Origin of the sequence: Catellatospora coxensis, from assembly GCF_016862635.1 — a bacterium.
Taxonomy (GTDB): Bacteria; Actinomycetota; Actinomycetes; order Mycobacteriales; family Micromonosporaceae; genus Catellatospora; species Catellatospora coxensis.
In genome coordinates, this window is the sequence record NZ_BONI01000046.1 from 1 (window position 1) to 55,626 (window position 55,626).

57 protein-coding genes and 1 pseudogene (1 of these 58 only partly in view) are annotated in these 55,626 nt (G+C 70.7%); 27 read left to right on the top strand and 31 right to left on the bottom strand.

The features are described from left to right. The coding region (locus Cco03nite_RS24945) for an ABC transporter substrate-binding protein (protein WP_203694632.1) at positions 1-1,030 on the bottom strand (1,030 nt) is incomplete at its 3' end. 195 nt (positions 1,031-1,225) lie between these two features. On the opposite strand from Cco03nite_RS24945, the gene Cco03nite_RS24950 reads away from it, so the two are divergent. Further along, positions 1,226-1,756, top strand: a complete 531-nt coding sequence (locus tag Cco03nite_RS24950; protein WP_308440664.1) for a bacterial proteasome activator family protein — start codon at positions 1,226-1,228, stop codon at positions 1,754-1,756. A gap of 39 nt (positions 1,757-1,795) precedes the next feature. Here the strand turns inward: Cco03nite_RS24950 and Cco03nite_RS24955 are convergent, their stop codons facing one another. From Cco03nite_RS24955 to Cco03nite_RS25030, 16 genes are all read right to left on the bottom strand, one after another. Beyond that, a complete protein-coding gene (locus tag Cco03nite_RS24955; RefSeq protein ID WP_373314319.1) occupies positions 1,796-2,614 on the bottom strand; it encodes an HAD family hydrolase in 819 nt (272 codons plus the stop codon). A 92-nt stretch (positions 2,615-2,706) separates the two neighbouring features. After that, positions 2,707-3,978, bottom strand: coding sequence for a serine--tRNA ligase (gene serS, locus Cco03nite_RS24960; RefSeq protein WP_203694634.1), 1,272 nt, complete (start codon positions 3,976-3,978; stop codon positions 2,707-2,709). A 37-nt stretch (positions 3,979-4,015) separates the two neighbouring features. Further along, positions 4,016-4,684, bottom strand: a complete 669-nt coding sequence (locus Cco03nite_RS24965) for a hypothetical protein (protein ID WP_203694635.1) — start codon at positions 4,682-4,684, stop codon at positions 4,016-4,018. Positions 4,685-4,765: 81 nt separating this feature from the next. Further along, positions 4,766-5,500 carry an AIM24 family protein gene (locus Cco03nite_RS24970; protein ID WP_203694636.1) on the bottom strand — a complete coding sequence of 245 codons (735 nt, stop codon included), beginning with the start codon at positions 5,498-5,500 and terminating at the stop codon, positions 4,766-4,768. A gap of 131 nt (positions 5,501-5,631) precedes the next feature. Next, a complete protein-coding gene (locus tag Cco03nite_RS24975) occupies positions 5,632-5,985 on the bottom strand; it encodes a metallopeptidase family protein (RefSeq protein WP_203694637.1) in 354 nt (117 codons plus the stop codon). A 3-nt stretch (positions 5,986-5,988) separates the two neighbouring features. Further along, positions 5,989-6,945, bottom strand: a complete 957-nt coding sequence (pheA, locus tag Cco03nite_RS24980) for a prephenate dehydratase (protein WP_203694638.1) — start codon at positions 6,943-6,945, stop codon at positions 5,989-5,991. 57 nt (positions 6,946-7,002) lie between these two features. After that, positions 7,003-7,518, bottom strand: coding sequence for a hypothetical protein (locus Cco03nite_RS24985; RefSeq protein ID WP_203694639.1), 516 nt, complete (start codon positions 7,516-7,518; stop codon positions 7,003-7,005). A 37-nt stretch (positions 7,519-7,555) separates the two neighbouring features. Further along, positions 7,556-7,984 (bottom strand): transcriptional regulator, encoded by a 429-nt coding sequence (locus Cco03nite_RS24990; protein ID WP_203694640.1) that lies wholly within the window; start codon positions 7,982-7,984, stop codon positions 7,556-7,558. 11 nt (positions 7,985-7,995) lie between these two features. Further along, entirely contained in the window at positions 7,996-8,733 is a 738-nt protein-coding gene (locus Cco03nite_RS24995) for an NERD domain-containing protein (protein ID WP_239167637.1), read from the bottom strand. Positions 8,734-9,014: 281 nt separating this feature from the next. Next, positions 9,015-9,890, bottom strand: a complete 876-nt coding sequence (locus Cco03nite_RS25000; protein ID WP_203694641.1) for a DUF5926 family protein — start codon at positions 9,888-9,890, stop codon at positions 9,015-9,017. 79 nt (positions 9,891-9,969) lie between these two features. Then, the gene (locus Cco03nite_RS25005) at positions 9,970-10,386 is read right to left on the bottom strand and encodes an ATP-binding protein (RefSeq protein ID WP_203694642.1); all 417 of its coding nucleotides are present in this window, start codon (positions 10,384-10,386) and stop codon (positions 9,970-9,972) included. After that, a complete protein-coding gene (locus Cco03nite_RS25010) occupies positions 10,383-11,606 on the bottom strand; it encodes a sensor histidine kinase (RefSeq protein ID WP_239167638.1) in 1,224 nt (407 codons plus the stop codon). Before Cco03nite_RS25010 ends, Cco03nite_RS25005 begins: the two co-directional genes overlap by 4 nt. A gap of 61 nt (positions 11,607-11,667) precedes the next feature. Then, complete coding sequence (locus tag Cco03nite_RS25015; protein WP_203694692.1) at positions 11,668-12,441, bottom strand: glycerophosphodiester phosphodiesterase; 774 nt, start codon at positions 12,439-12,441, stop codon at positions 11,668-11,670. Positions 12,442-12,455: 14 nt separating this feature from the next. Beyond that, a complete protein-coding gene (locus Cco03nite_RS25020; protein WP_203694643.1) occupies positions 12,456-12,791 on the bottom strand; it encodes a rhodanese-like domain-containing protein in 336 nt (111 codons plus the stop codon). Between the two features lie 125 nt (positions 12,792-12,916). Further along, on the bottom strand, positions 12,917-14,155 hold the full coding sequence (locus Cco03nite_RS25025) for an LCP family protein (protein ID WP_203694644.1): 1,239 nt from the start codon (positions 14,153-14,155) through the stop codon (positions 12,917-12,919). A gap of 73 nt (positions 14,156-14,228) precedes the next feature. Continuing rightward, on the bottom strand, positions 14,229-15,416 hold the full coding sequence (locus Cco03nite_RS25030; protein ID WP_203694645.1) for an LCP family protein: 1,188 nt from the start codon (positions 15,414-15,416) through the stop codon (positions 14,229-14,231). Between the two features lie 550 nt (positions 15,417-15,966). On the opposite strand from Cco03nite_RS25030, the gene Cco03nite_RS25035 reads away from it, so the two are divergent. The 7 genes from Cco03nite_RS25035 (at position 15,967) to Cco03nite_RS25065 (ending at position 21,985) form a co-directional block, all read left to right on the top strand. Further along, positions 15,967-16,446 (top strand): peptidase inhibitor family I36 protein, encoded by a 480-nt coding sequence (locus Cco03nite_RS25035; protein ID WP_203694646.1) that lies wholly within the window; start codon positions 15,967-15,969, stop codon positions 16,444-16,446. Positions 16,447-16,703: 257 nt separating this feature from the next. Then, on the top strand, positions 16,704-17,105 hold the full coding sequence (locus tag Cco03nite_RS25040; RefSeq protein WP_203694647.1) for a peptidase inhibitor family I36 protein: 402 nt from the start codon (positions 16,704-16,706) through the stop codon (positions 17,103-17,105). Further along, positions 17,087-18,046 carry a hypothetical protein gene (locus Cco03nite_RS25045; RefSeq protein WP_203694648.1) on the top strand — a complete coding sequence of 320 codons (960 nt, stop codon included), beginning with the start codon at positions 17,087-17,089 and terminating at the stop codon, positions 18,044-18,046. Before Cco03nite_RS25040 ends, Cco03nite_RS25045 begins: the two co-directional genes overlap by 19 nt. Continuing rightward, a complete protein-coding gene (locus tag Cco03nite_RS25050; protein ID WP_203694649.1) occupies positions 18,047-18,949 on the top strand; it encodes a hypothetical protein in 903 nt (300 codons plus the stop codon). It abuts the gene before it with no gap. Positions 18,950-18,989: 40 nt separating this feature from the next. Next, positions 18,990-20,144 (top strand): hypothetical protein, encoded by a 1,155-nt coding sequence (locus Cco03nite_RS25055; RefSeq protein WP_203694650.1) that lies wholly within the window; start codon positions 18,990-18,992, stop codon positions 20,142-20,144. Beyond that, positions 20,137-20,820: an ABC transporter ATP-binding protein gene (locus tag Cco03nite_RS25060; RefSeq protein WP_203694651.1), complete on the top strand. Its 684-nt coding sequence runs from the start codon at positions 20,137-20,139 to the stop codon at positions 20,818-20,820. Before Cco03nite_RS25055 ends, Cco03nite_RS25060 begins: the two co-directional genes overlap by 8 nt. After that, a complete protein-coding gene (locus Cco03nite_RS25065) occupies positions 20,789-21,985 on the top strand; it encodes an ABC transporter permease (RefSeq protein ID WP_203694652.1) in 1,197 nt (398 codons plus the stop codon). Before Cco03nite_RS25060 ends, Cco03nite_RS25065 begins: the two co-directional genes overlap by 32 nt. Before the next feature lie 22 nt (positions 21,986-22,007). Here the strand turns inward: Cco03nite_RS25065 and Cco03nite_RS25070 are convergent, their stop codons facing one another. The 9 genes and pseudogenes from Cco03nite_RS25070 to Cco03nite_RS25110 form a co-directional block, all read right to left on the bottom strand. Next, positions 22,008-23,264, bottom strand: a complete 1,257-nt coding sequence (locus Cco03nite_RS25070) for an LCP family protein (RefSeq protein ID WP_239167640.1) — start codon at positions 23,262-23,264, stop codon at positions 22,008-22,010. A 123-nt stretch (positions 23,265-23,387) separates the two neighbouring features. After that, positions 23,388-24,863, bottom strand: coding sequence for an LCP family protein (locus Cco03nite_RS25075; protein ID WP_203694653.1), 1,476 nt, complete (start codon positions 24,861-24,863; stop codon positions 23,388-23,390). Between the two features lie 95 nt (positions 24,864-24,958). Then, positions 24,959-25,465 (bottom strand): annotated as a pseudogene (locus Cco03nite_RS25080) (flavin reductase family protein); the annotation flags it as partial. A 68-nt stretch (positions 25,466-25,533) separates the two neighbouring features. Further along, positions 25,534-26,994: a dihydrolipoamide acetyltransferase family protein gene (locus Cco03nite_RS25085; protein WP_373314317.1), complete on the bottom strand. Its 1,461-nt coding sequence runs from the start codon at positions 26,992-26,994 to the stop codon at positions 25,534-25,536. Positions 26,995-27,008: 14 nt separating this feature from the next. Then, positions 27,009-27,998, bottom strand: coding sequence for an alpha-ketoacid dehydrogenase subunit beta (locus Cco03nite_RS25090; protein ID WP_203694696.1), 990 nt, complete (start codon positions 27,996-27,998; stop codon positions 27,009-27,011). Continuing rightward, complete coding sequence (pdhA, locus tag Cco03nite_RS25095; RefSeq protein ID WP_203694654.1) at positions 27,995-29,137, bottom strand: pyruvate dehydrogenase (acetyl-transferring) E1 component subunit alpha; 1,143 nt, start codon at positions 29,135-29,137, stop codon at positions 27,995-27,997. Before pdhA ends, Cco03nite_RS25090 begins: the two co-directional genes overlap by 4 nt. Positions 29,138-30,534: 1,397 nt before the next feature. Next, positions 30,535-30,900 carry a hypothetical protein gene (locus Cco03nite_RS25100; RefSeq protein WP_203694655.1) on the bottom strand — a complete coding sequence of 122 codons (366 nt, stop codon included), beginning with the start codon at positions 30,898-30,900 and terminating at the stop codon, positions 30,535-30,537. A 184-nt stretch (positions 30,901-31,084) separates the two neighbouring features. Beyond that, positions 31,085-32,383 carry a P-loop NTPase family protein gene (locus Cco03nite_RS25105; RefSeq protein WP_203694656.1) on the bottom strand — a complete coding sequence of 433 codons (1,299 nt, stop codon included), beginning with the start codon at positions 32,381-32,383 and terminating at the stop codon, positions 31,085-31,087. Between the two features lie 77 nt (positions 32,384-32,460). Further along, entirely contained in the window at positions 32,461-33,084 is a 624-nt protein-coding gene (locus Cco03nite_RS25110) for a GTPase domain-containing protein (RefSeq protein WP_203694657.1), read from the bottom strand. A 162-nt stretch (positions 33,085-33,246) separates the two neighbouring features. On the opposite strand from Cco03nite_RS25110, the gene dnaK reads away from it, so the two are divergent. The 5 genes from dnaK to Cco03nite_RS25135 all read left to right on the top strand — a co-directional run bounded on the left by dnaK (position 33,247) and on the right by Cco03nite_RS25135 (position 37,927). Next, positions 33,247-35,088 (top strand): molecular chaperone DnaK, encoded by a 1,842-nt coding sequence (gene dnaK, locus Cco03nite_RS25115; RefSeq protein WP_203694658.1) that lies wholly within the window; start codon positions 33,247-33,249, stop codon positions 35,086-35,088. A gap of 101 nt (positions 35,089-35,189) precedes the next feature. Beyond that, positions 35,190-35,975 (top strand): nucleotide exchange factor GrpE, encoded by a 786-nt coding sequence (gene grpE / locus Cco03nite_RS25120; protein WP_203694697.1) that lies wholly within the window; start codon positions 35,190-35,192, stop codon positions 35,973-35,975. An 80-nt stretch (positions 35,976-36,055) separates the two neighbouring features. Further along, positions 36,056-37,222: a molecular chaperone DnaJ gene (gene dnaJ, locus Cco03nite_RS25125; protein ID WP_203694659.1), complete on the top strand. Its 1,167-nt coding sequence runs from the start codon at positions 36,056-36,058 to the stop codon at positions 37,220-37,222. A 6-nt stretch (positions 37,223-37,228) separates the two neighbouring features. Continuing rightward, complete coding sequence (locus tag Cco03nite_RS25130) at positions 37,229-37,636, top strand: heat shock protein transcriptional repressor HspR (RefSeq protein WP_203694660.1); 408 nt, start codon at positions 37,229-37,231, stop codon at positions 37,634-37,636. Between the two features lie 75 nt (positions 37,637-37,711). Beyond that, positions 37,712-37,927, top strand: coding sequence for an antitoxin (locus Cco03nite_RS25135; RefSeq protein ID WP_203694661.1), 216 nt, complete (start codon positions 37,712-37,714; stop codon positions 37,925-37,927). Positions 37,928-37,986: 59 nt separating this feature from the next. Here Cco03nite_RS25135 and Cco03nite_RS25140 read toward each other — a convergent pair whose 3' ends face one another. Continuing rightward, on the bottom strand, positions 37,987-38,418 hold the full coding sequence (locus Cco03nite_RS25140) for a hypothetical protein (protein ID WP_203694662.1): 432 nt from the start codon (positions 38,416-38,418) through the stop codon (positions 37,987-37,989). Between the two features lie 289 nt (positions 38,419-38,707). Here Cco03nite_RS25140 and Cco03nite_RS25145 point away from each other — a divergent pair, with 289 nt between their 5' ends. The 8 genes from Cco03nite_RS25145 to Cco03nite_RS25180 all read left to right on the top strand — a co-directional run bounded on the left by Cco03nite_RS25145 (position 38,708) and on the right by Cco03nite_RS25180 (position 47,971). Further along, a complete protein-coding gene (locus Cco03nite_RS25145) occupies positions 38,708-39,826 on the top strand; it encodes a WD40/YVTN/BNR-like repeat-containing protein (RefSeq protein WP_203694663.1) in 1,119 nt (372 codons plus the stop codon). Positions 39,827-39,914: 88 nt separating this feature from the next. After that, positions 39,915-42,494 (top strand): ATP-dependent chaperone ClpB, encoded by a 2,580-nt coding sequence (gene clpB / locus Cco03nite_RS25150; RefSeq protein ID WP_203694664.1) that lies wholly within the window; start codon positions 39,915-39,917, stop codon positions 42,492-42,494. A 151-nt stretch (positions 42,495-42,645) separates the two neighbouring features. Further along, entirely contained in the window at positions 42,646-43,278 is a 633-nt protein-coding gene (locus Cco03nite_RS25155) for a hypothetical protein (protein WP_203694665.1), read from the top strand. 139 nt (positions 43,279-43,417) lie between these two features. Then, positions 43,418-44,077: a hypothetical protein gene (locus Cco03nite_RS25160; RefSeq protein WP_203694666.1), complete on the top strand. Its 660-nt coding sequence runs from the start codon at positions 43,418-43,420 to the stop codon at positions 44,075-44,077. Between the two features lie 8 nt (positions 44,078-44,085). Beyond that, entirely contained in the window at positions 44,086-44,958 is an 873-nt protein-coding gene (locus tag Cco03nite_RS25165; RefSeq protein WP_203694667.1) for an SDR family NAD(P)-dependent oxidoreductase, read from the top strand. 67 nt (positions 44,959-45,025) lie between these two features. Beyond that, entirely contained in the window at positions 45,026-45,556 is a 531-nt protein-coding gene (pyrE, locus tag Cco03nite_RS25170) for an orotate phosphoribosyltransferase (protein WP_203694668.1), read from the top strand. Positions 45,557-45,596: 40 nt separating this feature from the next. Continuing rightward, a complete protein-coding gene (locus Cco03nite_RS25175) occupies positions 45,597-45,992 on the top strand; it encodes an ArsR/SmtB family transcription factor (RefSeq protein WP_120317708.1) in 396 nt (131 codons plus the stop codon). Positions 45,993-46,243: 251 nt separating this feature from the next. Next, positions 46,244-47,971 carry a VWA domain-containing protein gene (locus Cco03nite_RS25180; RefSeq protein WP_203694669.1) on the top strand — a complete coding sequence of 576 codons (1,728 nt, stop codon included), beginning with the start codon at positions 46,244-46,246 and terminating at the stop codon, positions 47,969-47,971. A 167-nt stretch (positions 47,972-48,138) separates the two neighbouring features. Here the strand turns inward: Cco03nite_RS25180 and Cco03nite_RS25185 are convergent, their stop codons facing one another. Next, positions 48,139-48,903 carry a DedA family protein gene (locus Cco03nite_RS25185; RefSeq protein WP_239167643.1) on the bottom strand — a complete coding sequence of 255 codons (765 nt, stop codon included), beginning with the start codon at positions 48,901-48,903 and terminating at the stop codon, positions 48,139-48,141. Between the two features lie 66 nt (positions 48,904-48,969). Here Cco03nite_RS25185 and Cco03nite_RS25190 point away from each other — a divergent pair, with 66 nt between their 5' ends. Together Cco03nite_RS25190 and Cco03nite_RS25195 are read left to right on the top strand one after the other, a co-directional pair. Beyond that, positions 48,970-49,467, top strand: coding sequence for a SigE family RNA polymerase sigma factor (locus tag Cco03nite_RS25190; RefSeq protein WP_203694670.1), 498 nt, complete (start codon positions 48,970-48,972; stop codon positions 49,465-49,467). Further along, positions 49,464-50,504, top strand: a complete 1,041-nt coding sequence (locus tag Cco03nite_RS25195; protein ID WP_203694671.1) for an LCP family protein — start codon at positions 49,464-49,466, stop codon at positions 50,502-50,504. The genes Cco03nite_RS25190 and Cco03nite_RS25195 overlap by 4 nt, the downstream gene beginning before the upstream one ends. Here Cco03nite_RS25195 and Cco03nite_RS25200 read toward each other — a convergent pair. Next, entirely contained in the window at positions 50,495-50,719 is a 225-nt protein-coding gene (locus Cco03nite_RS25200) for an Rv3202a family protein (protein WP_203694672.1), read from the bottom strand. The two genes, Cco03nite_RS25195 and Cco03nite_RS25200, sit on opposite strands and share 10 nt — an antisense overlap. A gap of 68 nt (positions 50,720-50,787) precedes the next feature. Between Cco03nite_RS25200 and Cco03nite_RS25205 the strand changes: the two genes are divergently transcribed. The 3 genes from Cco03nite_RS25205 (at position 50,788) to Cco03nite_RS25215 (ending at position 53,071) form a co-directional block, all read left to right on the top strand. Continuing rightward, positions 50,788-51,168 (top strand): phage holin family protein, encoded by a 381-nt coding sequence (locus Cco03nite_RS25205; protein WP_203694673.1) that lies wholly within the window; start codon positions 50,788-50,790, stop codon positions 51,166-51,168. 158 nt (positions 51,169-51,326) lie between these two features. Next, positions 51,327-52,349, top strand: coding sequence for a class II fructose-bisphosphate aldolase (fbaA, locus tag Cco03nite_RS25210; protein ID WP_203694674.1), 1,023 nt, complete (start codon positions 51,327-51,329; stop codon positions 52,347-52,349). Positions 52,350-52,552: 203 nt separating this feature from the next. Next, positions 52,553-53,071 carry a hypothetical protein gene (locus Cco03nite_RS25215; protein WP_203694675.1) on the top strand — a complete coding sequence of 173 codons (519 nt, stop codon included), beginning with the start codon at positions 52,553-52,555 and terminating at the stop codon, positions 53,069-53,071. Between the two features lie 228 nt (positions 53,072-53,299). Here Cco03nite_RS25215 and Cco03nite_RS25220 read toward each other — a convergent pair whose 3' ends face one another. Beyond that, positions 53,300-54,403, bottom strand: coding sequence for an LOG family protein (locus Cco03nite_RS25220; RefSeq protein WP_203694676.1), 1,104 nt, complete (start codon positions 54,401-54,403; stop codon positions 53,300-53,302). 75 nt (positions 54,404-54,478) lie between these two features. On the opposite strand from Cco03nite_RS25220, the gene Cco03nite_RS25225 reads away from it, so the two are divergent. Continuing rightward, on the top strand, positions 54,479-54,886 hold the full coding sequence (locus Cco03nite_RS25225) for a DUF3151 domain-containing protein (protein ID WP_203694699.1): 408 nt from the start codon (positions 54,479-54,481) through the stop codon (positions 54,884-54,886). A 51-nt stretch (positions 54,887-54,937) separates the two neighbouring features. Here the strand turns inward: Cco03nite_RS25225 and Cco03nite_RS42520 are convergent, their stop codons facing one another. Continuing rightward, on the bottom strand, positions 54,938-55,626 hold the 3' portion of the coding sequence (locus tag Cco03nite_RS42520; RefSeq protein WP_239167644.1) for a MinD/ParA family ATP-binding protein. The gene runs 1,072 nt beyond the window's last position; 689 of the gene's 1,761 nt are visible here — the last part of the coding sequence; its start codon lies off the right edge, out of view; it ends in the stop codon at positions 54,938-54,940.

Here is a 55,626-nt window from a genome sequence, read left to right on the forward strand (position 1 = left end):
TCTGCGCGCTGGGCGTGGTGTCGCCGGCCAGCGTCAGCGCCTGGTCGAGCACCGCGGCGGCGTCGTACGCGGCGACCGCGAACGCCGTTGGGGAGCGCTGGAACTTGGACTGGAACAACGACGAGAACGTGTGGTTGGCCAGGTTGTTGAGGTCGGCCGAGTAGTGCATCGCGGTGAAGAGCCCGCGCGCGCCTTCGCCGAGCTCGTTGAGCGCGCTACCCTCGGCGACCGAACCCGGGGCGTAGATCTCGACGTCGCGGCCCGGCTTGAGCCCCGCGTCCGTCAGCGCCGCCATGAACTTGACGATGTGCGCGCTCGGCAGATTGCAGAAGATCGCCCGCGGGCTCTTGGCGGCGATCTGGCCGGCGTACGACGCGTACTCCGCGGTGGTCGGCTTGATGCCGGACTTCACGACGATGGGTTCCTGCGCGCCGCCGCCGTAGACGCCGGTGAAACCGAGCATCAGCTCGGTGCCCGCCGTGCCCGGGCTGGTGATGAGGCTGACCTTGCCGCTGCCGTTGCCGTAGCGCCGGCGCAGGTAGTGCGCGATGGCGAGGGCCGGCTCGTCGGACAGGAAGGAGGTGCGCCAGATGTACGGCGCGCTCGGCATCTCGGCCGGGGAGGCGTGCGCGGCCAGCAGCGGCACCTTCGCCTCCTCGACCCGGTCACGCACGGCGGGCAGCAGGTCGGGGTTGGCCACGCCGACGACGGCCAGCACCTGGGCCTTGTAGAGGTTCTCCAGCGCCGCGGTGCCGGACTTGGTGGTCTCGCCCTCGTCCTCCACCTCGATGCGCACCGCGCGCCCGCCGAGCTTGCCGTCGTGCAGGTCGACGTAGAGCTTGAAGCCCAGCTCCAGGTCGGCGCCGACCTCCTTGTTCGCTCCGGTGGCGGGGACGAGCAGACCGATGCTGACGCCGCTGCGCTCGCTGGTCGTGCCAGCGGTCGAGCAGCCCGCGAGGCCGCCGGTCACGCCCGCAACGCCGACGCCGGTCAGCAGACCGAGCAGCCTGCGACGGTCAAGGCCGTCCAATGTGTCCTCCAGAGTGACATTCGGCCGGACGCGCGTACCGAGGGGCACGGCCGTGGGGGTGTCGCCAAACCTGTGGGCGCGCAGTCTTATGACCCACTGTGGCGTTCTACCGTGTCCTGGCACTCCCGTCAATGATCAACATAGGCCCGCGTCTCGGGATCTAGGATGGGTGGGTTCGACGCTGAGGAGGTCGTGGTGAGCCAGCAGCATCCCGAGGAGAAGAGTGTCGTGGTCGTCGGTCCGGACGGTCGGCCCATCGGCACGGTCGAGGTCAACCCTGACGGCGCCACCGGGCGTGAGGAGGACCCGAGCCACCTCATCGAGCAGCCTGCCAAGGTCATGCGCATCGGCAGCATGATCAAACAGCTGCTGGAGGAGGTACGGGCGGCGCCCCTCGACGAGGCCGGCCGCCAGCGCCTGGTGGAGATCCACCGCCGCTCGATAGTCGAGCTGGAGGACGGGCTCTCCGCCGAGCTGCGCGACGAGCTGGAGCGGATCTCCGTCGACTTCACCGAGGGCGCCACCCCGTCGGAGTCCGAGCTGCGCATCGCGCAGGCGCAGCTGGTCGGCTGGCTGGAGGGCCTGTTCCACGGCATCCAGGCGGCGCTGGTGGCCCAGCAGATGGCCGCCCGCATGCAACTCGAGCAGATGCGCAACGTGCCCGCCCTGCCCCCGGGCACCCACATCGAACCCGGCAAGGCCACCTCGCCCGGCCAGTACCTCTGACCTCATCACCCCCACCGCTCGCCCAGGGCGAGCGGTGGGTCAGGGTTCGCGTTTGAGGAGTTCGTCGAGGTAGACGGCTACGCCGTCGCGGTCGTTGGAGAGGGTGACCTCGTCGGCCAGGGCGAGGATCTCGGGGTGCGCGTTGGCGACCGCCACCCGGTGGCCCGCCCACTCGAACATCGGGATGTCGTTGGGCATGTCCCCGAAGACCAGCACGTCGGCCGGGTCGATGCCCAGCTCCGCGGCGACCACGGCCAGCCCGGTCGCCTTGTCGACGCCGGGCGGGGTCACCTCCACCCAGCCCAGCCCGGAGTGCGTGAACGCGGCCACCTCGGGGGCGACCAGACCCCGCGCCGTACGCAGCAGCGTGTCGGCATCCGTGTCATCGGTCTTCACGAACGCCTTGATCACGTCGTAGCAGAGCGATTCCTCGCGCGGCCGGAACTTCAGGTCATCCGGGTACGGCCAGTCGTCCACGTCGTCGCCCCACAGCGGGGCGCGCTGCGTGTCCAGGACTTCGACCAGCAGTTTCACCCGCCCGAGCCGGTTCTCCAGGGCATCGACCAGGCCCGCCACCACCGGGCCGGGCAGCCGCGCGTCGCGCAGCACCCGCGGCGCGGACGGGTCGCGCAGGTCCAGCACCCGCCCGCCGCCGCCCAGCACGAGCAGGTCGGCGTGCGGCAGGTCGATCCGGCTCAGCTCCTCCAGCCGGGGGCCGCGGCCGGTGGCGCCCACGATGGGCACCCCGGCCGCGCGCACCCGGTCGAAGACCGCGTGGGTGAAGCCGCTGACGGTCTCATCCGACCGGACGACGGTGCCGTCCAGGTCGGTGGCGACGAGTTTGGGCAGCCCGCGCAGCCGTACCCCGTCGTTGCGCAGCTCGGACCGGTCGGCCGCGTCTCGTTCCGGCACCTCGACGTGCCCCGTCCCCCCGTGGTCGGGCACGCCGCTCAGGACCCTGCCTTGGCGGGCTCCAGCACGTCGCGGCCGCCCACGAACGGCTGCAGCGCCTTGGGCACCCGCACCGAGCCGTCCGGCTGCTGGTGCTGCTCCAGGAGCGCCACGAGCATGCGTGTGGTGGCCAGCGTGCCGTTGAGCGTCGCCACGGTCTGGGTCTTGCCGTCGGCGTCGCGGAACCGGGTGTTCAGCCGCCGGGCCTGGAACGTGGTGCAGTTCGAGGTCGAGGTGACCTCCATGTACCGGTTCTGGGTGGGCAGCCACGCCTCGCAGTCGAACTTGCGCGCCGCCGACGAGCCGAGGTCGCCCGCCGCCACGTCGATCACCCGGTAGGCCAGCTCCAGCTTGCCGAGCATCTCCTCCTCCCACGCCAGCAGGCGCAGGTGCTCCTCGGCCGCGTCGGCCGGGTCGCAGTACGAGAACATCTCGACCTTGTCGAACTGGTGCACCCGGATGATGCCGCGGGTGTCCTTGCCGTACGAGCCGGCCTCCCGGCGGAAGCAGCTCGACCAGCCGGCGTAGCGCAGCGGCCCGTCGCCCAGGTTCAGGATCTCGTCCTTGTGGTACGCCGCCAGCGGCACCTCGCTCGTGCCGACCAGGTACAGGTCGTCGGCGGGCAGGTGGTAGACCTCGGCGGCGTGCGAGCCGAGGAAACCGGTGCCCTCCATCGACTCCGGCTTGACCAGCACCGGCGGGATCATCGGGGTGAACCCGGCCTCCACCGACTGCCACAGGCCCATCTGCAGCAGGCCGAGCTGCAGCAGCGCACCGACGCCGGTCATGTAGTAGAAGCGGGCGCCCGACACCTTCGCGCCGCGCTCGGTGTCGATCGCGCCGAGCAGCTCGCCCAGCGCCAGGTGGTCGCGCGGGTTGTCGAACACCGGGCGCTCGCCGACCTCGCGCAGCACGACGTAGTCGTCCTCGCCGCCGCCGGGCGCGCCGTCCTGCACCACGTTCGCGATCGCGAACTGCGCGGCCCGCAGCACCTGCTCGGCCTCGTTGACCGCGGCCTCGGCCGCCTTCACCTCGGCGGCGAGGTCCTTGGTCCGGGCCAGCAGCGCGGCCTTCTCGTCCCCGGTCGCCTTCGGCATCAACTTGCCGAGCTGCTTCTGCTCACCGCGCAGCGCCTCGAAGGACGCCACCGCGGACCGCCGCGACTCGTCGGCGCGCAGCAGGTCGTCGACGGCGTCGACGGAGTCGCCGCGCAGGCGCTGGCTGGCTCGTACGGCTTCGGGGTCCTCGCGGAGCAGACGCAGATCAATCACGTCGAAAAGCGTACCGGCACACGTTCGGAGCTTCGCGTCAGTATTGCCGTATGAACGGCGCGGCGGTGGTGACCGTCAGATCGATGTCGCCCGACTCGTAGTCGTCGGACTCGTCGCCGTCGTCGGCGGCCGCGTGCCGGCCGCGTGCCGTTTCGGGCTCCTGCCGGTGCGCGGACAGCATCGCGAGCCCCAGCAGGACCACCGCCGCGAGCGCCGCCCACATGCCGCGGCCGGGGCTGGAGCTGAAGCGGGACAGCAGCTCGGTGTTCATGAAGCCGCCGAACACGCGTGGCAGCTCACTGGTCGTGCTCAGCACGCTCGCCGCGGCCGCCAGCACCACGAGCAGCACCGCCGAGGTGCCGAGCGCGGCCAGCCGCGCGGTCGACCGGGCCGCGGCCGGCCCGAACAGCGCCACCGCGGTCGCCGCCGCCACCAGCATCAGGCCCGACAGGTACGGCGTGCCGCCGGTGGTCGACCAGACCGAGCTGGTCACCTGCGGGATGCTGGCGAAGTACTCGTCGCCGGACCGGGTGGTGTCGATGATCTGCCACTCCCCGATCAGCGACGCGATCGCCGCGGCGCCCGCCAGCACGACGAGCCCTGTCGTCAGCCGGGAGTCCGTCGTCATCGCACGCCAGCCGGGGCGGCGGCGTTCCGCGACGGCCGTCTCCGGCCCGAACTCCACCACATCGAGGTCCTCGGACATGGGCGCATCATCCCATGTACGGCTGAAAAAACAGGCCCCTCCACGGGGGAGGGGCCTGCCGTCATCGGACCTGCGCCGGGGTCACTGGCCGAGCAGGCCGCCCAGCAGCCCGCCCTGCTGCTGCTGGCCGCCGCTGCCGCCGGCGATGCCCGCCGGGGGCTCCTCGGACGGTTGCACCACGACGAAGCCCTGGCCCTGGAAGCTCATGGTGAAGGCCTCACCGGTGCTGCGGCCCAGCAGGGTGCCGATGCCCAGCTGCTCGGCGCGGTGGTAGCCGGTCTGCAGGTTGGCCGACCAGCAGATCGCCGCCTGGGGGTCGGCGTAGGTGGGCTGGTCCACGGTCAGCACGACCGGGGTGCCCTTGGTGGTGATGGCGATCCGGCCCTGGCCCGAGAAGACGCAGTTGAACAGGCCGGCCGCGGAGAACATGCCCATGCCCTGGACCATCTTGATGTCGTAGTTCAGCGACGACTCGAAGGCCAGCACGTTGGTGCCGTTGACGCTGAGGTGGTCACCGGGGCCCAGGTCGATCAGGTGCACGTCGGCGGCCCGGTCGGCCAGGAACACGTCACCACGGCCGGAAAGCTTCATCAGCGGGATGCCCTCACCGGTGAGCTTGCTCTTGAGCCACTTGGCCGCGCCACCGGAACCCAGCGCCTGGAACTGCACCTGGCCCTGGTAGGCAACCATCGCGCCGGTGCGTGCCATGACCTCGCCGTTGAGCTCGATCTTCAGCATCTTCGAGTTCTGCAGCGTCAGACCGGGAGTCGCGGACTCCTTCTCCAGGTTCTCGGCAGCGAAGAGTGCGCTCTGCATGTCGTCATCCTCCATACAAACGGGGGCGGAGAAACGCACCGAGCGTAGTTGACCTGCACAAGTATGAAAGTCGGCTTCGTGACTCAGTGGCAAAGGTCAGGGTGAAGATCGGGGAAACCCGCGGGGGTTTCTCAGCCCCAGCCCAGCTCGTGCAGGCGGTCGTCGTCGATGCCGAAGTGGTGGGCGATCTCGTGCACCACGGTGACCGCCACCTCCTCGACGACGTCGTCGTCGGTGTCGCAGATGCGCAGGATCGGATGCCGGTAGATGGTGATCCGGTCGGGCAGCACCCCGGCATAGTCCCAGCCGCGGGCGGTGAGCGCGTGGCCCTCGTACAGGCCGAGCAGCTCGGGCTCGCCCGGCGGCGACTCGTCCTCCACCAGGATGACGACGTTGCGCATCAGGTTGAGCAGCTCCTGCGGGACCTCGTCGAGGGCGTCGGCGACCAGCTCCTCGAAGCGTTCCCGGCTCATCTCGACGGCCATGGCTCAGGACAGCTCGCCCCGGCGCAGCCGGCCCAGCCAGGCGGCGGCGTCGGTGTAGTCCGGGTCGGACAGTCCCGGCGGCGGCGGCACCGGCCGCTCCGGCGCCGAGCCGGGCAGACCGGCCCGGGGGTACGAGCCGAGGAAGCGCACCCCGGCGCAGATGCGGCGCAGGCCCTGCAGCGCCTCGCCGACCCGCGCCTCGGCGACGTGGCCGGTGCAGTCGAGGAAGAAGACGTACCGGCCGAGCCGCTCGCCGGTGGGGCGGGACTCGATCCGGGTCAGGTTCACGCCGCGTACGGCCAGCTCGGTGAGCACGGCGAGCAGCGCCCCGACCCGGTCGTGGGAGATCCAGACGGCCAGCGAGGTGAGGTCGTTGCCGGTCGGCTCGGGCGGGGTGCCCGGCCGCGACAGCAGCACGAAACGCGTCGCGGCGTCCGGGTGATCGGCGATCTTGTCCGCTAGCTGGAGCAGGCCGAAGCGCTGGATGGCGATCGGGGCGCAGATCGCGGCGTCGAAGTCGCCCGCGGCGACCCCGGCCGCGGCGGCCCCGTTGGACAGCACGTCGACCACGGTCGCGTCCGGCGCGTACGCCCGCAGCCAGCCCCGGCACTGCGTGGACGCCTGCGGGTGCGCCGCGATCGAGCGCACGCCGGCCAGCGTGGTGCCGGAGCGGACGGCCAGCACGAACTCCACCGGGATGACCACCTCGCGGGTGATCACCAGCGGGTCGCCGTCGACCAGCTCGTCCAGCGTCACGCCGACGGCGCCGCCGATCGAGTTCTCCCACGGGACCAGCGCCGCGTCGGCGTCGCCGGCCCGCACGGCCTCCAGCGCCTCGGGCACGCTGCGGGCGGGCGTCCGGATGCCTCTCCCGGCGGCCGGAATGGTGAGCAGCGCCTGCTCGGCGAAGGTGCTCTCCGGACCGAGGTAGACGAAACGGGTGGGCGGAACTCCAGGCATACCGACGAGCCTAGTCATTGGTGGCCGCCTTCGCGGCCACGGCATGCGGCCACGGCGTCAGCAGCCGGCCGTGATGCGGATGCCGGGTGGGGCGAAGTTGCGCACCTCGACGGTGCAGATGTCGGTGCCGGCGGTGACCAGGTCGAGCGAGGTCGGCACGCCCTTGGTGACGACCTGCAGGGGTTCCCGGCCCGGCACGGTGAGCACGGTGTACTGCCAGGTTCCGGCGCAGACCGGGGGCCTGGTCACGGTGACCGTGCCCGAGCCGGGCAGGATCGACGACTTGCGGCGCACCGCGGCGATGATCTGGTCGCCGCCGGGGCGGCCCTGGCAGTCGGTGACGGTCAGCTCGGGGAAGGGGCCGGGGCTGCTGGGCGGGGCCGACGGCGGCAGGCTGAAGCTGGGCGGCAGCGTCACCGCACTGGGTGACACGGACGGCTGCGGCACGGTGCCGCCGGGCTTGGGCTGCAGCTCGGGTGGAACTCCGCAGCCACCGAGCAGAGCCGCGCCGGCCAGGCACGCGGTGGCGAGCGGGAGGGCCCGGTTGGACGGACGGGTTGGACGCAGGGGCATGGGCAACGAGACTAGCGCGCGGTCGCCCTACCCGCGGTCATACCGCCGCGAAGAAGCTGAGTGAGCCGACGACCTGACCGCCCTGCCACAGCGGGGTGGCGACGGCGTCGAGGGTTCGGCTTGGCGTGTCCTGGGGCCCGCGCACGCGCAGCAGGCCGCGTGCGGGCCGCTTGGAGGTGAGCGCGAGCAGTGGGGGGATCTGCTCGCGCTCTGCTTCACCCAGCTCGTTTCCGGCGGCGGTGAAGTCGATCAGGCACAGGACCTCGCGTACGTCCCGCCCGGCCAGCTCGGTGTGGTGCTCCACGGAGAGCAGCCGGACCCAGGACGAGGAGGCGGCGACGATCAAGCCTTTGGCGTCGATGACCAAACACGACTCCTCGGCCGAGGAAACCGGGACCGACCAGCTGTGCAGCGGGTCGACGGCGATCGGCTCCAACGGGGAGAGGGAGAGCTCGATGTGGGTCATCGCTGCTCACGTTACCCGCGTGCAGTGCCCTTGTCACCGGGGGTCGAGCCTTCCGGGTGCCACGTGTAACCGCTGCCCGCGGCGTACGGCTGGTTGACCCAGATCGCGGGGTTGCGGGCCACCTGGGACAGCTTCTCGGCGGTGGTGCCGGTGATCCGCCGGCCGGTGGAGTCGAGCACCTTGTCGAGCTCGCGATACGACGTGACGATGCATTCCTTGGGCAGGCCGTTGACGCTGATCGGCCCGCTGCCGACGAACGCGAGCACGGCGAACACCTTGATGTCCTGCCCGATCGCCGCGGAGATGGCCTTGGCGGCGCGCTTGGCGTCGCGGCGGGCCTGCGAGATGTACGGCGGCCGGCGGCCGCTGATCTGCACCACGTCGCCGGCGATGAGCACCCGGCTGCGGCCGTGCTGGGCGAGGGAGACGCTGAAGATGCCGCCCGGCCCGATGGCGAGGAAGCCCGCGTTCGAGGGCTGCTGCGGTTTGGCCGTGCCGGCCTGCGCGGTCTGGGTGGTCAGCAATGCGTGCGGCCACTCGATGACGTGCCAGTCGCGACCGAGGCGGTGCACCGCGCGGTCCTCGGCGGCCGACATGCGCCGGACGGCTCGGTCGGCGCGGCGGCGGCGGGCCCAGTCCATCGGGGAACCGGGGGGCGGGGCGGTGTCTGGTCCTGACGGCACCGGCAGGCTGGGGGAGCGTCCGAAGGTCGGGCGCAGGAAGGGCGCACGATCGGGGTAGACGGTCATGGGGTGCCTCCGGGTGGAACGACACGCATTGAGTTAGGTGTCCCTTACCGTACGTGTTCGCTCATCGATGTGTCAGGGGGCAAATCGGGCACTCAGCAAGAATGAATGGATGAATGTCCGGTTCAGCTTCATTCCCTGGGGCTCATGCGGCAGGTCTGTCGCCGCGCGTCGCCGAGATTCTCACGCACCCGGCCGCCGTGCGGTGAGCAACCCGTGAGACAGGGCTGCGCCCGCACTGCCGGAGCAGCACGGGCGCAGCGGGACGTACGTGAAAAGGCAGGTCAGCGCAGGGTCAGCTGGCGGCCGAGCAGGCCCTGCCGCGCGCGGCGCTGGTCGGGGGTGAGCGGCTCGTCGACCGCCTTCGCCGCGTCGTACCGCGCCGAGACCGCGGCCAGCGACTCCTCCCACGCGCCGGCGTCGGGGGCCGACGGCAGGTCCCAGACCGGGACGAGCAGGCCGTGCGCCCGGAACATGCCGGCGAACTTGGTCTCGTCGGTCAGCTTCAGCTCGCCCCCCGCGCTCAGCCGGGCCAGCGCGTTGAGCGCCACGTCCTCGCCGTCGGGCAGCACCCAGCGCACGTGGGACTTCTCCGGCACCCGGCACCAGTACGCGGCCGGCGCCGCCGCCATCCGCACCGTCGGGTACACCGAGGCGTTGGCCGCGTCCAGCGATGCCGACACCTCGGCGTCGCGCTCCTGGTCCGCGTCGAGCCAGAAGTCGAAGCCCTCGTGCACCGTGATCTCCAGCGGTGCGTCGACCAGCAGGTCGCCCAGGCGCGGACCCTCGCCCGGCAGCGGGGGCACGTTCACCGGCGCGCCGGGCTCGCCCTCCAGCGCGCACAGCAGTGCCACGGCCAGGTCGCGGTTCACGTCGCCGGAGCGCTCGTGCCGCTGCAGGCCGAGCAGGATGCGCCCGTCCGTCTTGGTCAGCGCGGGCCAGGCCATCGGCAGGATGGTGGCCAGCGTGATCTGGCGCTCGCCGTACTTCTCGACGTACTCCGGGGCCAGGGTGAGCGGCGCGGTCGCCGCGGGCACCAGCTCGCGCAGCGCCACCAGCTCGGTCTCGGCGGCCAGCCCTTCGAACGGGCGGGCCACGAAGACGTCGCGCACCTTCGGCGGCTTCGCCTGCTTCTTCTCCAGGCGGTTCTTCTTACTCACGGCTGCTCCTCAGCTCCGCTCGTCGCAGCTTCCCAGGACTCATGAGTCGCTCCCGGAAGGCTGGCGTGGGATCACCGGGTCAGCTTAGTTCCGCCCAGACGCTCTGCCCGAGACCGTCCCGCTCGACACCCCACCGGACCGCGAGCGCATCGACGATGGTGAGGCCGCGGCCGTCCGGGTCCTCGGCCCCGGCGGTGCGCGGGCGGGGCAGCCCAGGCGCGCCGCCGTCGGTCACCCGCACCTCGATGACCTGCTTCGACTCGACCACCCGCAGCCGCCAGGCCAGCCGGACGACCCCGCCGGGCAGCGGCTCGGCGTGCCGCACCGCGTTGCCGACCAGCTCGGCGGCGACCGAGACGACATCGGCGAGCAGGTTGGGGGTGACCGCGTCGGCGAGGGCCGCGGCGAGACGGTGTCGCGCCTGCTGCGCGCCGCGGGCGTGGTGGGGCACCACCACACACCAGGCTCGCTCAGCGACAGCCATCGACACGATCATGCCTCCCCGGATGCGTGCGCATCCCTCTTGACGTCACCTCGCGGCAGCCGTACCTCTGCGACGGTACCTCCCCCATCCCGGGGACGTAAGGACACCCATCCGTTTTGTCGTTCAATAGTCTTTCGGACGAGATAAAGACCCAGACCGGCACCACCGTACCGCCGTCCGTCGCCGCTGTCCGCCTGCCAGAACCGCTCGAACACCTGATGGACCTGTTCGGGGGCGATCCCTATCCCCCGATCGAGTACCTGGAAGAACACCGTGCGCCGGTCGTTGCCGGCGGTCAGCACCACGGTCTCCTCCCGCGCCGAGTACTTGTCGGCGTTGGTGGCCAGCTCGGTGAGCACGTTCGGAATGGTGGCGCGGTCCCCGTAGGCCAGCGGCAGGCGCTCCGGCAGCTCCAGCCGGAACCGGCGGCGCAGATCGGCGGGCAGGTTCGCCGCGGCGTGGCGAAGCGCTTCGACGACGTCGAACGGGCCCGGCGACAGCGTGCCGACCGCGGTGTCGGTGCTCGCGGCCAGCAGCCGGTCGACCAGGCGGGCCAGTTCGTCGCTGCGCTGGCCGATCACCCGGGCCGCCTCCCGGCGCGACTTGTCGTCGAGCTGGCTCCAGTGGTCGCGCAGCGTGTCCGCGTACCCCTTGATGACGGTGACCGGGGTGCGCAGCTCGTGGCTGGTGACGGCGATGAACAGCTCCCGATCGGCCAGATCGTCACCGGCGTTCTGCACCGGCAGCCCGGCCCGCTCGCTGTAGAGGCGGCCCACGGTCGCCCCGAGCAGCGCCATCACGGCGAGCTGGTCGGCGTCGGCGGGGCTGTCGTCCGGCATGAACGCGCCGAGCATCGCGGGCGTACGCCCATCGAGGTCGATCCGGTGCAGCAGGATCCACCGGCTGCCCAGCGACGTCATCTGGTCGGACGAATCGTCGTCGACCGCGCCCAGCTCCACCCGGTAGGTCGCCAGCCCGGGACGCAGCACGGCGGCCACCACCTCGGGCTGGACCGGGCGGCCCAGCGCCCAGTCAGCGGTGCCGGTGGCGGCGATGACCCGGCCGGCCCCGCCGGCGGTGTGCAGTTCCGACAGCGCCATTCCGGGCACGCCCAGCGCGTACTGGCCGAGGTGCAGCAGGCGGTCGAGGGCCGGCAGGCCGCCGCGGCCGGTGACCGGGTCGTTGAAGAGCGCGGCGATACCCAACGTCAGCTCGCGGTACGCCACCTCCACATGCAGGATCCTGCCTGCCGGAGCAGCGACGCGCCAGGGCTCGTGACCGATCAGTGATGATTCAACGACCGAGGTGTGCCAGCACCTCGGCCGGACGGTCCGTGATGATGCCGTCGACACCGAGCTTGAGCAGCAGGTCCACGTCGTCGGTGGCGTTCACGGTCCACACGTACACCTGCTGGCCGCCGGCCTTGAGCCGCCGCACCAGATCCGGCCGCCGGCGCACCAGCTCCAGGCCGGGGCCCGCGATGCGGGTGCCGAACGGCAGCCGCCGGATGCGCAGCCCCGGTGGCAGCAGGTCCATCAGCTGCACCGTGGGCAGCGACGGCAGCAGCTCGCGGGAGCGGCGCACCGCCAGCGGCGAGAACGACATCACCGTCACCCGCACCGGCGCGGCCGCGGACGTGCTGGTCAGGCCGTGCCGGTTCAGCACCGCCCGCAGCCGGTACTCCACGGCTTTGCCGTACCGGTTGGGGTGCTTGGTCTCGATCAGCATCCGCACCGGCCGCCCGGCCTGGCGCGCGGTGTCGAGCAGCTCCTCCAGCGTCAGCACCCCGGCCGGCTGCCCGCTGGGGTGCCACGAGCCGAAGTCGAGCGCCCGCAACTGGGCCAGCGTGTACGCCGCGACCGGCCCCCGCCCGTCGCTGACCCGGTCCAGGCGCCGGTCGTGCACGCACACGAGGTGCCCGTCGCGCGTCAGCCGCACGTCGCACTCGATGCCGTCGGCGCCCTCGCGCAGCGCACGCGCGTACGCCCCCAGCGTGTGCTCGGGCAGGGCGGCCGACGAGCCGCGATGGGCGAACACCAGTGGGGACGGGTCGGGGGTCGGACTCATACGCTCGCTCACGACTAGATGATCTGCGGCGACCGGCCCTCGTCGGCGACGACCGGGCGGCCGGCGGCGGCCCAGCCCATCATGCCGCCGTCGACGTTGGTGACGTTGTCCCAGCCCTGCTGGCGCAGGTACGACACGACCTGGCCGGAGCGGCCGCCGACCCGGCAGAGCACGTAGACCTCACGGTCCTGCGGGACCTCGGCCATGCGAACCGGAATCTGCATCATGGGCAGGTGGACAGCCGCGGGGGCGTGGCCGGCGGCCCACTCGTCGTCCTCGCGGACGTCGAGCAGGAAGGCGTCGGCGGGCACCTCGGCGACGGTGGCGGTGGGAATCTGCGCAGCGAACACGCCTGCAAGTGTAAAGGTCAGTCCCGCCCAAGGAGCCCGTCGGAGCGGCCGCTCGGTGTCCGGCCGGAGCGCAGCGGAGGCTGGACGACCGCTTAAGGCCGCGGAGCGGGCTCCGCATGTCACCGTCAGATCGCGTTGACCCATTCGGGATGCTGCTGCACCCAGGTGGCCAGGTCGGCGTCGCGCATGGCCCGGAACAGGTCCTCGGCCCCGTCCTGCAGCAGCACGTACGACACCCCGCCGATGCTCTGCGGGTAGGACGGCACCCGGATGCCGGTGAGCGAGTCGGGGCGGATGTTGCGCAGCGCCACGATCAGGTCGGTCAGCGTGGCATCGCCGGTGTCCAGGGTCAGCGACTGCCCGATGCCCCGGATGAACTGGTCGAGCTTGAGCGGGTTGCGGGTCACCCCGCTGTCCAGCGCCTTGCTGAGGATCGCCTTGACCAGCTGCTGCTGGTGGCGCTGCCGGTCGAAGTCGCCGCCCGGCAGGCCGTACCGCTGCCGGGAGTAGTCCAGCGCCTCGGCCCCGTTCATCTCGCGGCAGCCGACGGTGAACAGCCGCTTGGTGTGGATCGACCGCACCTCGGTGTCGACGCACATGTTCACCCCGCCGAGGCTGTCGATGACCTGGGTGAAGCCGCCGAAGTCGACCACCGCCGCGCCGTCGAAGCGCATCCCGGTGAGCGCGGTCAGGGTGGCCGACAGCAGCTGAACGCCGCCGCTGCCGCCCCCGCCGGCCTCGAACGCCGCGTTGATGCGCTGGCGCGCCCCGCCGAACGAGGTGCCGCCCAGCTCGGGGATCTCCACCCGCAGGTCGCGTGGGATCGAGATGACGTACGCGTGGTTCAGGTCGCGGTCCACCTGGACGACCAGGATGGTGTCCGAGCGCTGCCCCGCCCCCGGGTTCGACTCCCGCAGGTCGGACCCGATGAGCAGGTAGTTGAGCGGGCCGGTGAGCCGCCGCCAGCCCACCTGCGAGTCGGCCATGTCCCGGGCGCGCGGGTCGAGCAGCACGTCACGGCTCACGCTCGACTCGTACCGTTGCACCAGCGCCTGCCCGGCGACGAGGCCGCCACCGGCGAGCAGCACCAGGCCGACCAGGACCGCGACCAGTGCCTGTGGCCAGCGCCGGCGGCGCGGCGACTCGTCGGAGCGCACCGGGTCCGCACGATGGCTGTTCCCGGGCTGCCGGATGTTCCTGCCCGTCCGGACCTTCCGGCCGGCCTGCGGGTTCTCCGGCCAGCCGAGGCCCGAGCGGGGCGACCCGCGCCCCGGTGGCGCCGCCGCCGGGGAGGGCCAGCCGAGGCCGGTGGCCCGGGGCTCATCCCTCCTGCCGTCGCCGGTATGCCACACGGAGCTGGCCATGCCGCCTCCCGGAGTGGGAAATCCTCACCCTCAGCGTATGGACCGCTCACTCCGGAAGGCGTTGAATCCGAAATTACTTCTCGTTGTTGACGACTTCTGGATGGATAAGTACGAAGTTGCCCAGCTTGTCATTCTTCGCAGCGCGGAACATGTCCTTGGTCGTCTTGTCGAGCGCTTCGCCCTGGTACTTGCCGTTGACGACGATGCTCTCGTAGGTGCCCGAGTTGGTCTTGAGCAGCACGAGATCGGCGCTGGCCATGTCCTTCATGGTGAACAGGAAGTCCGTGACGCCCATCCCCTTGGGCAGGCTGAGCAGCATCGACTTGCCCACCGCGGCGATCAGCTGGTTGACCTTGCCGAAGTCGGTGAGCACGCCGGCCGAGCCGGCCTTCTTCGCCATCGCCTTGATCAGCTGCTGCTGGTGGCGCTGGCGGCCGTAGTCGCCGGACCCGTCCGGCAGGTAGCGCTGGCGCGCGTAGTCCAGCGCCTCCCAGCCCGCCATCTCCCGGCAGCCCGGCTTGTGCAGGTAGCGCTGGTTGCCCGTACGCCGGGCGTAGCTGTCGGCCTCGTGCTCGTCGGCGATGCCGCCGATGTACTTGGGCTTGCCCTTGACCACGAAGTTGTGGATCGACTTGGTCGGCGCCTCCACGCACATGGGCACGGTGCCCAGCGCGTCGATGAACGTCTTGAAGCCGCCGAAGTCGATGACCGCCGCCGCCTCGAACGCCATGCCACCGGTCAGCTTGCTGATCGCCTTGGCCGCGGACTTCAGCCCGCCCCGCCAGTCGCCCTTGCCGCCAAGACCGTTCGTGAACGCGCCGTTGATGCGCTGCTGCGAACCCGGGATGTTCACGTCCCGCGGCACCGACATCAGGTATGCCTGATCGTGGTTCTTCGACACGTGAAGGATGAGGATGGTGTCGGAGCGGGCGTCGGTCGCCTTCTGGCTGGCGCGCGTGTCGATGCCCAGCAGCAGGATGTTGAACGCGCCGTCGAAGGCCTTACCCGCCGGGGCGGCCGGGGCGGCCGAGGTCTCCGGGTCCACCAGCTCGGTGCTCTCCGACACCTGGATGTTGCCCTCCAGGTTGCCGACGATGGTCTTGATCCCCACCAGCGCGCCACCGGAGACCATCATCAGCAGCGCGCCGAAGGTGATCGCCAGCTTGGCGGACAGTGGCGCACCACGTCTCTTCTTGCGCTTCGGGGTCTTGGTGGCCGGTGTGTCGTCGCCGCGCCCGCGAGGGGGGCGCCGTTGCGGCACGAAGCCTCGTTGCTCTTCTTGGTCGATCGTCGATGTTGCCACGTGACTCCCCAGGTCCGTTGCGTGGGTGTGGTCGCCTTGACGGGCGCGGTCAGCTGACCCTCTTGGCGAACTCCGGGCTGGCCGCGCGAACTGATCGAGGGTCGTCGGCGGCGGCTGCAACGGCCGTCGTGGCCACCGCTGTGGGGTCGGCCGCCGGCCGGGCATGGTGTTCCGTGCACTGTTCGCTGTGACACGTCCGCCATGCCTCCCCCAGGGTCTGGATCGCCTTCGACCGAGCCACTGTAGTTGGTCAGCCTCGGCGACCGCGAGCAATGACGAGATCAGATCTTTTACCGGTATCCGGGGGAATTAGGCAGATTCATCCCCTGCTTGCCATTGCGGCCCGAGCTCGCCGAGCCTCGTGAATTTGAGCTGACGACGGCTGCTCGTAAGCGACGATCTGAGGCCCCCCACGACGTTCGATCGGGGATTACGATCTCGATCGTCCGAACGCGACTTGATCGGGAAGGGCTCGATCGGCGCTGCTCGGGCAGTGAGAGGACGGGGAATGGCAATCATCGGCAAGCGAGGCAGAGTCCGGTTGGCCAGTGCGGTGCTCGCTGTCGCGGGGTCGGTCGGACTCGTGGTGACCACGGCCGCGCCGGCCAGCGCAGCTCCGGCGTACATCCATCTGTATGCCGTCCAGGACGTGGGTTCGAGTGACAACGGCTACTGCGACACCGGGTACTTCTGCGCCTACACCAAGCCTTGGCTCGATCCCTACGGCATCGGCTTCTACAACGACAAGTGGGACTGGGCGGCCACCGACGTGCCGAAGATCTGGAGCGGCACCGAGTCGATCAACAACAATGCGGAGTCGTGGTGGAATCACGGCACTCCGTCTTACAACAATGACGTGCAGGTATACCAATACGCCGGTGGCAGCGGTGTGAGCATGTGCGTGCAGAACGGTGTGCAGATCCAGCTGGCCTCCTCGTACGGGATGGCGAACCTTCCGTCAGCCCACGTCTGGCGCAGCTCCTGCTGACAGGCCCGGAAGCGTTGCGGGGGCGTCGTCTTCGGCGGCGTCCCCGATGGACGCCCGGTGCATCCGGGTCCAGAAACGACGCCCCCCATGAAGATCAGGTGGAGGCTAATATCGCGACTGCTCGAGCGCGGCCGGCCGGGAGCGGCTCGATCGGCGCGGCTCGGCCAGTGAAGGGACGGGGAATGGTGGACATCCGTAAGAGGGCCGGCGCACGGCTTGCGGGAGTGGCTCTCGCAGTGGCGTCATCGGTCGGTCTGGTGCTCACGACGGCGGCGCCGGCCAGCGCGGCGCCCGCGTTCATCAAGCTGTGGTCGGCGCAGGACGTCGGAGCGAGTGAGGAAGGGTACTGCGACACCGGGTACTTCTGCGCCTACATCAGCACGAATCTGACGAGCCAGGGCATCGGCTTCTACAACGACAAGTGGGACTGGGCGGCCACGGACGTTCCGAATACGTTCAGCGGATACGACATCAACAACAACGCCGAGTCGTGGTGGAACCACGGCACGCCGTCCTTCAACAACGACGTCCAGGTCTACCAGTACGCGGGTGGCAGCGGCGTCAGCATGTGCGTCCAGAACGGGGTGCAGATCAAGTACGGCTCGTCGTACGGCATGGCCAACCTTCCCTCGGCCCACGTATGGCGCAGCTCGTGCTGAAGTTCGGCACCACGCTCGCGGCCGTCGCCCTGGCGACGGCCGCGTGCGGCACCGCCTCGACCCCCGAACCCCCGCAGGCACAGCCGACGGGATCGGCGCCGGTCGTCGACGGCGATGCCTTCCGCGAGGTCGGGCGGCTACGGCAGGAGCTCGACGACGCCATCGGCAAGCTCGAGGACAGATGCATGCTGGGCAAGGGCTTCACCGTGCTGCTGCCCCGGGAGCCCCGTACGGACCCCGGTTTCGTCATGCTCGACATCTACTCGTCGCCGTCGTCGGCCGATGCCGAGCGCGACGGCTACGGCATCGCGGGTCGCGTCGAGCAGCGTGGCCACGATGTCGAACCCCAGCCGACGGGTGCGTGGTACGAGCAGTCGCTCGAGGAGCAGCGCCGGTACGAACGGGAGTTGACGGGATCGGGGGACACCCCGGCGACGCCCGGCGCCAACGGCACCGGGCAGGACGGAGGTTGCCGGGGCGCGGTGCTCACCGCGGCCTACGGCGCCACGCAGCGCGGCCCTCGCAACCCGACCTACCAGCACCTGCCGACTGAGGAGATGCTGGCCGCGGTGCCAGCGGTACGCAAGGCCCGCGAAGCCTGGGCGCTGTGCGTGGCCAAGGCGGGATACCCGCGGTTCGATGAGCCGCGTGACGCCGCCGCATACGCGCAGTACTTCTTCGACCCGGTCGGTAGCCGCCCGGGTGTGCCGGTGCCCAAGGGCGGCCCGTGGCCCCTCGCCGAGGCACGGATGAAGGAGCGCACACTGGCCGTCGCGGACGCCCGCTGCGCGGACGAACACCAGGTGCGCGAGACCGTGTCGGCGCAGTGGGCGCTGCTGGTCGATCAGGCACGCCGGCGGATCGAACCGCAGCTTGTCGCGTATGCCGCGCAGCTTCGTGAGTGTCTCGTCCGGGTTCAGCAGGAGTTGGGCGGAAAATAGATGCGCAAAGTGGTCTGCGCCCTCATCGGCGTGATGCTCGTCGGCGGCTGCACCTCCCCGGACAGCGGGACCGAGGAAGTCAGACTGACGCAGGTCGACGGTATGCCCACGGCCGATGTGGACGACACCGTCTGGCTCGAGTGGGCCGAGTCGACGCTGGCCGGAGAATGCATGGTGGCCCGCGGATACCCGTTCTGGGCGCAGTGGCGCGCACGAGTTCGGAAGAACACCGAGCCCGATCAGCTTTACGGCATCGCCGACGTCACGTGGGTCACGGCGCACGGATACGGGATCGGGGAACGCCGATCGGCACCGGACGTGACGCCGGAAGACCCCAACACCCGCTACCTGCATTCGTTGCCCAAGGAGCGCTGGCGGGAGTACGACACCGCCTATCACGGCACCGAGCAGGACCGGATCACGGTCACCTTGGCCAACGGCATGACCGCCAGCATGGCGTCGAAGGGTTGCCTCGCGGAGGCACGTACGAAGCTGTTCGGATCGCTGCCCGACTGGTTGCGGCTCGACACGTCCTGGCGCAACATCGACGCGGAAATCGCCCCGACGGTGCTCAAGGACGCCCGGTACCTGAAAGCGCTGGCCGGCTGGCGCGCATGCATGGCCGGCAGGGGACAGCAGGTCGCCGAACCGATGGCGTTGCGTGAACAGGTATCGCGCGAGTACTCGCTGAAGCCCCGTACGGAGGCCAGGGAGCTGGAGATGGCACTGGCGAAGCTCGAAGCCGAGTGCGCCCAGACCACGGCACTGATCCGGACTGCCGAGGAGGTACACGCCGAGGTTCGGGCAGGCCTCGACACCACGCGTAAGAGTGACCTCGACACCTACCGCGAGATGATGCGCACCGCGCTCGACGCCGCTCGAAAGCTGGCCGGCCCGGCGTAGTCGTGCGTGGTGTGACAGGCTCCTCGGCTGGAGGGAAGACATGAATCGACGTCAACTGCTGGTCGCCGGTGGTTCGGCCGGGCTGTTGGCGGCTACCGGCACGGCGGTGTACGCAGCCAGCCTGGCCCGCACCCCGGGTCAGCGCGCGGCGCAAGCGGCGGCACCGCCACCGTCTGTGGTGACGGTGCCGGTGCGGCGTGGACAGCTGCTCGACGAGACCGTGCTGGACGGTGTGCTGGAACGCGCCGTCACGACAGACATCGCCGCGCCCGCGGCGGTGGAGGGCGCGAGCAAGATCGTCGTCACCAGGCTGAAGGTCGCCATCGGCAGCCAGGTGCGCTCTGGCGATGTGCTGATGGAGGTGTCGGGCCGACCGTTGATCGTGCTGCCCGGACAGTTCCCGGCCTTCCGCGACCTCCAGCGTGGCGACACGGGCCCCGATGTCAGGCAGTTGCAGGAGGCCCTGCGTGCCCGCTTCGGCACACCGCGGACCTCGGTCTTCGACAGCCGCACCGAGCGTGATCTGCGGCAGCTGTATCAGCGGGCCGGTTACGCGCCGGTGACCCGCGATGTCGCCCTGCCGGAAGGGTCCACGCCCCTTCCGGCACAGTCGCCCACCGCCGGCGCGGCGGGCGCGGCGCGGCGGGTGGTGCTGCCGGCCGGGGAGATCGCATTCGTGCCTGCGCTTCCGGCACAGGTTGCCGGCCTTGCCGCCAAGGTCGGTGCGGTGGCCGGCGGCACGGTCGCGTCGCTTGCCTCGGGCCCCTGGCGGGTCGCCGCCCTGCTCGATGCCGCCGGTGAGCGTGCGCTCAGCGAAAACAGGCCTGAGGTGACCTTCGGCGCCGGTCCGATGCAGGATCGCAGGACCAGCCTGCTGGAGATCCGGGAGCGGCCCGCCGTTGGTGAACGCCCCGCGTATCGCGAGGGTGTGTTCGCCGTGGAAGGCACGCCTGTTCTGGAACCGGGCACCGCACAGTCGGTGCGGGTGTCCCGTGCCCACAGCGCCGAGAACAGCCTGATCGTGCCGGTGTCGGCGCTGTGGACCGGCGCTGACGGCGCAGTCCATGTCACTGTGCTCAAGGACGGCCGGAGCACGCAGGTGCCGGTGACGGTGATGCTCAGTGTCCTGGGCGAGGCTGCGGTCACCGGCGAACTCGTGGAGAACGACCCGGTGGTCGTCGCCGGGCATGGCTGAGCCCGTGCTCGAGGCGGTGGGCCTGTCCCGCGTCTTCGCCGGCCCGCCCGAGGTGCACGCACTGCGTGACGCGAGCCTGTCCGTCAAGGGCGGAGAGATGGTCGCGGTGGTGGGTGCGTCGGGCTCCGGTAAGTCGACCCTGCTCAACATCCTCGGTCTGCTCGACAAGCCGACCTCGGGGGTGCTCCGGCTGGGTGGGCGCGATGTCACCACCTTGACCGAACGTGAACGCACCCGTGCTCGGGCCCGCGCTATCGGCTTCGTCTTCCAGGCCTTCCACCTGGTTCCTCACCTGGACTGCGTGCGCAATGTCATGCTGCCGCTGGTACACCAGGGTGTCCCCCGTGACGTCCGCGGACACCGCGCCGAGGCGGCCCTGGGCCGGGTCGGCCTGGCACACCGGCTCACCGCCCGGCCGGGCACGCTGTCTGGTGGTGAGCAGCAGCGTGTCGCGGTCGCTCGGGCGATAGTGCATGATCCGACGCTACTGCTCTGCGACGAGCCCACGGGCAACCTCGACAGCGAGAACACCGCGACGGTCCTGGAACTGCTACGGGAACTGGCCACGCCGGGCCGTGCGGTCGTGGTGATCACGCACGATCAGCAGGTCCGTGATGCTGCCGACCGCTGGGTGGAGGTGCGCGATGGCCGCTGCGGCTCGCACCAGTCCGCGTGACGTCTTCACGCAGGCATGGCACGCAGCAGTCGGCAGGCGAGGCCGGTCGTTGCTGACGGCGGCCGGTGTCGGCCTCGGAGTCGCGGCGACCGTCGCCACGCTGGCAGTCACGGCCACCGCGTCCGGTGCGATCTCTGACAAGTTCGACGCGACCCGTGCCACGAGCCTGACGCTGCGCTGGCCGGAGCGGGTGAGCAGGCCCGAACCGGGTGTGATCATGAACGTGACCAGGCTCAACGGGGTCGAGGCAGCTGGGCTGATCTGTGAGGCGGCACGCGATGAGCACCGTGCCACGGCCGTCACGCCGCAGCATGCCACCGGTGTGCCGACGAGGATCGGCCTGCTCGCGGCGCAGCCGAGCGCGTTCAGCGCGCTGCGGGTCGCGCCGGTCTCGGGCCGATTCTTCGACGACGGACACGGCACCCGCGCTGAGCAGGTCGTGGTCGTGGATACGGTGGCCGCTCAAGCCCTGGGAGTGTCGCAGCCCGGACAGCTCATCTACGTGGACGGAGCGCCGGTCAGCGTGATCGGCGTCTACGAGGCCCCGGTGGGTGAGGCCCGGATGACCGCAGCGGTGATCATGCCCTACCAGCGCTGCCTTCATGACAGCCGCGAGCAGCCGCTGTTCGGACAGCCGATGGTGGTGGTGCGAACCGCTCTCGGCGCAGCCGACCAGGTCGCAGGTGAAGCCCGGCTGGCGCTGTATCCAGCCGATCCCGGTGCGCTGGAGGCGCTTGTGCCGCCGGACCTGCGTACCTTCCGTGAGGGTGTCGAGGAGGATACGCGTGCGCTGTTCCTGGGTCTGGCGCTCGTGTCGTTGATCATCGGGGCGCTGGGCGTCTCGAACGCGACGCTGGTATCGGTCTTGGAACGCAGGCCAGAGATCGGGTTGCGGAGGGCGATCGGCGCCTCGAGAGCCGCCGTCGCCGGCCAGTTCCTCGTCGAATCAGGCTTGCTCGGTCTGGCCGGCGGAATCCTCGGTACGGTCGTGGCAGTCGATGCCGCTGTCGCGGTGGCGCTCGTGAAGCAATGGTTGGTCGTGCTGGATCCGGCCCTTCTCGGCGGCGGGCCGTTGCTGGGCCTCCTGGTCGGCACCGCGGCCGGAGCCTACCCGGCGTGGAAGGCGAGCCGGGTCGAACCGGCGGCATCGCTGCGAGCGTCCTGACCGGGCAAGCGGGCCGACGCCGTCACTTCTCCCTGTTCACGAACTCCGGGTTGAGCAGCGCGAATTGTCCGAGCTGGTCATTCTTGGCCGCCCGGAACATCTGCATCGTGTTGGAGCTGAGCGCCTCGCCGCCGCTGCCGGAGCTGTTGTACCAGCCCGCGTTAGTCTTCAGCAGCACGAGGTCGGCGCCGGCCAGATCCTTCAGGGAGAACATGAAGTCGATCAGCGGGACGCCGTGCGTGTCCAGGATCATGGACTCGCCGACGGCCTTCATCAGGGCGTTGACCTTGCCGAGGTCGGTCAGCACACCGCTGGACCCGGCCTTCTTCGCCATCGCCTTGATCAGCTGCTGCTGGTGGCGCTGGCGGCCGTAGTCGCCGTCGTCGAGGGACTTGCGGATACGGGAGTAGTCCAGGGCCTCCCAGCCCGGCTTCTCCCGGCAGCCCTTCTTGTGCAGGTACTCCTTGCCGAGCAGGCCGAGCCTGCGCTCCACCGCCAGGTTGTCGTTGCCCGAGCCGGAGACGTACTTCGGCTTGCCGTCGATCATGAAGTAGTGGCTGGACTTCGTGTCCTCCTCGACGCAGACGTTCACCGTGCCCAGGGCGTCGATGATCTTCTTGAAGCCGCCGAAGTCGATGACGGCGGCACCGTCGAAGGTGATGCCGGTCAGCTTGGTGACCGTCTTGGCGGTCAGGCCCAAGCCGCCGGCCCAGCCGCCGCCGTTCTGGGCGCCGAAGTAGAAGGCCGCATTGATCTTGTTGGTGCCGCCGCTGTACCTGGTCTTGGGGTTGGCCGGGATGGAGACCTGGGTGTCACGCGGGATCGACATCAGGTATGCCTGGTCGTGCGTGGCCGGGATGTGCAGCAGCAGGACCGTGTCCGCGCGGGCGTTGTCCTTCTCCTGGGTCGCGCGCACGTCGATGCCGAGCAGCAGCATGTCGATCGCGCCCTTGAGGTCGCTGCCCTTCGGGCCGGTGTCGGTCTTGCCGGCGTCGCCCAGCACGTCGACGACGGCGACGTTGTCCGTGAGCTGGCCTTCGAACGACTTGACACCGACAATCGCGCCGCCGGCGACCAACATCAGCAGGGCGCCGAAGGTCAGCGTCAGCTTCGCCCAGAGGGGGGCGGCGCGCTTGGACTTCTTCTTGCCCTTGCCCTTGTTGAGCGAGTGGCCGGTCTTCCTGCCGGAGGGCTCGTCGTCGTACGCGTCGGCGGGCCGGCGGCTCCGCTGGCTGGGCACGGTGTTCTTGGCACCGCCTCGCCGCTGCTTGTTCGCCACGCGTTCCCCCGGGGGTCTGGTTGACCGTAGACCGAGCCACTGTAATAGCTCGGCCTACGGAACCGCGAGGCTGCATAGACCAAATCAGATGTGTTTAGACCGATTTGCGACGAATTTTCATTGCTAATTATTGACAGATGGTGACGGCGGCGGGCTGACGTTGGTCTCGTACCACTGCTTCATCTGGTCCTTGCCGACCGCCTCGTAGAGTGCGATGGCCTTCGGCTTGTCCGACACGACCACGCTCTCCCCGCCGACCATCTGGCTGCCCAGGTGCGGGCTGGTCAGGAAGATCAAGTCGTCGCTGCGGATGCCGCGGAACTGGATCGCCATGTCGATCAGCTTGAACTCCTGGTCGACGGTGACCGCGCTGGTGACCGCCCCGAGGAAGTCGTTGAGCTTGCCGGGGCTGGTCAGGATGCCGCCGCTGGCCGCCTTGTCCAGCAGCGCCTTGAGCAGCTGCTGCTGGTGGCGCATCCGGGCGAAGTCGCCGTCCGGGAACTGCTTGCGCTGGCGTACGTAGTCCAGCGCTTCGGCGCCGTTGAGGTGCATGGTGCCCTTGGTGAAGGTGCGCTTGGGCTTGTGGATCGAGGTGATGGTCTTCTCGATCTTCATGTCCACGCCGCCGATCGCGTCGACCACCTCGGTGAAGCCGCCGAAGTCGATCAGCATCACGTGGTCCATGCGCACCGCGGCGTAGCACTCGACCGTCTTCACCAGCAGCGGCATGCCGCCGAAGGCGTACGCGGCGTTCAGCTTCGCCTTGCGCGTGCCGCAGTCGGCCTGCGCGGCATCCTTCGGGATGTAGACGTGCAGGTCCCGGGGCAGCGAGATGAGATACGCCCGGTCCTGGGAGGACGGGATGTGCATGATGATCATGGTGTCGGTGCGCCACTGCCCGCCCTTGTCGGTGGGCGCGTCCGGGTCCCGCGAATCGCTGCCCACCAGCAGGATGTTCTGGCTGCCGTTGACCGTCTTGGGCGGCCGGCCGCCGGTGAGCGCGCTGAACGGGTCCGTGCGGGACAGGTCGCCCTCGACGCTCTTGGCGTAGAGCCACGCGCCGCCCAGGCCGAGACCGCCGCACAGCGCCAGCGCGATCAACGCCACCAGAGCGATCCGGCCCCACTTGGGCTGGACCTTCTTCTTCGCGGAGCCGTACGTGTTGCCGGCGGTGGAGACCGGCACCCGCGCCGAGCCGCCGTTGCCGCGCCCGCGCGACGACGAGGACGAGCCTGACGGCCGCGCCGAGCCCGCCGGACCGGTCGGCACCGAGGCCCGCCCGCTGGTGGCTCGCGCGGCGGAACCGCGGCCCGCGGCCTTGTCGTCCGCCTTGTCGGCCGACGCCGAGCCGCCTGCGGCGGCCTTGCCGTAGACGCGCGCGGACGGCTTGTTCTTGTCGTCGCCCGACGACCCGCCGACCGACGGGTACGGGCCGGTGGGCAGGTTGGCGAAGCCGCCCGGAGGCGGCGTCACGGAGGCGCGGCCGACCGACGCCCGGCCGGTCGGGCGCTGTGCGGGCTTGGCCGAGGACGCGTCCTCGGCACCGGCGTCCCCAGCCTTGGGGGTGGCCTCGGGTTCGTCAGGCGTCTGCTGGGACATGAGAACCAGCCTACGAGGCCCCCGCGACAACGCCGGGGTACGTGATGATCGTGGCGCGGCAGCTCACACGCCGGTTGCCCGGCGATCCGCCTTGATCACGACAGTGTCGTGTACCTGCCACGATGGTGCAGCAGCGGCGGCGCGGGCGCACCGAGCGTGATCTCCATCAGGCTCGCCTCGACCAGCAGGCCCCAGCCGAACGGCCGTGCACCGTCGAGCCGGCAGCCCGCCCAGGTGCCCGTGCCCGCCGGGATCGGCCCGTACGGCGTCTGCGTCCACGCCTCCTGCTTGAACAGGCCGCCCGGCGCGGGCATCAGCCCGGCGAAGCGGTCGGCCAGCTGCCGGTGCGCCTCACCCAGCGGCGTCACCGCGAACACGCCCGCCCGCTCGATCGCCGGCCACAGCTCCGACTCGTCATCGACGATGCCCAGCAGCCGCCCCGGGTCCCCGTCGGCCACCAGCGTCGACGACACCGTCAGCCCGGCCGGACCCGGCGCGGTCCACAGGCAGACCGTCATCCCGAACCGCCCCCGCAACCGGCGCACATCACTGCGCTCCGATTCCGGGGTCGCGAACGGATCAGTGTCATGGATCACGACGCCCGCCCCTCGAACAAAGGAAGGGCACCTTCACATCGCTATGCGTTGTAGAAGGTGCCCTTCCCATCGGATCACGTCCAGGCGAGGAGCATCGCCTCGGGGTCGGTGAGGAAGGCGCCGATGTCCCGGAGGAACTTCGAGCCCAGCTCGCCGTCGATGATGCGGTGGTCGAACGACAGGCCCAGCGTGGTGACCTGGCGCAGCTTGACCTTGCCCTTGTGCGCCCACGGGGTCTCCCGCACCGCGCCGAAGGCCAGGATCGCGGCCTCGCCCGGGGGCAGGATCGGGGTGCCGGTGTCCACGCCGAACACGCCCACGTTGGTGATCGTGAACGTGCCGCCGGACATCGCCGACGGCGGCGTCTTGCCCGACTTCGCCGTCGCCACCAGATCGGTCATCGCGTCGGCCAGCTCCCGCAGGGACATCCGCCCCGCGTCGGCGATGTTCGGCACGATCAGGCCGCGCTCGGTGGCCGCCGCGATGCCCAGGTTCACGTAGTCCTTGACCACGATCTCCTGCGCCGCCTCGTCCCACGACGAGTTGACCATCGGGTGGCGCTTCGCCGCCAGCAGCACCGCCTTGGCGACCAGCAGCAGCGGCGAGACGCGCACGTCACGCCACTCGCGGTCGGCCTTCAGCCGCTCCAGCGCCTTCATCGAGCGCGTCATGTCGACCGTGAGGAACTCGGTGACGTGCGGAGCCGTGAAGGCCGAGGCGACCATGTTGGCGGCCGTGAGCTTGCGTACCCCCTTGATGGGGACACGGGTCTCGCGCTCGCCCGCGACCATGACCACCTGCGCACGCGGCGCGGCGGCGGCCGGGGCCGCCAGCGCGGCCTGCACGTCGTCCCGGGTGATCGAGCCCTGCGGGCCCGTCCCGGTCAGCGTGGACAGGTCCACGCCCAGCGTGCGGGCCAGCATCCGGACCGGCGGCTTCGCCAGCACGCCGTGCCCGTTGGCAGCCGGAGCAGCACCGGCCGGGGCGGTGGCAGCCTTCGCCGGGGCGGCCGGAGCCGCCGGAGCCACGGGCTGGGCCGCCCGAGCGGGCGCGGCCGGAGCAGCCGCCACCGGAGCCGCGGCCACGGGGGCCGGGGCAGCCGGAGCCGCAGGGGTGTCGCCCTTGCGGGCGCGGCGCTTCGCGGCGGTGACCCGCGGGCCGTAGCCGACCAGCACCGCGGTGCGGCCGGACGCGGTCGTCTCGCCGATCAGGCCGCCCGTGGCCTCGCCGGCAGCCTTCTCGGCCTGGGCGGCGGCACCCTGGGACATGTCGTCGGCGACCGGCGCGGACGGGCCGCCGGTGTCGATCGAGATGATCGGGGAGCCGACCTCGACCACCGTGCCCTCGGGCACGAAGATCTTCACGACGGTGCCGGCCCACTTCGCCGGGATCTCGACCGCCGCCTTCGCGGTCTCCACCTCGACGATGGGCTGGTTCAGCTCGATGACGTCGCCCTCGGCGACGAGCCACTTGAGGATCTCGCCCTCGGTCAGACCCTCACCGAGGTCGGGCAGGGGGAACTGGTTGATCGCCATCAGTGCACCCCTCCTCAGAACCCGAAGGAACGGTCGACGGCCTCGAGCACGCGGTCCAGGTCGGGCAGGAACTCCTCCTCCACCCGGGAAGCCGGGTAGGGGATGTCGTAGCCGGTCACCCGCAGCACCGGGGCCTCCAGGGAGTAGAAGCACTCCTCGGAGATGCGCGCGGCAACCTCGGCGCCCAGGCCGATGTTGCCCGGGGCCTCGTGCACGACCACGGCCCGGCCGGTCTTGCGGACCGACTCGAACACCGGGACCATGTCCAGCGGGGACAGCGTGCGCAGGTCGATGACCTCCAGGTTGCGGCCGTCCTCGGCCGCCGCGGTCGCGGCATCCAGGCAGGTGCGCACCATCGGGCCGTACGCCAGCAGCGTCGCGTCGGTGCCCGGGCGCAGCACCCGGGAGCTGTGCAGCGGGTACGCCGCGGACAGCGGCGCGGCCGTGTCGACCTCGCCCTTCTCCCAATAGCGGCGCTTCGGCTCGAAGAAGATGATCGGGTCGTCGCTGGCGATGGCCTGCTGGATCATCCAGTACGCGTCGGACGGGTTGCTGCACGCCACGACCTTGAGACCGGCCGTGTGCGAGAAGTACGCCTCGGGCGACTCCGAGTGGTGCTCGACCGCGCCGATGCCGCCGCCGAACGGGATCCGGATGACCATGGGCAGGCTGACCTTGCCCCGGGACCGGTAGTGGAACTTCGCCACCTGGCACACGATCTGGTCGTACGCCGGGTAGACGAAGCCGTCGAACTGGATCTCGACGACCGGGCGGTAGCCGCGCAGCGCCAGGCCGATCGCGGTGCCGACGATGCCGGCCTCGGCCAGCGGGGTGTCGATGACGCGGTCGTCGCCGAAGTCCTTCTGCAGGCCGTCGGTGATGCGGAACACGCCGCCGAGCTTGCCGACGTCCTCGCCCATGATGAGGACCTTGCTGTCGTCCTCCATCGCGCGGCGCAGGCCCAGGTTGAGCGACTTGCCGAGGGTAAGCGTCTCCATGATCAGTGGCTCCCCTCGAACGAGGCGTGGTAGGTCTCGAACTCGGCGCGCTGCTTGTCGATCAGCGGCGAGCCGTTGGGGTAGACGTGGTCGAACATGGTCGCCGGATCCGGGTCGGGCATCGACAGCACCCGCTCGCGCAGCGCCACGGCCTCGACCTTGGCCTGCTCGTCGACGGCGGCGAAGAACGCCTCGTCGGCCAGGCCCTGCTTCTCCAGCATCTTGCGCATGCGCACGACCGGGTCCTTGGCCTGCCACGCCTCGACCTCGCTGGCCACGCGGTAGCGCGTCGGGTCGTCGGAGGTGGTGTGCGCGCCCATGCGGTACGTGTACGCCTCGATCAGGGTCGGGCCCTGGCCGTGGCGGGCGTTGTCCAGCGCCGCGCGGGTCACCGCGTACGTCGCCAGCACGTCGTTGCCGTCGACCCGGATGCCGGGGAAGCCGAAGCCGGCCGCGCGCTGGTACAGCGGGATGCGGGTCTGGCGCTCCAGCGGCTCGGAGATCGCGTACTGGTTGTTCTGGCAGAAGAACACGATCGGCGCGTTGTACACGCTGCTGAAGATGAACGACTCGTTGACGTCGCCCTGGCTGGTCGCGCCGTCGCCGAAGTAGGCGATGACGGCCTCGCTGGTCTCGTCGTCGTCGCCGACCTTGCCGTCCTTGACGATGCCCATGGCGTAGCCGGTCGCGTGCAGGGTCTGCGCGCCGATGACGATCGTGTACATGTTGAACCGGTGTGCCACCGGGTCCCAGCCGCCCTGGTCCACGCCCCGGAACAGGCCCAGCGGCATGATCGGGTCGATGTTGCGGCAGTAGAGGACGCCGTGCTCCCGGTACGTCGGGAAGGCCATGTCCTGCTTGCGCAGCGCGCGGCCGGAACCGACCTGCGCCGCCTCCTGGCCCAGCAGGCTGGCCCAGATGCCGAGCTCACCCTGCCGCTGCAGAGCGGTCGCCTCGGCGTCGAGCTTGCGCACCGTGACCAGGTCGCGGTACAGCCCGCGCAGCTCGTCGTCGGTGAAGTCGACGGAGTAGTCGGGGTGTGAGACTCGGTCACCCTCGGGGGTGAGGAGCTGTACGAACTCCGGCTCGGGGGGCCCCGAGCGCTTGCCGCCGCGGCGAGAGGCCGCGCGCTCGACTTTGGTCATCCGTGTTCTCCCTGTCAGTGGTGCGTCGGCGACGGGGTGTGTCTGCCGCGCATCGGTGGCGCCACGTCGAGTCCCTCGTGGGGCGAAGACGCCTGGCTGCGGCAGTAGTGAGTCCGGAGTACGCGGTGACCACGGCCACTCTGCCGCCTGGCCCCCATACTGCCGTATCGGTGGCGGCAGTCACAGGCCGGGCAGGTGATATTGGCAACCGGTAGCGGAAAAACCTGGCTCCAGGAATACCCCAAATACCCGGATCATGGATGGCGTTGGGGCATTCTGGGCGAATTCCCCCGTGCCCTAGGAGCACTCCGATGCCCGACGACAATTTCCTGGAAGACCTCTTCGGCTCGCCGCCACCGTCGCCCCCGCCGCCCGCGGTGCCGGCGGCGTTCCAGGCCCCCGTTGCCCCGTCTCCCCGCCGTCCCCCCTCCCGGCGGCACGGCCTGCTGGTCGCGCTGCTGGTCGGGATCACCGCCGTACCGACCTGGATCGTGCTGCGTGCCGGCGTCGAAGGGGTCGACCCCGACTTCGGCGAGCGCCTGGCCGGGCCGGTGCAGCCGTTCGTGGTGCCCGGCGACCACCTGGCCCACGGCTCGTTCCAGCTGCCCGAGCGGCCGCTGCGGCCCGCCCCGCAGAACGACCCGGGGCTGGCCCAGCGCGGCGGACCGGCGGTGGGCGACGACGAGGACGACGACGAGCGGCCCGACGACGTCGCCGTACCCGTGCTCGAACACCGCCGCCCCGCCGTCACGCTGCCGATCCGGCCGATCTGGCGACCGGCCCGTCCGGTGCCGCAGCGTCCCGTCCCGCCCGCCGGTACACCCACCCGACCCGTTCCGCCCGGTAGCGGTCCATCCGGTCCTGGTGAGCCGCCGTTCCCCGGGGGGCCGTCCTTCCCTGGCGGGCCCTCGTTCCCTGGTGGCCCGTCCTTCCCTGGCGGCCCGTCCTTCCCTGGCGGGCCGTCTTTCCCTGGCGGGCCGTCCTTTCCTGGTGGCCCGTCGTTCCCTGGCGGGCCCGCGCATCCTGGCGGACCTTGGTGGCCGGGTGGACCCGGCCGGCCCGGTCGCCCGCCGGGTTCGGAAGGGCCGGCGCGACCGGGTGGGCACGGCTGGCCGGGTGGTCCCGGTCGGCCGACTGGCCCGGGCTGGCCGGGCTGGCCGGGCTGGCCGGGCGGTGGCTCCGGCGGACCTGGAGACGAGCCGTGCGAGCGGCCCGGACGGGCCTGGCCTGCGGCGACTGCGATGCTCGCATCGACACGGCCGATCGTGCGGCGTCCCACGACGCCGCAGCCGGTCACGGGGCGCGCGGCGGCAGTGGCGTCGGCCGGTTCCGCGGGCCTGCTCGGGTCTGGTCTCCTGCGGAGCGGTGCGCCCCGACGTGCGATGAAGGCGCGGGCGTCAGCGGATCCGACTGCGCCTTCGGCACCCCGAGTGCGCGGGGATCGTGCGCTCCACCAGGCGGCTGCATCCCTGGATCAGCCGCGGCAGCGGCTCCGGCCGGAGGTGCGGCGCGCGGAGCAGCGCAAGGGCCCGCGCTCCGGTGGGGTGAAAACAGACCTCGGAAAGATGGCGAGCGGGCACGACGGGGCCCGGTCGCGGCACGGCAAGGCCGGTGTCCGGCACGGCAACGGCGGCGCACAGCACACCAAGGCCGGCGCCCGGCACGGCAAGGCCGGTGTCCCGCACGGCAAGGCGAAGGATCATCAGATCGGCAGGAAAGCCGCCATGCGTTCCGGCCACGGCGGCAAGGTCGAGAGCCGCCACGGGCAGGGGCGCTCCGCGCACCGCTGACCGCGCCGCCTTCGGCGGTCGCCGACCATGATTCGTTTTCGTGGACGCTGGACGTCCCTGTAGCGGCGTCCAGCGTCCACAAAAACAGATCTTGATTCCCCGAACCGGCGACGTCGCCGCGAGATGCGGGAAATCGCGGTATCGGTGCGTGGCCGGATCAGGTGAGGGAGGTGCGGGCGCGTTCGTACGCGGCCAGGGCGCGGCGTACCGGCTCGACGACGTACCGCAGGGCGACCTTGTCGATCTCGGCGCGCAGCACGAACTCGGTCTTCTGGTCGGCGCGCTTCTTGCCGCCGGGCAGCCAGTTGCGGCGCGGGCGCTGGGCGTCGGCGAACGCGACGGCCTGGCCCAGCGCGGCGGGCAGCTCGTGCAGGCGGGACCGGGCGGCCTGCTCGACGGCCCTGGCCCAGGGGCCGGGCAGGCCGACGGAGGCGCTCGCGGCGTACGCCTGGATGGTCTGCTCGATGCGGGCGGCGTCGGTGCCGGCCGAGGACAGCCCGCGGACCAGCGGGTTGATCGTCGGCGGGCTGGCCGGGCCGCCGATGAGCTTGCCCAGGTCGGCGATGCTCGCGGTCAGGTCGCGGTCGACGGACTCCTCGGCCAGCGTGCCGCGCAGGATGATCGGTTCGAGCAGCGCGCGCAGCGCGGAGACGCCGGAGTGGCCGCGGGTGGAGCGCTCGGCGACGAACGGGCCCGGCTTCGGCTTGATCGGGCCGCGCTTGGCCGGCGGCAGCTGCGGGACCTCCCCGGTGGCCGAGGTCGGCACCAGCGGGACCTTCGACAGGCCGCCCTCGTCGAGCAGCTGGCGCAGGTCGGCGCCGACCTTGGGCAGCTGGGCGGGCTGCAGCCGGTCGGTCTGGTTGAGGGCGACGATCAGGCCCTCCCGCGAGCTGGCGAGCTGGCGCAGGTAGCCCTCGTGCACGAGCTGGTCGCCGTACTTCTGCGGGTCGCAGATCCAGATGACCACGTCGACGAGGTGCAGCAGCCGGTCGACCTCGGCGCGGTGGCGCGGCTCGACGGAGTCGACGTCGGGCAGGTCGAGCAGGATCATGCCGCGCAGGCCGACCTCGTCGTTGGCGTCGAGCGCCGACTCCCGGGTGAACCGGCGGCGCGAGGACACGCCGAGCCAGTCGAGCAGCTCGTCGGCGAAGGTCAGGCTGCCCCAGACGCACGCGTACGGCTCGGAGGTCGTCGGGCGCAGGATGCCCGCCGGCGACCGGTCGATCGTGGTGAACGCGTTGAACATGCTGGACTTGCCGCTGCCGGTGGTGCCGGCCAGCGCGATGGTGGTGAACCCGCGGGCCAGCCGCAGCCGATCGGCGGAGCGCTCCGCGAGCGTCCGCGCGTTCTCCAGCGCCGGCTCGCCGGCGAGATGCTCGCCCGCGAGGTCGACGAACTGCTGGACCATGTCGAGCTTGGTGGTGACGGACTCACTGCCGGGGGTGGAGTGGGCCACTGGTCCCTCCTCACGCTCTCCTCAGCCGACGCCCTGCCGACCTGAACCCTCGTCGCCCGCGGAAGCGGCCGTCCGTGTCATCTTGACTCGGCAAGTTTCGCACTAGCGGTCTTGTCGAGGAACTCCCAGATAGGGGTTACCACTCGGTCCGAGAGCATGCCCTGCCGGTCGAGCGCCGATTCGGCCACCACGAACAGGGGCACCGGTTCGCCGAGCAGCTGGGTCAGGTGCGGCAGGATCTCGTCAGCGGCCTCGGTGGGCAGCCGGTTGAGGACCACCGCCAGGTCGACCCGGCGCTGCTGCGCGGCCCTCAGGTGCCGCCACGCCTCGGCGTCAGCGTAGCGGCTCGCCGTGGTCACGAAGATCCAGAGGTCGGCCCGCTCGAACGCCGCGTCGGTGGCCGCCCGGTTCTTCTGGTCCACCGCGTTGAGGTCCGGCGAGTCCACGATCGCGACGTGCGCGGGCAGCGCGGGTGCGGCGATCGGCTGCAGCCCGGCCACGTGGGTCGCCGCCACGCTGCGGGGGTGGCAGGCCAGGACCGGTTTGCGGGTGGTGGGCCGGAGGATGCCGGTGGCGCTCACGGGTGACCGAACCAGGCTGTTGACCAGCGTGGACTTGCCCGCGCCGGTCGGCCCGCCGACCACTGCGAGCAGGGGGCCGGTGCGCACCGCGCCCTCCTCGGTTACTCGTTGGTCATACACAGGGGAAGCGTAAGCGGAAAAGGGACAACTCACTAGGACACCGTCAAACTTGAGTGTGACCGACTCAACCTTCCGCTTGACACTTCCCGGTCTCATGTCAGTATTGAGCCGTCCGGACTCAACTTGAGTCTCCGGCGACCTTGATCTTGGAGGAACACGAACATGGCACGTGCGGTCGGCATCGACCTGGGTACGACCAACTCCTGTATGGCCGTGCTCGAGGGTGGCGAACCCACCGTCATCGCGAACGCCGAGGGCTCCCGCACGACGCCCTCGATCGTGGCGTTCGCCAAGAACGGTGAGGTGCTCGTCGGCGAGGTGGCCAAGCGCCAGGCCGTCACGAACCCGGACCGCACCATCCGGTCCGTGAAGCGTGAGGTCGGCACCAACTGGACCGTCGACATCGACGGCAAGAAGTACACGCCGCAGGAGATCTCCGCGCGTGTGCTGCAGAAGCTCAAGCGCGACGCCGAGGCCTACCTCGGCGAGACCGTCACCGACGTCGTGATCACCGTCCCGGCGTACTTCAACGACGCGCAGCGCACCGCGACGAAGGAGGCCGGTGAGATCGCCGGCTTCAACGTGCTGCGCATCGTCAACGAGCCCACCGCCGCCGCGCTGGCGTACGGGCTGGACAAGGGCTCCAAGGAGCAGACCGTCCTGGTCTTCGACCTCGGCGGCGGCACGTTCGACGTCTCGCTGCTGGAGCTGGCCGAGGGCGTCGTCGAGGTCAAGTCGACCTCCGGCGACAACCACCTCGGTGGCGACGACTGGGACGAGCGCATCATCGAGCACCTGGTGAAGACCTTCCGCGGCCAGTACGGCGTGGACCTGGGCGCGGACAAGATGGCCATGCAGCGCCTCAAGGAGGCCGCGGAGAAGGCCAAGATCGAGCTGTCCGCCGCCAACACCACCGGCATCAACCTGCCGTACATCACGGCCGGCGCCGAGGGCCCGCTGCACCTGGACGTCACGCTCACCCGGGCCGAGTTCCAGCGCATGACCCAGGACCTGCTGGACCGCTGCAAGGCGCCGTTCGAGCAGGCGATCAAGGACGCCGGCGTGAAGCTGGTCGACGTCGACCACGTCATCCTGGTCGGCGGCTCCACCCGGATGCCCGCCGTGACCGACCTGGTCAAGCAGCTCACCGGCAAGGAGCCGAACAAGGGCGTCAACCCGGACGAGGTCGTCGCCGTCGGCGCCGCGCTGCAGGCCGGTGTGCTCAAGGGTGAGGTCAAGGACGTCCTGCTGCTGGACGTGACCCCGCTGAGCCTGGGCATCGAGACCAAGGGCGGCATCATGCACCGCCTGGTGGAGCGCAACACCACCATCCCGACCAAGCGCTCCGAGGTCTACACCACCGCGGACGACAACCAGCCCTCCGTGCTCATCCAGGTCTTCCAGGGCGAGCGCGAGATGGCAGCGTACAACAAGAAGCTCGGCACCTTCGAGCTGACCGGCATCGCGCCGGCCCCGCGCGGCGTGCCGAAGATCGAGGTCACCTTCGACATCGACGCCAACGGCATCGTGCACGTCTCGGCGAAGGACCTCGGTACCGGCAAGGAGCAGTCGATGACGATCACCGGCGGCTCGTCGCTGCCGAAGGACGACATCGAGCGCATGCGCCGCGACGCCGAGGAGCACGCGGAGGAGGACCGCCGCCGCCGCGAGGAGGCCGAGACCCGCAACGTGGCCGAGGCCCTGCAGTGGCAGACCGAGAAGTTCCTGGCGGAGAGCGGCGACAAGCTGCCGTCCGACGCCAAGGAGAACATCAACGACGCGCTGAGCGAGCTGCGCAGTGCCCTGGCGGGCACCGACCTGGAGAAGATCAAGTCGGCGCACGAGAAGCTCGCGCAGGTCTCCCAGGCGGCCGGCTCCGCCCTGTACAACCAGGGTGACAACCCGGCCGCGGCCGGTGCGGGCCAGCAGCACGACGCGGCCGGTGGCCGTGCCGACGACGACGTCGTGGATGCGGAGATCATCGACGACGAGGGCAAGAAGTGACCGAAGCGGCACAGGGTGCCTCGCCGGCGGAGGAGCAGTCCCCCGCCGGCGAGCGCATCGTGATCAAGAACAAGCGAAAGATCAGCCCGAGCGGAGCGACCATGTCCGAGCAGCCGGCGACGCCGGCCGCCCCGGCGGCCGGCACCGAACAGCCGAACGGTGGTGGGGAGTCCTCGGAAGCCGGCCGTCCAGGCGCGGTTCCGGGACGAGCCACTACCGGAGTGGAGCAGGGGACCCCTGCGCAGGAGAGCACCGAGCAGAACCCGACCGCGGACGTCACCGACCAGGTTGTCGCCGGCCAGGACACCGTCGAGGTGCCGGTCGTCGCGCAGCCGGAGGCGGCTGCCGAGGCCGAGCCGGAAGCCGCCGAGGCGGTGGAGGGCGAGGTCGTGGAGGCCGAGCCGGTCACCGCGCCGGCCGCGCCCGAGCCCGAGGCGGCGCCGGCGGCGCTGGGCGCGGAACTCGCGCAGCTGCGGTCCGCTCTGGAAGAGCGCACCGCCGACCTGCAGCGGGTGACCGCCGAGTACGCCAACTACCGCAAGCGGGTGGAGCGGGACCGCACGGTCTCCGCCGAGCTGGCCACCGGTCAGGTGCTGACGGCGCTGCTGCCGGTGCTCGACGACCTGGACCGGGCGCGCGAGCACGGCGACCTGAGCGGGCCGTTCGGCGCGGTGGCCGACCAGATCGCCGCGGTGGTGGCGAAGTTCGGCCTGACCGCGTTCGGCGAGAAGGGCGACGCCTTCGACCCGAACCGGCACGAGGCGGTGGCGCACCTGCCGTCCGCCGACGTGACCGAGCCGACGTGCATCGACGTGATGCGCCGTGGTTACCTGCTGGGCGAGCGCCTGCTCCGCCCCGCGATGGTGGCCGTAGCAGCGCCGGAATGACAACATGACCGGAGCTCTCTTCCCGCGCCGAACACCGGTGCGGGAAGGGAGCTTCGATCACGACAGGGGGAGGGGGACGGATGAGCTCGAAAGACTGGCTGGAGAAGGATTTCTACGCCGTGCTCGGAGTGGCCAAGGACGCCACCGCAAGCGAGATCAAGAAGGCGTACCGCAGACTCGCACGCGAGCTGCATCCTGACCACAACCCCGGCAACACCGCCGCCGAGGAGCGCTTCAAGGCGGTGTCCGAGGCGTACGACGTGCTGTCGGAGGAGAACCGGCGGCGTGAGTACGACGAGATGCGCTCGCTGTTCGAGGCCGGCGCGTTCCGCCGGGGCGCGCGCGGCGCGGGCGGGCAGCACTTCGACGTGAACGACCTGTTCGGCCAGGGCGGCGGACGCCAGGGCCCGGACCAGCGGTTCGGCGGCGCGAGCTTCTCCGACCTGTTCGGCTCGATCTTCTCGGGCGGGGCCACCGGCCCCGGCGCTCCCCCGCGCGGCCCGGCCCGCGGCCGCGACGTCGAGGCCGAGATCTTCCTGGACTTCGCCGACGCGGTGCAGGGCACCACCCAGCCGCTGACGCTGCGCACGCTGGGCGTGTGCGACACCTGCCACGGCGACGGGGCCAAGCCGGGCACCCGTCCCCGGGCCTGCCCGCACTGCCAGGGCACCGGTGTGGTCAACCGCAACCAGGGTGCGTTCGGCTTCTCCGAGGCCTGCCGTGACTGCCAGGGCGTGGGCACGGTCGTCGACCAGAAGTGCCCGGAGTGCCACGGCACCGGCGGGGTGACCAAGACCCGCACGCTGACCGTACGCATCCCGGCCGGTGTCTCCGACGGGCAGCGCATCCGGCTGGCCGGGCGCGGCGAGCCGGGCGAGCGCGGTGGCGCCCCCGGCGACCTGTACATCCGCGCGATCGTGCGCCCGGACGCGATGTTCGGCCGCAACGGCGACGACCTGACCGTGACGGTCCCGGTGACCTTCGCCGAGTCGGTGCTCGGCGCGGAGGTCCGGGTGCCCACGTTGGACGGCATGATGAAGGTCAAGGTGCCCGCCGGCACGCCCAGCGGGCGGCTGCTGCGGGTGCGGGGCAAGGGTGTGCCCAAACGTGATGGCCACAGCGGGGATCTGCTGGTTACCGTGGAGATAGTGGTGCCGCAGCAGCTCTCCGAGGAAGCCCGGGACGCGCTGGTGCGCTTCACCGAGCTGGCCCCGCCGGTGCGGCGGGACCACCTGGAACGGAGGTGATCCACAGTGGACGTGCACGCTAAGGTGCTGCTCATCTCGGTGGCCGCGCAGCTGGCCGGCATGCATCCGCAGACGCTGCGGCAGTACGACCGGATGGGTCTGGTCGAGCCGGGCCGTTCCGCGGGCGGCGGACGCCGCTACAGCCTGCGCGACGTCGAGCTGCTGCGGGAGATCCAGCGGCTGAGCCAGGAGGAGGGCGTGAGCCTGGCCGGCGTCAAGCGGATCATCGATCTGGAGCAGCTGGTGCTGGAGTTGCGCGAGCGGCTGGAGCAGGCCCACCAGCAGCTGGCGTACGCCGAGCGGCGGCTGGCGCAGCTGGAGACCATCTCCGCGTTCCCGCGCACCGATCTGCTGCCGAGCACCCGCACCTCGACCGCCCTGGTGGTGTGGCGGCCGCGTTCCAGCGAAGGCTGAGCCCGGCCGGCCACCGGCCGGTATCCTCGATGAGGGATCAGTCCGAATTGTCGGACTGGCCCGGAGGGGGATGAAATGGGCATGTTGGACAAGGCCAAGGACGCCCTCGGCATCGACGACAAGGCGGACCAGGCCTCGGACAAGGCCAAGCAGATGCAGGACAAGGCCAAGAAGGCCGTCGACCAGGCGGGCGACGCCGTCGACGACAAGACCGGCGGCAAGTACGCGGGTCACGTCGACAAGGCCCAGGACATGGCCAAAGACGCGATCGACAAGATGGACAAGAAATAGGTCGTATCGCGCCACGGCTCCCCGCGGTCAGTTCCGCGGGGAGCCGTGTGTGCGGCGAATTATTGGAGCCTGCGCGAGTGCCGGACCAGGCCGCCTTCGCACCAGTCGTGGTAGTCGAAGAGCTGGGGACGGGCCAGCAGCACGCGGGTGTTGTGGGCCCAGATCGCCATCTGCTCGTCGCCCTCCTCCTCGGCCTCCTCGACCATCTTGCGCAGCTTGCGCCGAGGGTGGGCCTTGAAGCCGGTGCGGATCGCGTCGGCGGCGTAGATGTACAGGCAGTGCATGGTGAAGCGGCGGGCCGGGCAGCTGGTGTCCATCGCCAGGTCGAACAGGGTCCCGATGAGCCGGTCACCGGAGACGAGCAGGTCCCAGTCCGGCGGCATGGCGGTGAGCGGCACGGAGTCCGGCGCGTACGCCCAGGTGCGCAACTCGTTGGGGGTGGGGTCGACCGGGTTGGCGAATCCTCGGAACACCGCCGGAGAAGCGCTCATCGATATCTCCTCCGCTGTGAAGACGCGGGATGGGGGAAGACGCGGCCAGATTCAGCGGCGCTGCTGCCGCGACACGCTAGCGCGCCCGCCCAGGTCAAGGGAAGGTCACGGCGCGTACTTTCATCAACCTGTTACGCATTGCGACCAACCCGGCACGGCCGCTCGGCGTCGGGACACCGGAAGCGCGCTCCCATCGACCGGCACGAGCGGGCCACGACGGGAACCGGCCCGCCCGCTCGCGGCTCGACCCGGTATGACTTCCGCCAGCGTGAACAGGTTCGCGGGCCGCGTGCGCCCACTGCTTCTGACGGCGCTCGGGCTCGCGCTGGTGACAGCGTGCACCCCGCGCGGCGAGGCCTCCGGCCCGTCCCCGGCCGCGCCGCCTCCCGGCACGGCGGCGTCCCCGCCCGCGCGGGCGGTGGTGCAGGAGCGCACGGCCGACGTCGGCGTGCCGCCGGACTACCACCCGTTCGTCGAGTTCGCCGACGCCCGCAACGGCTACGCCGTCTTCACCGACTGCGGCGGCAGCGGGACCTGCCGGGGCCGGCTGTTCGCGACCGCCGACGCCGGGGCGACCTGGCAGGCCCGCCCGATGCCGCTGGCCGAGGACGAGAGCATCCAGCTGTACGTGGTCGGCCCGAAGCAGATGATGATCTGGGGCGACCGGGCGGGCGGCTACCACCTGTCCCGCGACGGCGGCCTGACCTTCACCTTCAGCCCCACCGTGCCGGCCGGCTACCACGCCGCCACCGGGGTGCGTTACGGCGTGGACTACGCCGCCGACGAGCCGGTGCTGCGGGACTGGCAGACCGGCAGGCCGGTGCCGCTGCCCGGCGGCTACCAGGGCGCAGGCGCTGTCGCCACGCCCGACGGCGCGATCTGGCTGACCACCCTGGAGCCGAGGAAGGAGACCGCCCGCAGCGTCGACGGCGGGCGCACCTGGCAGCGGCTGGCCGTGCCGGACCAGCCGGGCCGCAAGCTGTGGATGCTGTCGGTGCGGGTCTCCCCCACCGGTGACACGTGGCTGGTCGGCGAGCAGGACATGCTGTCCGCCGGCGGCGGGACGTCGCTGCTCCGCGGCTCGGTGCTCAAGGCCACCGGCCTGCCGCTGATCTGGCAGCTGGTGGACGGCGCCTGGCGGCCCCGCCCGATCGAGGGCCTGCGGGAGCAGCCGAACCAGATGTACACGGTGACCCCGGCAGGCGACGGGCTGCTCGCCATCGCCGGGCCCGACGCCGTCGGCTACCTGGCCGAGCGGTACGTCGAGATCCCCGGCACGCCGCGGCTCGACTGGGTCACCGCGCTGCCCGACGGCACGCTGTTCGCCCGGCAGGACGCATACGGCGAGTTCTATCTGGGCACCGGCACGGGGTGGCGGCGCGATTGGGTGAAGGTCACCGTGAAGTAGGCCGCCGGCGGCTCCCTCCAGACTGGCCCGGACAAGTTGAGTGCAGTAGGCTCAACTTTGGTTCGGAGACCATCAGTCGAGGGAGCGTATGGACACTCAGCGTCTGACCACGAAGAGCCGCGAGGTCATCACCGATGCGGCGGCGACGGCGCAGCAGCGGGGCCACGCCACGGTCGAGACGTGGCACCTGCTGCTGACCCTGCTCGACACCGGCGGTTCCACCGCCGCGGGCCTGCTGCGCGCGGTCGGGGCCAACCCCGCCGACGTGCGCCGGGCCGCCGCGCGCGCGGTCGAGCAGCTGCCGACGGCGCGCGGGTCGAGCGTGGCCGAGCCGAGCCTGTCCCGGGAACTGGTCAACGCGATCAACGCGGCCGAGCAGATCGCCCGCCCGCTCGGCGACGAGTACGTCTCCACCGAGCACCTGCTGGCCGGGCTGGCCCGGGTCGGCGGCGCGGTCGGCAAGGCGCTCAAGCAGGCCGGCGCCACCGAGGAGGCACTGGTCGCGGCGTTCCCGCAGATCCGCGGCGGGGACCGCCGGGTCACCAGCCCCGACCCCGAGCAGCAGTACCAGGCGCTGGAGAAGTACGGCGTGGACCTGACCGCGCGGGCGCGCGACGGCAAGGTCGACCCGGTGATCGGCCGCGACGCCGAGATCCGCCGCGTGATCCAGGTGCTGTCCCGGCGTACCAAGAACAACCCGGTCCTGATCGGAGAACCCGGCGTCGGCAAGACGGCCATCGTCGAGGGCTTGGCCCAGCGCATCGTGGCCGGTGACGTGCCCGAGTCGCTGCGGGACAAGAAGCTGGTCAGCCTCGACCTGGGCGCGATGGTCGCCGGGGCGCAGTACCGCGGGCAGTTCGAGGAGCGGCTCAAGAGCGTGCTGGAGGAGATCAAGGGCAGCGACGGCCAGGTCATCACCTTCCTGGACGAGCTGCACACGGTCGTCGGCGCGGGCAAGGGCGAGGGCTCGATGGACGCGGGCAACATGCTCAAGCCCATGCTGGCCCGCGGCGAGCTGCGCATGGTCGGCGCGACCACGCTCGACGAGTACCGCGACAACATCGAGAAGGACCCGGCGCTGGAGCGCCGCTTCCAGCCGGTGGTGGTCGGCGAGCCGACCGTCGAGGACACCATCGGCATCCTGCGCGGGCTCAAGGAACGCTACGAGGTGCACCACGGCGTGCGCATCACCGACGGCGCGCTGGTCGCCGCGGCGAGCCTGTCCGACCGGTACATCGCCGACCGGTTCCTGCCGGACAAGGCGATCGACCTGGTGGACGAGGCCGCCTCCCGGCTGCGCATGGAGATCGACTCCCGGCCCACCGAGGTCGACGAGATCGAGCGCCAGGTGCGCCGCCTGGAGATCGAGGAGATGGCGCTGGCCAAGGAGCCCGACCCGGCGTCGGCGGAGCGGCTGACCAAGCTGCGTGCCGAGCTGGCCGACAAGCGGGAGCACATGGCCGCGCTGTCCGACCGCTGGCGCAACGAGAAGCAGCACATCCAGGCCATCTCGGCCGCCAAGGAGCAGCTGGAGGAGGTGCGCGACCAGGCCGACCGGGCCGAGCGCGACCTCGACCTGGGCCGCGCCTCGGAGCTGCGCTACGGGCGCATCCCGGCGCTGGAGCGCGAGCAGGCGCGGGCCGAGGCCGAGCTGGCCGCGCTGCAGACCAACGGCGCGATGCTCAAGGAGGAGGTCGGGGCGAACGACATCGCCGAGGTCGTCGCCGCGTGGACCGGCATCCCGGCGGGCCGCATGATGGAGGGCGAGACCGAGAAGCTGCTGCGTATGGAGCAGTCGCTGGGCTCGCGGGTGATCGGCCAGGCCGAGGCCGTCGGCGCGGTCTCCGACGCGGTGCGCCGGGCGCGCGCGGGCGTCGCCGACCCGGACCGGCCCACCGGCTCGTTCCTGTTCCTCGGCCCGACCGGCGTCGGCAAGACCGAGCTGGGCAAGGCGCTCGCCGAGTTCCTGTTCGACGACGAGCGGGCCATGGTCCGCATCGACATGAGCGAGTACGCGGAGAAGCACTCGGTGGCGCGGCTGGTCGGCGCCCCGCCCGGCTACGTCGGGTACGAGGAGGGCGGCCAGCTCACCGAGGCGGTGCGGCGCCGGCCGTACTCGGTGGTGCTGCTGGACGAGGTGGAGAAGGCCCACCCGGACGTGTTCGACGTGCTGCTGCAGGTGCTCGACGACGGCCGGCTCACCGACGGCCAGGGCCGCACCGTCGACTTCCGCAACGCGATCCTGATTCTCACCTCGAACCTGGGCTCGCACGCGATCGCCGACCCGACCCTGTCCGAGGAGCAGCGCCGCGACGCGGTGATGGCGGTGGTGCGTACCCACTTCAAGCCGGAGTTCCTCAACCGGCTCGACGACATCGTGGTCTTCCACGCGCTCACCCAGGACGAGCTGACCCACATCGTCGACATCCAGCTGAGCCGCCTGCGCCGGCGGCTGGCCGACCGGCGGCTCACCCTGGAGGTCTCCGACGTGGCCCGCAAGTGGCTGGCGAGCCACGGCTACGACCCGGTGTACGGCGCCCGCCCGCTGCGGCGGCTGGTGCAGTCGGCCATCGGCGACAAGCTGGCCAAGGCGCTGCTCTCCGGCGAGATCCGCGACGGCGACACGGTGCTCATCGACCGCGACGGAGACGCGCTCAAGCTGGCCTGAACCGGTCATTCGCAGACGACGTGAGTGGTGGACCCACTCCCGTCGCCGTGTGCGGGCCGTGGCGGACTGGGCGCGTCTCCTCCTGAGGGGTGAGCGGCGATCGATCTGAGGTCGCAGGCGCGTCTGGCGGTCGGCGATTACGGTGTGCTGCATGTCGTACACGCCACCTCCGAGCGGTTACCTTGTTCCCGCCGCGCCGGGCTCCACTCCGCGGCCGGCCACGGTATCCGTGTCCGCCCTGCTGCTCTACGTCGTCTCCGCCGCCCTGCTGATCAGCGCGGCCATCTCGGTGTACACGTTCGCCTCGTTGCCCGAGGGCCTCATCGAGGACATCTACCGGGACGCGGGTATCGACTCCAGCGTCGCGGAGACCAGTGCCACCGCCGCGATGATCGGGGCCTACATCGGCGCCGCGCTGTACGCGGTGCTCGCCGTGTTCTTCGTCGTGCTCGGCCTGTTCGTGAACAAGGGCAAGCAGTGGGCCCGGATCACCACATGGGTGCTGGGCGGCATCGGCCTGTGCTGCATCGGGTTCGGCCTGGCGTTCCAGGGGATCGGAAGCAGCCTCAGCTCGTCCAACGCCGGTGGCATCGACCAGCAGGAGGTCACCGAGCGCATGGCCGAGGCCATGCCGGGCTGGACCACCCCGGTGAGCACGGTGCTGAGCGTGGTGCTGCTGCTGTCGATGCTGGCCGTGATCATCATGCTGGCGCTGCCGCCGTCGAACGCCTACTTCCGCAAGCCGGCGCCGGAGTGGACGCCGCCGGCATACCCGACAGTCTGACCTGACGAACAGCGGGGCCGGCGCGATACGCGCCGGCCCCGCGTGCTGTCGGGGATATCCCCAATCAGGCACATACTCCCTGGTAGTGCGGGTAACTTCCGATCTGGAGCAATCTTCGGGCCGCATCGGGGGTACGCCAATGTCGCAATCCGCCTCGTTCCCGGTGGAGCCGGTGTCACCGGCCGGCCCCGGCGTCGCACCCGCCCGGCCCACGGTCGTCACCGCCGCGGCGGCCATCCTCGGCCTGCTCGCCCTGCTCCACCTGGTCAACGCGATCCTGCACCTGGCCGCGATCAGCGGTGTGCTCAACCGGCTCCGGGTGCGCGCCGTGCTGGCGGGCGTGAGCCCTGCGGTCCTGGTCGACCTGGAGAACAGCGCCAAAGCCACGCTGCTCACCAGCGCCGCGGTCGCGGTGATCGCCGCGATCGTGCTGCTGGCCCTGGCCTGGGGTGTCTGGCAGGGCAACCGGGTGGCCCGGATCCTCACCTGGATCGTCTGCGGCCTCGGCATCCTGCTGGCCTGCTGCGGCGTCTCCGGGGCGGTCAGCCTGGGCACCGGCAACGTGACCGTGCAGGGCGGCGGCGACCCCTCCTACACGCGCGGCGTGCAGGCTCTCGTCGACTCGTTCCCCGGCTGGTGGGCGGTGCCTTTCGGGCTCTCCTCGCTGGCGCAGGTTCTCGGCTACATTGCCACTGCGGTGCTGCTCGCGCTCCCGGCTGCGAACGCTTTCTTCAGCCGGACGCGGCCGCTGCCGCCGGGCCCCGACACCCCCGCGGTGCCCCCGCCGACGACCGCCTGAGGTGACCGATGTCCTCCTCCGCAAACACCGCCGTGCCCGACGCCGCAGCGGCACCCCGGACCACACCCGAACCGGCGGGCGAGCGCCGCACCGCGCTGGTCACCGGCGCGACCGCTGGCATCGGCCGGGCCTTCGCGGTCCGCCTGGCCACCGACGGGTGGGACGTGGTGCTCGTCGCCCGCGACGCCGGCCGGCTGGCCGACTTCTCCGAGGCTCTGAGCAGGACATACGGCGTGCAGGCGAGTGTCATTTCGGCGGATCTCGCCACCACGGAGGGTTGCGAGCTGGTGGAGGCGCGGCTGCGCGACACCGCCCGGCCGGTGGATCTGCTGGTGAACAACGCGGGACTGTCGCTGAACACGCCGTTCCTGAAATCCACTGTGGAGCAGGAACTGCACCTGCTGGCCGTGAACGTGCAGGCGGTGATGCGGTTGACGCACGCGGCGCTGCCCGTCATGGCGGCACGCGGCCGCGGAGATGTCATCAATGTCTCATCGGTGGCCGGATTCGGCGCGGCGATGCCTGGTAGCACCTATCCGGCGAGTAAAGCGTGGGTCACCAACTTCAGCGAGTCGGTGGCGCTGTCGGTGGCCCACCGCGGGGTGCGCGTGATGGCGCTGTGCCCGGGATTCACCCGCACCGAATTCCACGACCGGGCCGGAATCAACATGACGAAGACGCCGGGGTGGCTGTGGCTGCAGGCCCCTCAGGTCGTCGCCGACAGCCTGCGTGACCTGCGGCGGGGCCGCACGGTGAGCGTGCCGAGCTGGAAATACAAAGTGCTGGTGGGTTTCATGCGGCACACCCCCACGCGGCTGCTGCGGCGGCTCGCGCGCGGGGCCCGGGTGCGCACCGGACGCGACACCGAATCCGACAGCTGACGAGTGTGGGGAGGTCAACGCACCCCCCTAGATCGAGCTCTCAGGATCGGCGAGTAGTGTCCGTCCCATGTCCGACCGCGACGACCTGCGTAAATTCATCACTGACCTCGCGGTGGTTCGGGGAAAGGTGGTCCTGTCCTCGGGACAGGAGGCCGACTACTACGTCGACCTTCGCCGGATCACCCTGCACCACGCTGCTGCGCCCCTGGTCGGGCGCGTGCTGAACGAGCTCACCGCGGACTGGGACTTCGACGCCGTGGGCGGTCTCACGCTCGGCGCGGACCCGGTCGCCGCTGCCATGCTGCACACCTCGTCGCGTCCGCTGGACGCGTTCGTGGTGCGCAAGGAGGGCAAGGCGCACGGGCTTCAGCGCCGCATCGAAGGACCCGACGTGGCCGGCCGCCGCGTGCTCGCTGTCGAGGACACCTCGACTACTGGCGGTAGTGTTCTTGCCGCTATTGATGCACTGCGGGAGGCGGGTGCCGAGGTCATCGGTGTTGCGGTTATTGTCGATCGAGGCGCGGGCGATACGGTGCGTGCTGCCGGTCTGTCGTACCGAGCCGCCTATACGTTGGCGGACCTTGGCCTGTCGGCCTAACGGAACTCCGATCCGTACCTGCTAATATGTAGGTGGATCGATGCTGTTGTTGGAAGGAAGAAATCACGTGGGAACAGCTCTGGTGGAAACCCCGCTGCCTCAAATCTCGCCCCTCGCTGGTGAGCCGATCGAGCGTGCCGACGCGGAGCGCCTCGCCGGTGTCCTCAAGGCGCTGGCCGACCCGGCCCGTCTGCGGCTGCTCAGCCTTATCCAGTCTGCCCCCGAGGGCGAGGCGTGCGTCTGTGACCTGACCGCTCCGCTGGGCCTGTCCCAGCCGACTGTCAGCCACCACCTGCGCATCCTCACCGAGGCCGGCCTGCTCAACCGCGACAAGCGCGGCGTGTGGGCCTACTACAGCCTGGTGCCGTCCGCCATCGCCACCGTCGCCGAGCTGCTGACGCCGCCGCGCAAGCGCGCGACCAAGAAGGCTCGCTGACCCTGGCAAGGCCCTGAAGCGCCGTGGGGCGCACCCTCCGTGACGGAGGGTGCGCCCCACGGCGCTTTTGGTGATATTGAGCGGCGAAAACGTCACGCAGCGCAGGCTTCGGCAACCGTGAGTGAATTCTGTCATCACCCGGTTGCGCCTGGCCGGGGGACATCTAAGCTGACGCGAAGTCAGGCGTGCTGCCGCCCCGGTAACCCCCGCCGAAGGGCTCGGCGCCGCCGCCTCCTCACTGGGAGTCACCCATGTCTGGACGCCACATCCGTCGCGGCTGGGATGCCCCCGAGGCACCCGCGCCCCGGCGGACCGGCCTGTTCGGTCGCCGTGCCGTACGGATTCCCGTCATCATCATCAGTGCCCTGTCCGTATGCGGCCTGGCCACCGTCGTGCTGCGCTCGGTCAGCGCGGACGCCGACGGCTGCGGCAGCGCCGGCATCACCCTCACCGTCGCCGCCGACCCCGCCATCGCCCCGGCCCTCACCGAGATCGGTTCCCGCTGGAGCGCCACCAGCCCCATGGTCGGCGAGGACTGCGTACGCGTCGAAGTCATCGAGAAGGCGTCGCACGAGGTGGCCAACTCGCTCGGCACCTGGGCCGGCGGTGCGGTGGACGTGGCCGGCAAGGCCGCGCCGACCCCGGCCGACTCCGAACTGCCGGTGGTCTGGGTGCCGGACTCGACATACTGGCTGGGCCGGGTCCGCGGGGTCGACCGCGACCTGTTCGACGCCACCGCTCCGTCCCTGGCGGCCAGCCCGGTGGTGCTCGCCGTGCCGGAGACCGTCGCCCGCAACCTCACCGACAAGCTCGGCTCCGGCGTCGACGCCACCCTGCTCAAGAGCCTGCTGTTCGCCAAGACGCCCGTGCTCAAGCTGGGTGTGGTCGAGCCGCGCCGGGACACCGCGGGCATGGTCGGCGCGATGATGCTGTCCGACGCGGTCGTCGCCTCCGAAGCCGACCTGCCCGCGCTGGTCGCCGTGTACCGCGGCATCGGCGGGCCGGTCCCGGACACCGGGGCGCTGTGGAAGGCGTACGCCGCGGGCATGACCGGCGCCCCCGTCAGCGAGCAGGCCGTGATCGCGTACAACGCGGCCACGCCCAAGGCCCCGATGGCCGCGGTCACCCTGGCCCAGGCCCCGACGCTCGACTTCCCGTACGCCGTGCGGGCCCGCCAGCCGCGCCCGCTGGCCGCCGCGGCCGCCCTGTTCTCGCAGGCCCTGGTCAGCGGCGAATACAAGTCGGTGTTCGCGGAGAAGGGCCTGCGCTCGCCGGAGGGCGAGGCTTCCACGGGCTTCCCGACCGGCCACGGCGTCACCTCCAACACCGTCTTCGTGCAGCCGCTCAACGACATGAACAAGGTCCGCGGCGCGATGACGGCCTGGGTCGCCGCCAAGACGCCGTCCCGGGTGATCGCGCTGGTCGACGCCACCTCGTCGATGGGCCGCACGATGACCGGCGGCGGCAACACGGCCGTGCGGATGCAGGTGCTGCGCAGTGCCGCGGAGAAGGGCCTGAAGCTGTTCACCGACGACAGCGAGGTCGGCCTGTGGGCGTTCGCCGGTCCGGGCCACCAGCCGCTGGTGCCGCTGGCCGAACTGACCAAGGCGCAGCGCAACAAGCTGAACGGGGCCGTCAACCAGGCCTCGCCCGCGCCGACCGACGTCTGCCCGCTCTACAAGTCGATCATCGACGGTTACCGCGAGCTGCTCAAGGGATACGACCCGACCCGCAGCAACACGCTGGTGGTCTTCACCGACAGCCGGGACAACTCCGGCATGTCGCTGCGCGCGGTGCAGAAGGAGCTGGAGAAGCTGGCCGACGTGACCAAGCCGGTCCGGGTGGTGCTGCTCGGCCTCGGCCCGGACGTCAAGCTGGCTGACCTGCAGGCCGTCGCCGACACCACCGGCGGCGTCGCGTTCCAGGTCACCGACCCCAGCCAGATGCAGACGATCTTCCTGAAGGCGCTCCTTGCCTGAAGGAAGCATCAGCCCAGCCTGAAGGCCCTGCTGGCCTGAGCGGGTACGAAGAGGGGCACGGCCGAAGGCCGTGCCCCTCTTCGCGTCTAGATCATCGGACTTGCCGGGCAGGTGTGCGTATCTTGGACCGCTTTCGCCCACCTGCCTGGCAAGTCGAGCGATCGTGGTCAGCCGATGTCGACCTTGCTCATGATGACGGTGTCGTCGCCGTGGCCGTGCAGGCCGTTCTTCTTGGCCTTGCGCTCGCGGATGATCTCGATGAAGACCGGGATCAGCGAGAGGAAGACGATCAGGAAGACCATCGGCAGGATGTACTTGTCGATGTGCTCGGGGCCGCCGATCGCGTTGATGATCTGCTCGGCGAGCAGGTAGCCGGCCAGCAGGATGCCGTCGACCCAGAGGATCGCGCCGATCACGTTCCACACGAAGAACTGCCGGGCCGGCATGCCGAGCACGCCCGCGACCGGGTTCATGAAGGTGCGCACGATCGGGATGAACCGGGCCAGCACGATCGCCTTGCGCGGGCCGAACTTCGCGAAGTAGTGCTCGGCCTTGCGCACGTACTCCTGCTTGAACAGGCGGGAGTCGGGCTTGTTGAACATCTTGGGGCCGTACTTCGCACCCAGCCAGTGCCCCAGCTGCGCGCCGATGATGGCGCAGAGCGGGCCGAGCAGCAGCAGCCAGCCGATCGGCAGCTGGACGCCCTTCGACTCCAGGAAGCCGGAGGCGAACACGCCCGCGATGAACAGCAGCGAGTCACCGGGCAGGAAGAAGCCGACCATCAGGCCGGTCTCGGCGAACAGGATGAAGCAGACGCCGAACAGCGCGGCCGGGCCGAACAGGTTCAACCAGTCCGTCGGATTCAGGGGATTGAAGTCGGCGGCGGCCAGCGGGGGCGCGGCCAGGGCCTGGAGAGTGTCGACTACGGTCACGCCGCACAACAGTACCGGGCAATGTTCTGAACACCCGGACACGTCCTGTGAGTCGAGGAGGTGGCTGTGACATACGAGGAATTCGTCAACTCGCGACTCGGCGCGCTCGCGCGCTATGCGGTGATGCTTACGGGTGACCAGCACACGGCCCAGGACCTCGTCCAGGAGACGATGGTCCGCGTCCAGCTGAACTGGCGCAAGGTGGCCCGCGCGGACGCGCCCGAGCGCTACGTCAAGCGCATGATGATCAACCAGTATCTCGACTGGCGGCGCGGATCCTGGCTGCGCAGGGTGTTCCTGCGGCCCGACGCCGACGAGGCGGTCGCCGTACCCGTCGATCACGCGCAGCGCACCGCGGACCGCGACCTGATCTGGTCCGTGCTGGCCACGCTGCCGCGGCAGCAGCGGGCGGCGCTGGTGCTGCGCTACTACGAGGACCTGCCGGACGGGGAGATCGCCGAGATGCTCGGCTGCACCGTCGGCACGGCCCGCGGTTACATCTCGAAGGCGCTGGCCCGGTTGCGGGAGTCGGCGGAGCGGCTGAGCCTGGGGGGAGTCCGATGATCGAGGAAGAGCTGCTGCGTGACGCGTTCGCCCGGCACGAGGAGCAGGCACCCCCGCTGGACCCGCTGCGCCGGGCGATCGACGCGCTGGCCACGCGCCGCCGTCGCCGCCGTGCGGCGACCCGTACCGGAGCCGCCGCGGTGGCCGTCGCACTCGCGCTGGCCGTGCCGGTGCAGCTGTGGCGGGGCGGCGCGGTCGCCGACTACGTCGCGGCGATCGGGGTCGAGTCGTCGGTCGCGGCTCCGTCGGGTCCGCTGAACCTCCTGCTGCTCGGGCTCGACCGGCGCGGCAGCATGGCGAACTCCCGAGCCGACACGATCATCCTGGTACACCTGCCCGCGGACGGCGGCGCGGCATACCTGATCTCCATCCCGCGTGACACGGCCACCGAGATTCCCGGCGTCACCGGGACCTTCAAGATCAATGGTTCGTACACGCAGGGCGGAGCCGAGACCGTCCGGCAAGCCGTGGAGCGGCTCACCGGGGTGCGGGCCGACGCCGTGGCGGAGGTGGATTTCTCGGCTCTGCGCTCGGTGACCGACGCCCTGGGCGGGCTGCCGGTGTGCCTGCCGCAGCGGGTGACCTCGCAGCACACCGGCGACGTCTTCCCGGCCGGTTGCCGGGACTATGCGGGCGCACAGGTGGAGGATCTGGTCCGGCAGCGCAGGGGCATGCCCCACGGGGGCTACGACCGCGACCGCCTCGGCCAGCGGGTGCTGCTGGGTCTGGCGAGGAAGGCCGGCGAACGGTCGCTGCTCGGCGACTTCGGCACGGTGAGCCGGCTGGCGCGGACACCAGGCTTGACTGTGCACACCGGCGACCTCAGCCTGCTCGGTCTGGCGATGCGGCTGAACCGGGTCGATGCCGGGGCTGTCGTCGGCGTCAGCCAGCCGACGTTCAACAAGGTCACGATCGGCGGGGAGTCGTTCGAGCAGTTCGATCCGGAGGTCGCGCCGCAGCTGTTCGCGGCGCTGCGGGACGACACCATGAGCGGGTTCGTCCTGCTTCACCCGGCCTGGGTGCTGCCTCAGGAGTAGTCCTCGTCGGCGGGCACGACCACCACGTTCTGCTCGATCTTGTCCCACTCGGAGGCCGGGGGCACCGGCGCGCCCGGCTCTCCGAGCGGCTCCGCCGGGAGGGCGTCGTCGAGGTCCTCGGCGTCCGCTCGGGGATCCGCCGGTGTCGACTGCTCGAGCGCGTCGGCTTCGGGCACGTCGTCGGCGTACGTGTTCCCTGCCACGTTCTCGGTCATTGCTTCACGGTATGACTCGCCTGTGATATTCGCCAGCAGATGTGGGTTTCGGCGTAGAAGATGACCATATGGGCTTTCTGATCCGTTGGGTGATCAACGCAGTGGCGTTGTGGGTCACCACCCTGATCGTCTCGGGCATCGAGGTCACCGCCGCGACCACCACCCGCAGCATCCTCACCCTGATCGTGGTCTCGCTGATCTTCGGGCTGGTCAACGCGATCCTGAAGCCGATCATCCACCTCTTCGGGTGCGTCTTCTACGTGATCACGCTTGGGCTGTTCGCGCTGTTCGTCAACGCGATGCTGTTCCTGCTGGTGGACTGGCTGGCGACGGTGTTCAAGCTGCCGTTCGAGATCAACGGATTCTGGCCCGCGTTCTGGGGCGCCATCGTCATGGGCATCGTGAGCTGGGCGCTCAGCCTGCTGGTGCCGGACGGCGGCGAAGGCTGAGCCCGCACGACGGTCCGGGCAGGGGCCGATTCGCCAGGTCAAGTGACGTAGGCAATACTCCTGTAACGAGGACATCGCGGTCTTCCCGCAGCCATCGGGCGCGGCGACGCGCCACCGCGGCCATCCGCGTCACGCACGCACGCTAGGAGCGTTCACAGATGCCTATCGCATCCCCTGAGGTCTACGCCGAGATGCTCGACCGCGCCAAGGCCGGCGCGTTCGCCTACCCCGCGATCAACGTCTCCTCCTCGCAGACGCTGCACGCCGCGCTGCAGGGCTTCGCGGAGGCCGAGAGCGACGGGATCATCCAGGTCTCGACCGGCGGCGCCGAGTACCTGTCCGGCCCGACCATCAAGGACATGGTCACCGGCTCGGTCGCGTTCGCCGCGTTCGCGCACGAGGTGGCCAAGAAGTACTCGGTCAACGTCGCGCTGCACACCGACCACTGCCCGAAGAACAAGCTGGACGGCTTCGTCCGCCCGCTGCTGGCGGTCTCCGCCGAGCGCGTGGCGCGCGGTGAGAACCCGCTGTTCCAGTCGCACATGTGGGACGGCTCGGCCGTGCCGCTGGACGAGAACCTGCAGATCGCCGAGGAGCTGCTGGCCCTCACCCACGCCGCGAAGATCGTCCTCGAGATCGAGGTCGGCGTCGTCGGTGGCGAGGAGGACGGCGTCGTCGGCGCGATCGACGAGAAGCTGTACTCGACCGTCGAGGACGCGCTGGCCACCGCCGCCGCGCTGGGCCTGGGTGAGAAGGGCCGCTACATGACCGCCCTCACCTTCGGCAACGTGCACGGCGTGTACAAGCCGGGCAACGTCAAGCTCCGTCCGGAGATCCTCAAGGAGATCCAGGAGCAGGTCGGCGCCAAGTACGGCAAGGAGAAGCCGTTCGACCTGGTGTTCCACGGCGGCTCGGGCTCGCTGCTGTCGGAGATCCGCGACGCGGTCGACTACGGCGTGGTCAAGATGAACGTCGACACCGACACGCAGTACGCGTTCACCCGCCCGGTCGCCGACCACATGCTGCGCAACTACGACGGCGTGCTGAAGATCGACGGCGAGGTCGGCAACAAGAAGCAGTACGACCCGCGCGCGTGGGGCAAGGCCGCCGAGTCCGGCATGGCCGCCCGCGTCGCCCAGGCGTGCCAGGACCTCCGCTCCACCGGCACCCGCATCAAGTAACACGCCACGCGGGCCGTCACGGTCCGCGGGCTGGTGGCAAGATCGCCGAATGCGGTCATGATCTGCGGTTCGACCCCAGATCATGACCGCATTTCGCGATCACGGCGTGTTTCTTTGCGCGCGTGTCGCCCCGCGTCCCCGCCTTAGCTGACGGGAATCGGTACGATCGTCCGAATCCGCGTCTCAGGGCAGGAGGTCCGCACGTGCTGGGCATCGACGGGTACGACCCGGTCTGGCACCACGATGCCGGTGCGCTGGCGGCGGCGCACCGCAACCGCTTCGCCCGCGTCATCGGACAGCCGCTCGTCGGCTCCTGGCTGGTGTGGGACCTGGACGCCGAGGCCTGGTTCACCGGCGGCCCCGTGGTGTTCGGCTTCCCCGACGCCAACATCGAGATCACGCACCGCAAGTTCGACGAGTGCGCGATCAGCTGGGACACCATCGACCTGCAGGCCCAGCTCGACTGGCCCGGCCTGCGCCTGGACTGGTGGGCCGACACCCACCCCGCGATCCTCTCGGCCCGGGGCCGCCCGCTGACCCGGGTCAACGTCATCGAACGGATCAGCCCCACCGCCTGGCGCCCGCATGTGCTGCACGCGCTGGAGTTCTTCTTCGGCGACCTGCGCGTCGCCCTGTTCAACGCGATGGACGAGAACGGCCTCACCGGCGAACCCGAGGTCAACCTCCCGGTCGGCTTCTGGCGCCGCATCCCGGTCGCATAGCGACCAGGGATCGGCGGTACGGCCATGATCGTCGGACTTGCCTGGCAAGTGGGCGAATGACGGCCCAAGATGCGCACGTCTGCCCCGCAAGTCCGACGATCATGGGCGCGGATCCGGTCCGCCGCCCGCACATGCACGGCCTCCGGCCGACGTTCTCCCTGGCCGGCGCGGTGGCGCGTTAAGAAGGGCACCTTCCACCACGTATAGCGATGTGAAGGTGCCCTTCCTTCACTGGCAGAGGATGGCGAGGGCTTCGTCGACGTCGTCGGTGACGTGGACCAGGTCGGCCAGGGCGGCGCCGTTGAGCAGGGTGCGGAGCAGGGCGGTGACGGGGAGTTCCTCGGTCCAGAAGTGGTGGCCGAGGAAGACGAAGGGGCCGCTCTCGCCGTCGGTGGCGTAGTAGGTCTTGGTCGCGGCCTGGAAGACCTCCTGGACGGTGCCCGCTCGGCCCGGGGCGAAGACGATGCCGCCGCGGGCCGCTTTCAGGATCACATCCTCGCGGATCGCGTTCGAGAAGTACTTCGCGATCTGGCCGGCGAAGACGTTCGCGGGTTCGTGGCCGTAGAGCCAGGTCGGCACGGACAGGCCGCCCGCCCACGGGTCCAGGGTCGGGAACTCGGCCAGCACATGCAGGGCGACCTTGGTGTACGGGTCGTGGGCGTGGAAGTCCGGTTCCGCGGCCAGCCGGCCGATCGCCTCGTCCAGCGCCGCGACCGGGTGGGCGGCCAGGTAGGAGCCCAGGTTCGCGGCCTCCATGACGCCCGGACCGCCGCCGGTCAGCACCAGCCTGCCGTGGCCGGCCAGCGCGTGGCCGATCGCCGCCGCCATGCGGTACGCGCCGCTGCCGCGCACCTCCGCGTGGCCGCCCATGATGCCGATGCGCCGCCGGGGCGAGATGGCGGCCAGGGCGTCATGCAGGGCGTTGTCGATGCCGTGGTCGTGCAGACGCTGCGCGAGCGCCTCGCGGACCCCCGCGTTCGGGCCGCCCTCGGCGACGAAATGCTCGTACACCCGGGTGTCGTACATGCCGGCGAAGCCGTTCTCGGCGAACCCCGCGGTCAGGTCGGCAGCCGTGTAGAGGCGTGCGGGGTGCGTCGGGTAGGGCACCCAGTCCGCCACCGGCACCACGTGCGCGCCGCGGCGTACCAGCGCGGCCTCCGCGGCCAGGCTCGGGAACGTGCAGCCGATGAAGACCGCGTCCTTGACCTTGATCCGGGACAGGTCGGCGCCGATCGTGAGCCCCTGCACGGTGAGCCCGGCCAGGCTCTTCTCGGCGAGCCGCTCGGACAGCTCTTCCAGGGACTCGATCTCCAGCGGGGTAGCAGCAGACATCAGGCGAGTATGCCCGTGACGAAACCCTCAGCGCAGCGCGGGGACTTCGGCACCCCCACCGGGTTGAATGTCCGTATGCAGAACCTGATGCCCGAACCTCCTGCCACGCTGCTGCCCGCCGACGAGCCGGCCGCCGCCGCGCTGGCCGCCGCGTCGGACCCGACCTCCGTCGCCGCGGCGCACCCCACCTACAGCGCCGCGTGGGCCGCGCTGGCCCAGGTCGCGCTGACCGCGGGGCAGCCTGTTCCGGCGTACGCGTTCGCCCGCACCGGTTACCACCGCGGCCTGGACCAGCTGCGCCGTGCGGGCTGGAAGGGCCACGGCCCGGTGCCCTGGTCGCACGAGCCCAACCAGGGCTTCCTGCGCTGCCTGCACGCGCTCTCGGTGGCGGCCGCGGAGATCGGCGAGGCCGACGAGGCGGCGCGCTGCGCCCAGTTCCTGCGCGACTGCGACCCGGCCGCGTTCGACGCGCTGAACTCCTGACGGGCACGACCGGACCCGCCCGCCACCTGAGCGGAGGCGGGCGGGTTCCGGTCAGAGGCCCTCGGCGACGGAGGCGGCGATGCGCAGCCAGGCGTCCTGGGACTCGTCGGTGAGGCGGCCGTAGTCGATCGGTTCGCCGGAGTCGAGCATGCGCTCGTACGGCGCGATCAGCACGGCCCGGGTGCGCGCGGCGAAGTGCCGTTCGATGGCGGGGATGTCCAGCTCGCGGCGGCTCGGCGGCAGGGAGACGATGGTGACGGCCTGCCGGACCAGGCGGCTGCGGCCGGTCTGCTCCAGGTGGTCGAGCATCCGGGCGGCCGTCTCCGCCGAGTCGTTGCGGGCCGACATGGTGACCACGAGCTGGTCGGTCGCGTCGATGGCGGCCTGCCAGTTCTCGGCCCGCACGTTGTTGCCGGTGTCCACCATGATCAGCTTGTAGAAGCGGCTGACCACCTCGCGGATCTCGGCGAAGGCGTGCGCGGTGAGCATCTCGCCCGCGGTCGCGGACTCGTCCGAGGCGAGCACCTCGAACATGCCGTCGCCCTGCGAGCGCACGTACTGCGACAGGTCGCCGACGCGGCTCTGCGAGCCCTGGAACTGGTGCAGGTCACGCATCAGGTCGCGCACCGTACGCGAGTGGAAGTCCTGCTGGGAGCGCATGCCCAGGGTGCCCTGGGTCTCGTTGTTGTCCCAGGCCAGCACGTACCCGCCGCGCTTGCGGCCGAACGTCATCGCCAGCA

What these genes read in the sequence shown, in the direction of transcription:
- Cco03nite_RS24965 (WP_203694635.1), bottom strand. Translation starts at nt 4,684, where the DNA reads ATGTCCGAGGACCTCGATGTGGTGGAGTTCGGGCCGGAGACGGCCGTC.
- Cco03nite_RS24970 (WP_203694636.1), bottom strand. Translation starts at nt 5,500, where the DNA reads ATGCAGAGCGCACTCTTCGCTGCCGAGAACCTGGAGAAGGAGTCCGCG.
- Cco03nite_RS24975 (WP_203694637.1), bottom strand. Translation starts at nt 5,985, where the DNA reads ATGGCCGTCGAGATGAGCCGGGAACGCTTCGAGGAGCTGGTCGCCGAC.
- pheA (WP_203694638.1), bottom strand. Translation starts at nt 6,945, where the DNA reads ATGCCTGGAGTTCCGCCCACCCGTTTCGTCTACCTCGGTCCGGAGAGC.
- Cco03nite_RS24985 (WP_203694639.1), bottom strand. Translation starts at nt 7,518, where the DNA reads ATGCCCCTGCGTCCAACCCGTCCGTCCAACCGGGCCCTCCCGCTCGCC.
- Cco03nite_RS24990 (WP_203694640.1), bottom strand. Translation starts at nt 7,984, where the DNA reads ATGACCCACATCGAGCTCTCCCTCTCCCCGTTGGAGCCGATCGCCGTC.
- Cco03nite_RS24995 (WP_239167637.1), bottom strand. Translation starts at nt 8,733, where the DNA reads ATGACCGTCTACCCCGATCGTGCGCCCTTCCTGCGCCCGACCTTCGGA.
- Cco03nite_RS25005 (WP_203694642.1), bottom strand. Translation starts at nt 10,386, where the DNA reads ATGATCGTGTCGATGGCTGTCGCTGAGCGAGCCTGGTGTGTGGTGGTG.
- Cco03nite_RS25015 (WP_203694692.1), bottom strand. Translation starts at nt 12,441, where the DNA reads ATGAGTCCGACCCCCGACCCGTCCCCACTGGTGTTCGCCCATCGCGGC.
- Cco03nite_RS25025 (WP_203694644.1), bottom strand. Translation starts at nt 14,155, where the DNA reads ATGGCCAGCTCCGTGTGGCATACCGGCGACGGCAGGAGGGATGAGCCC.
- Cco03nite_RS25035 (WP_203694646.1), top strand. Translation starts at nt 15,967, where the DNA reads ATGGCAATCATCGGCAAGCGAGGCAGAGTCCGGTTGGCCAGTGCGGTG.
- Cco03nite_RS25045 (WP_203694648.1), top strand. Translation starts at nt 17,087, where the DNA reads ATGGCGCAGCTCGTGCTGAAGTTCGGCACCACGCTCGCGGCCGTCGCC.
- Cco03nite_RS25050 (WP_203694649.1), top strand. Translation starts at nt 18,047, where the DNA reads ATGCGCAAAGTGGTCTGCGCCCTCATCGGCGTGATGCTCGTCGGCGGC.
- Cco03nite_RS25055 (WP_203694650.1), top strand. Translation starts at nt 18,990, where the DNA reads ATGAATCGACGTCAACTGCTGGTCGCCGGTGGTTCGGCCGGGCTGTTG.
- Cco03nite_RS25060 (WP_203694651.1), top strand. Translation starts at nt 20,137, where the DNA reads ATGGCTGAGCCCGTGCTCGAGGCGGTGGGCCTGTCCCGCGTCTTCGCC.
- Cco03nite_RS25065 (WP_203694652.1), top strand. Translation starts at nt 20,789, where the DNA reads ATGGCCGCTGCGGCTCGCACCAGTCCGCGTGACGTCTTCACGCAGGCA.
- Cco03nite_RS25075 (WP_203694653.1), bottom strand. Translation starts at nt 24,863, where the DNA reads ATGTCCCAGCAGACGCCTGACGAACCCGAGGCCACCCCCAAGGCTGGG.
- Cco03nite_RS25085 (WP_373314317.1), bottom strand. Translation starts at nt 26,994, where the DNA reads ATGGCGATCAACCAGTTCCCCCTGCCCGACCTCGGTGAGGGTCTGACC.
- pdhA (WP_203694654.1), bottom strand. Translation starts at nt 29,137, where the DNA reads ATGACCAAAGTCGAGCGCGCGGCCTCTCGCCGCGGCGGCAAGCGCTCG.
- dnaK (WP_203694658.1), top strand. Translation starts at nt 33,247, where the DNA reads ATGGCACGTGCGGTCGGCATCGACCTGGGTACGACCAACTCCTGTATG.
- grpE (WP_203694697.1), top strand. Translation starts at nt 35,190, where the DNA reads ATGTCCGAGCAGCCGGCGACGCCGGCCGCCCCGGCGGCCGGCACCGAA.
- dnaJ (WP_203694659.1), top strand. Translation starts at nt 36,056, where the DNA reads ATGAGCTCGAAAGACTGGCTGGAGAAGGATTTCTACGCCGTGCTCGGA.
- Cco03nite_RS25135 (WP_203694661.1), top strand. Translation starts at nt 37,712, where the DNA reads ATGGGCATGTTGGACAAGGCCAAGGACGCCCTCGGCATCGACGACAAG.
- Cco03nite_RS25140 (WP_203694662.1), bottom strand. Translation starts at nt 38,418, where the DNA reads ATGAGCGCTTCTCCGGCGGTGTTCCGAGGATTCGCCAACCCGGTCGAC.
- clpB (WP_203694664.1), top strand. Translation starts at nt 39,915, where the DNA reads ATGGACACTCAGCGTCTGACCACGAAGAGCCGCGAGGTCATCACCGAT.
- Cco03nite_RS25155 (WP_203694665.1), top strand. Translation starts at nt 42,646, where the DNA reads ATGTCGTACACGCCACCTCCGAGCGGTTACCTTGTTCCCGCCGCGCCG.
- Cco03nite_RS25160 (WP_203694666.1), top strand. Translation starts at nt 43,418, where the DNA reads ATGTCGCAATCCGCCTCGTTCCCGGTGGAGCCGGTGTCACCGGCCGGC.
- Cco03nite_RS25165 (WP_203694667.1), top strand. Translation starts at nt 44,086, where the DNA reads ATGTCCTCCTCCGCAAACACCGCCGTGCCCGACGCCGCAGCGGCACCC.
- pyrE (WP_203694668.1), top strand. Translation starts at nt 45,026, where the DNA reads ATGTCCGACCGCGACGACCTGCGTAAATTCATCACTGACCTCGCGGTG.
- Cco03nite_RS25175 (WP_120317708.1), top strand. Translation starts at nt 45,597, where the DNA reads ATGCTGTTGTTGGAAGGAAGAAATCACGTGGGAACAGCTCTGGTGGAA.
- Cco03nite_RS25180 (WP_203694669.1), top strand. Translation starts at nt 46,244, where the DNA reads ATGTCTGGACGCCACATCCGTCGCGGCTGGGATGCCCCCGAGGCACCC.
- Cco03nite_RS25195 (WP_203694671.1), top strand. Translation starts at nt 49,464, where the DNA reads ATGATCGAGGAAGAGCTGCTGCGTGACGCGTTCGCCCGGCACGAGGAG.
- Cco03nite_RS25200 (WP_203694672.1), bottom strand. Translation starts at nt 50,719, where the DNA reads ATGACCGAGAACGTGGCAGGGAACACGTACGCCGACGACGTGCCCGAA.
- Cco03nite_RS25205 (WP_203694673.1), top strand. Translation starts at nt 50,788, where the DNA reads ATGGGCTTTCTGATCCGTTGGGTGATCAACGCAGTGGCGTTGTGGGTC.
- fbaA (WP_203694674.1), top strand. Translation starts at nt 51,327, where the DNA reads ATGCCTATCGCATCCCCTGAGGTCTACGCCGAGATGCTCGACCGCGCC.
- Cco03nite_RS25220 (WP_203694676.1), bottom strand. Translation starts at nt 54,403, where the DNA reads ATGTCTGCTGCTACCCCGCTGGAGATCGAGTCCCTGGAAGAGCTGTCC.
- Cco03nite_RS25225 (WP_203694699.1), top strand. Translation starts at nt 54,479, where the DNA reads ATGCAGAACCTGATGCCCGAACCTCCTGCCACGCTGCTGCCCGCCGAC.